Source organism: bacterium (genome assembly GCA_016786595.1).
Taxonomy (GTDB): Bacteria; Bdellovibrionota_C; UBA2361; order SZUA-149; family JAEUWB01; genus JAEUWB01.
Genome location: JAEUWB010000006.1, coordinates 1 through 57671 on the forward strand (window position 1 = coordinate 1; position 57671 = coordinate 57671).

Here is a 57671-nt window from a genome sequence, read left to right on the forward strand (position 1 = left end):
GGTGGCAGAAATTTCCCCAGCAACAGAAACTCGCACTGGCGTTTCCCAAGTTGGAACGTTATTCGAGATCAGCCTTTTGCTAGAACGAATCTCAATATTCGTCCCAGTATTATGTTCCCAGATCGAAGTTGCATTGCCCGACGTATCAACAGCCAGGTGCGGTCGGTTAGAATTAAATCCAGCATCCGACAAATTATTAACTGCTAAAGTCCAATCGCCGGCCACTGCTAGTGAAGCGGCATGAAAAATCAGCGCAGAGCAAAGAAAGATTTTTTTCAGGAAATTTTTTGTAGAATTCATAAAAACTCAGTTAGTCGCAGAACCGTAACATTTTAATAATGCTAAATTCTACGACGTTACTGAGTTTAGATTCAAGAGAAATTATCAGATCGGCCAAAAGCCTCGCCCAATCGTTTAATCTCTCACAATTACGCGCCCTTTCATATATGGATGTGGAGCGCAAAAGTAATCATAGGTCCCGCCTTTCGTCAGTACTTTCTCATAAGACTCGCCGTGAGCAAGCAGTGCCGAGCCAAAGGCCTCAGGTGCGGTGTTTGTCACCACATTATGGAATCCAGCAAATTCTCCATCCATATAAGTGAATACTTCTTCATTAATCCAGCGCACTTTTGTGCCCTCTGCAATATTCAGTACTTTCGGGTAGAAAGAATTTCCGATAATACGGACTCGCACTTCCTTCTGCTCAGCTGAGACAAAATACGGTTCGTCCACATCCGTGCTACCAGGTTCAAAAGGAGAAAAAACGCGAATTGATTTTTTCTTGAGCTCTGCCCGTTCCTGATCGCTAATCGCCGGCCCATCACTTAAGACAGTCAGCGGAGTTACTGCATTCTTATCGCCAGCGAGAATGCCAATCGCTCCACGATCCGTTGACCCAACAGCATGAGAAAGCATTAAGAAGTTACCCTCATCTGGTGGCATGCGGAATTCAACAACCCAAGAATCACTTGGTCCAGCCGTAACAGTCTGTCCGCCTTTAAAGGAGTTCTCCGGGATACCTTGCCAATAAGCGAAATCCCAAATAATTCCCACAATGTGAAAGGTCGAAAGCAAGTTCGGCCCAACGTTTAGGAAATTAATACGCACATAGTCGCCTGGCTTAGCCTTGATTGGCTCTTCCACATAACGAAAGAGTTTGCCGTTAAACGTTACGTAAATTGGCTTCGCATCAATTGCGTCTTTTCCGTTCGCGTAAAACTCGTGTTGCGTGAGGAAAATCTCCACATCCGGTTTTTTATTGAGAATTTTTTCTAGTTTATATTTCTGTTTGGGGCGCACTACCATCATGCCGTACTGACCAAAAATCACGTGCATTGGAATTGCGTGTCCGCCCGGTGCGCAGTGATACATATAGATACCAGGGTAGGTTGCACGAAAAACCATTTTCTTTGATTCCCCTGCTTGAATCTTTCCAAGATACTTGGAAGTCTGGGTGTAGGCAGAGTGAATCGACGCGCCGTGCGGGACTAAGCCCTTATTGTTAACAGTAAATTCCACGACGTCACCTTCATCAACAATAATCGTCGGCCCGGGAACAGTATTATTCGTGAGAAAGCCTTTAAAGAAAACTCCTTTCCCTAGGTAGGCTTCGCCTTCATGTAGGTCGATTGAGACCTGCTTTGTTGGTTTTGTATCTTGCGGAACATAGCCGGTCTGAGGCATCGGCAGGGACTTGTCGCGGTTGATGATTTCAATAAATTCTTTGCGTTGTTCGGCATTAGGGTTATCTTTCCCCGCGACAAATTCAGGAGTTGCACCACCCATGTCAGCAGGTAGATTGACACCTTGATTTTTCATCGCCTTTGTTAATTCTTCACCAACCAATGTGCCTTTGCGGGTTGTTAGCATTTCGTTGTAAAGCGCCTGATTGCAAGAATCGCAAGCCCAAGCAGAACTTGTAATCAAAACTAAAAAGACTAACGCGATAATTATCGACTGCAAACGATACGTTATATTTCCCATACGCCCTCCATAATAAAGGATATATGCATCTTTTATTATGATTTTGCAGTATTTGCAAGTAAATATTATAGTATTTTTGCTATGCTAGAACTTTCAAGTAAATACGCAATTCGCGCGCTTTCGTACTTATCGACGTTACATTCCGATGACAATCAAAACACTTTCGTCCAAGTGCAGAGCATTGCTAAAAAAGTTCAAGTCCCCGCTCCCTATCTCGCTAAGTTACTCAAAGAACTTGGCCAAGCAGGAATATTAGAAACCAAAAAAGGTGTGCAGGGCGGAGTGCGCTTAGCGAAACGCCCGACTGGCAAATTATCATTTTGGGAAATCTGCGCTAGCCTTTCCGATCCAATCACTCAGCCAAGCTGCTTACTAAATAAGGGCGCTTGTAACATTAACAGTCCTTGCCCCTTTCATGAAGATTGGTCCAAGATTCAATGCTCTACAAATGAATTCCTCAAGAACTCGATCTTAAAAGTGCCGCGATGCTAAGCCGTACTGCAAAAAACATAACTGCAAAACAATGACGCTTTCACTGCTCAACGCATCCAAGGAATTTCCAATCTTTAGACAAGACCCCAGCCTGGTCTATCTCGATAACGCTGCTACCATGCAAAAGCCCCAAATTGTACTGCACACACTCGACAGCTTCTACCAAAGTGCCAATGCTAATGTGCACCGCGGCCTATATAAACTAGCAGAAAAAAGCGATGCGCTTTACGACTCGGCACGCGAAACCGTTCAAAAATTCCTTAACGCTAAAGCTTCTTCTGAAATTATTTTTACACGGGGAACGACTGAAAGTATAAACCTCGTTGCCTCAAGCGTAAGTGCATCAGATCTAAAGCCTGGTGATGAAATCATTCTTTCCGTAGCTGACCACCATTCGCTAATCGTCCCCTGGGTAATGGCTGCCAAAAGAACGAATGCCCGCGTTAAGGTCGCTAAAATTAATTCCCAGGGAGAAATCGATCTCGAGCACTTACGAAGTTTGCTTTCGCCGCGCACAAAAATTATCGCCTGCGCACATGTCAGCAATGTGCTGGGCTCGATCAACGAGATCAAAACAATCTGCAAGCTTGCCAAAAATGTTGGAGCCTGGACTGTAATCGACGGCGCACAAGCCGTCTCGCATCATCCAGTTGATGTACAGGATTTAGATTGTGATTTTTATGCCTTTAGCGCGCATAAAGCTTTTGGCCCAACGGGAATTGGCGTTTTATATGGCCGTGCCTCCAGATTGCAGGATCTCCCGCCATATCAAGTCGGCGGTGGCATGATCGCAGACGTTAGTTTCGATCAAATCACCTTTCTTGATGCTCCGGGCAGATTCGAAGCGGGCACTCCCGCAATTGCCCAAGCAGTAGGACTTGGCGCGGCATTAAAATTTATTGATGCACTGGGCCGCAGCAACTTAGAAAATCATCTCAAGCTGCTCGGCAGCGAACTTCAGGAAAAGCTTAAATCAATTCCTGGTCTAAAAATATATGGCTCGAATCAGTGCAGTTCGGGAATTGCCTCTTTTACTCTCGAGGGGATTCATCCGCATGACATTGCCACAGTTTGCGCTGAGTATAACGTCGCAATTCGCGCTGGACATCACTGCTGTATGCCCCTGATCAAAGAGTTAAAAGTCGCGGCACTCGCCCGTGCTTCATTGGCGTTCTACAACACAAGTGCAGATATTGATCGCCTAGTGCAGGCCTTAACGCATGCGAAAAAGGTATTTGGATCGCGATGAGTACAAGCGAACTCGCCCAACTCTATCAAGAAGAACTTTTAGCTCTAGCTAAAGATGGCTCGCATCGCTGCGAGTGTAAGGATTTTACGCATTTTAATCACGGCAAAAACCCGCTTTGTGGGGATACTGTGGAAATTTATTTTCGTGTAGATCAAGGCAAAATTCAAAAAGTTTGCCATGCCGGAGACGGTTGCGCGATTTCGCAAGCTTCAGCAGCGCTTGTCGCCCAAGTTTTAGAAGGACAGTTGCTTGATGCAGCCCTTGAAGCAATTGAAACAATCAGCTCGGAACTAGCTCAGGAAACTAAAGCTTTAACTGGCATGCCGGCTGAAGTTTTAAGAATTTTAGGTGGCGTGCGTAAATTTCCGGTGCGCTTACGCTGCGCACTACTAGCCTGGAAGTCAGCTGAATTGGCGTTAAAGGGCTCGTAGGTGTGAGCTTAACCGGTTAAGGTCAAACAACTAGAGCCCAAGGCGTGGAGGTCACTGCATGATGTATCGGCCTCCTTTTTGCATGGCAGCAATCGTGTTTTGTACGACAGCGATACCTTGCAAAATTTCTCGACGACCGCCCACCTCAGATCCAACCCATCCACCGTACTCGATAAAGGACTTAATCAGCTCTTGAGCTGTTTGAGGCGGCTCTCCGATGGCGATAAAAGTAAAGCGTTGAAACTTCACCATCTTCGCCAAAAAGTCCTTCGCTCCTTCAAAGCTAGACTTCACTTGGAAGCCTCGTGCTCCAAATTCGCGGGCGATTTGAGACGGAAACGGCACGTCAATGCCACCGTCACCAAAACCACCACTCGGGGATACACCAAGGAGACAAGCATAGGCTTTCTCCAAATTGGGACCCAAGATTTCCGACGAGATGTTTGGCCAATGTGCATGGCCGAAGATGCTAGTTACTGCCATTTGCTTTTTCTCCTTGCCCTTGCTGGGCGATAGTTTCCCCATCTATTTATTTTAAAATCGAGAAACTACCGTCTTTTAGAGACAAGAAAGACAAGTTTGAACTGAGCCCGTTAAAAACTCTAAAAACCTTCTACTCACACCTACAATTACCCAATAACTGTTATGCTAATTTGTTCTTCAGGCGTGACGCGGGCTATAAATCACTTTCGAATAACCATTCGGGAGAATTTTTATGGCTCAAGCAACAATTCAATTCCTTGGACATTCAACAACGTTAATTACTACCGAGGCCGGCAAAAAGGTGCTCGTTGATGCATTTTTATCCGAGAACCCAGCCTGTCCTGAGAACTTAAAAGACCCAGGGAAAATTGACTTGATCATTCTCACCCATGGTCACGCCGATCACACTGGCGATATAATCACACTTGCCAAGAAATACTCCCCAAAAATCTGCGCTGCCTACGAACTACAATCGCTCTTAGTCCAGGATGGCATTCCCGAAACATTAATGGAGCGCATGAATAAAGGCGGGTCGGTTAAGATTGGTGATTTAAAAATCAGTTTAACTCAGGCCTTTCATTCTAGTTCGTACGATGCGCTGGATGGTAAGACTTATTATGCCGGCGAGCCTTGTGGCGTAGTTGTCACACTCGAGTCGGGACGGACAATTTATCATGCCGGCGACACCGGACTTTTTTCAGACATGCGTCTAATCGGCGAGCGTTATCAACCAGAAGTTGCCTTACTACCCATTGGCGATCGTTTCACAATGGACCCGCACGATGCGGCAATTGCCACAAGCTTGATTAAGCCCAAGACTATCATTCCAATTCATCATTCAACTTTTGATATACTTACCGGCACTACTGAAGATTTTAAAAATGAACTGGGAAATGCTGAAAGTAAGCTGCGGATTCTAGCGCCTGGAGAAATTTTTAAGTTCTAAGATAAAAGCATGCATGAAAAACTCAATCCTCTTGGCAGCTTTAACTAAAACACCTGCTGAGCAAAGATTTGCAAATTGATTAACTAGCTTAAATATGATATTTCATGTTTTTGCCAAATTTATGGCCGCTTTCACATCTAGATCTTGAGTAGATTTTAACTTCATCCCCGAATTGCATCTTGGAAGTGCACCAGCGAACAAAGGTTATTCGTAACAAGCGTTTGCTGTGTGGCCTCTAAGACCCTTCTACTGTGAATTATAGTTTTACTTGACTGATGTATATTAAGTGATGTATATTACAATAACTATGATACGCACTCAAATATACCTTCCCGAAAATATCCATAAGCGCTTACTCGCGCTACGTGGTAGTCAGGGGAAATCTCTCGCACAAATTATACGCGAGGCAATCGAAAAGCAGTTTGCAGCAGATGAACCTTCTCAGGAAAATGATATCTTGAAACTTGCCGATCTAAAACTCAAGGGCGGACCAAAGGATCTGTCTAAAAATATCGATCAGTATCTTTATGGTGAGAAGTGAAAATTCTCCTGGATACCGACGTGCTAATCGCCTTAGTCAAAGCAGATGATAGCAACCATAATCGGGTTATTAAACTTTTTAAAAAACACAACAAAGCTGGTCTTTTTATATCTCAATTATGTATCGCAGAAGCTGCAACAGTATTATCTTACCGCCTATCACAAAATGCAGCCCGGTTATTTTTGGAAAATATTAGAAAGCGAAATATCCAAGAGTTGCTGCCATCTCTTGAGAGTATCAGATCCACAGACAAGATCTTCCTGTCCCAATCAGCAAATGGCACATCTTGGATTGATTGCCATAATGTCACGCTAATGCAGCTAGAAAAATTAGACGCAATAGCTTCATTTGATAAATTTTATAGCAAATTCAAATTTACTATAATCAAATAAATTTCCTAATAAAATTATTGTCGAGCTTGAGCCAAGGTCGCGGCGCGGGAATTTTTTCGATGCCGACTTTATTGTAATAAACGAGGGGGAGAAAAAATCTCCCGCAACGAAGAGATTGGCCAGGATCGACAATACTGGCTAGCGTTTCTTTTCGATCAGCACAGTCGCAGTCGCCAAGATTCCTTCTTTGCGTCCGACAAACCCCAGCCCTTCTGCAGTTGTCGCCTTAATTCCAACAAACTCGTGGGAAACGCGGAGCATCCGGGCAATACTGTCTCGAATCTCATCGCGATAAGGCGAAATCTTTGGCTGCTCAGCCAGAATGCAAATATCGACATTCAAGATCATGTAATTACGCTGTAGCAATTCCGAAACAACAGCTTTGACAAAAAGTGTACTCGAAGCATCCTTCCACTGCGGGTCCGTATCAGGAAACCACGTGCCAATGTCTCCAGCGCTCATCGCTCCAAGCATCGCATCAACGAGCGCGTGTAAAACAACATCGGCATCAGAATGCCCCTTAAGCCCAGTTGCCCCGTGAATTTCAACTCCGCCAAGAAACAACACCCGCCCTTCTTGAAAAGGGTGAATATCGATCCCATGCCCGATTCTTAACACTTTTTGCCCCGATTTATCAGCGACTTGAGACATATAATATTTTTCTTGTGCGAAACGCTCGCAAACGATATTTTTTATGCGTTAATTATTTTAGAGAGGTTATATGAAACAGAAGCATCTTGTCACTGCATTATTTACAGCCGGACTTGCTGTGTCTTTTTCAGCGTGCAGCAAAACCGTAAAAAGCGATGCAAGCTATTCTCAGTCAGGTTCAATTCTCCTCAGTTTTCAGATCCCTAAGACCACTGAAGCACTTGATACTGCTCCGTTGATCGGATTTGCACCAACAGAATTACAAGTCACAAGCTCTGAGTCGACCCAAGAAGTTACACCGATTGCAACAATCAGCTTGTCTCAAAAAACAATCTCAAAATCTGATTCAAGTTCAACAATTCAACTCGCGGAAGAAATTAAACTCCCAGTTGGCAGACACGTCATATCCTCAATTGAAGAAAAACCACTCTGGACAGCACCTGAGTCTTACTTCGTTGAGAGACTCCTTGAAGTGCCTGCTCCGGAAGAACGCAATCTCTACGGCGCACTTGGACCAAAGGCATTAAAACTTGAATCCGGAGAGCTCATCCACACCGCCAACATTGCTAATCCAGAAGTCAGCGGAATTAGAGTTTCCACTCAACAATTCGAAGACTTGTTTGCAAAAACTCAAGCTGGAGCGGTGATTGAGGTTATAAATTAATAAAGATCTCAAATACTTAGAGACTAAACAGAGTTCTAACAAAATTATCTACAAAAGGGGCTAAAATAAGCTCTTTTCGAATGATACAATTCTACTTGATTTGACCATAACCCTGATACACGTCATAAGAGTAAGGATTGCAGTAGGTAGTTAAAATTTCATATGGGTAAAGAAGAATATACGGACTTAGGTCGCGGTGTAATCAAACGAAAAGCTAAACGTCGTGTTGGTATTTTTATTGATGGCACTGGACTAGATCGCGCCACTCGCCGACTTGATCGCAAGGTCGACCTCTCCCGCTTACTTGCGGGTGTTAGTGCTGGACTCCAAACCGACTGCGTTCGTTACTACACTCTAATCCCCTACGAAGATGATGCTCGACAATTTTCATTTCTTGACGCCGTAGAGCGAGCTGGAATGGAAGTCGTAGTAAAACGCTTGCCGCCAAAAAATGTTAAGCGTCAAGTTTCCGTTGACGTCCTGATGGCTTCTGACATCATGGCTTTTAGCTACGGTTACTACGAGAAAGCTCAAGCAGCTTCACAAGCAGCAACTCAAGCGGCCACAGGCACCGATGGCGGTAATATTATTCAACTTTCACCAACGATTGTAGACCCTGCTGATACTAAACGTATCGCTGTAGTGGTTTGTCCTAATCGTGAATTAAGCTATGCAATCTACCTAGCGCACACGCTCGGGGTTGAAACTCACTTAGCTGACTTCGGCCTCTATGGCACATCAGACGGCTGGAAAGGCATTGATAAGTGGATTGACTTGTCTACGTCAGTGACAATCTGGCGCGCTTAGCAAGTTTAGGTATTTACGATTACCAAAGCGTTTCACGTTAAAGTCTAGCTATAAATGACTCGCCTATGGCGAGCAGAGATAATTTTATTATGAAACGCTTAAATTATACTGGTCAGGTAAAGACCAGTCTTTACCTGACATTACGGGGGCCAAATCGGCGTTTCGGCCCCCGCGACTGTTTTTCAAGCAGTCGCTAGAGCAGATCACTATCTGCTTCACAGATTTGTGATCTGCTCAAACGTAACAACCCTTGTGACTTGCTAGATCGATAAAAGCTCGATATCACCTATAGCGTGAAATCGTTCTTTCAAAACCTGCTACTTGCCTGCTTGAGCTTAATTGTCACTCTCACAGTCCTAGAAGGTGGCTTTCGCTTCATCAGTCAATATAGCAAAAAGCCTCCACAATGGAGTTCTCGCCCAAGTTTCTACTTTGCTCCAGAGCATACAAAAACTTTTCAAGACTACGCATATCAAACACCTAAACCAGAAAATACTTTCCGCATTGCTGTAATTGGCGATTCTTATACTTTCGCGCCATATATGCAGTTTACAGACACCTTCCCCAAAATCCTTGAGCGCATGCTCAGGCTCAACACTCCGGACGATCGGCAGCAGCTCCAGCGAATTGAGGTAATCAATTATGGCGTCCCCGCTTATTCAACAAGTCACGAAGTGCGCTCGGCTGTGCGCGCCCTGAAGGATGGTGCGGATTTAATAATTCTACAGATTACGCTAAATGATGCAGAGATTAAACCTTATCGGCCCACCGGACTGAACACCACTAACGACCGTTTCGCAGCTCCAACGTTAACTGGATTCTGGTCCGTACTTACACATTCTAAGCTTGCTGGATTTTTATTAACGCGCTGGCATAATGCACAGACAGTCAAAGCCTACACTAATTATTTCATTAACCTATTTGAGCATCCACGGAAGTGGAAAATTTTCTCAAAATCTGTCTTGAAAATTCGCGCACTTTGCAAAAAGCATAATGTTAAACTAGTCGCTACGGTTTTCCCGCTTTTCGGCCTAGCACTAGATCAGCACTATCCATTCAAGGGCATTACTGAGAAAATTTTGACTTTTCTTAAGGACAAAGACATTCCTGCGCTTGACCTTTTTCCAGCCTACCTAAATATTCCGCTCGAAATTTTACAAGTCATTCCAAGCGTCGACAGGCATCCAAATGAAATTGCGCACCGGATTGCTGCCGAACAGATTTATCTTTGGCTTGAAAAAAATTCTTTAATTCCTGAGACTTTCCTGATCAAACGGCGTTTTCCGACTCGAATTAATAAAAATTTTGACTCAAACACTTGAACTGCCTATAAGATGTTGTCTTAGATTTTTGGGGGTATATATGTATAAATTTCTAGCTTCACTAGCAATCATTTTTGGATTTGCCTTGGCAGCCAATGCTGAAATTAAAATGTGCACACAGAGTCCACGTTTTAAGCCCTGCGTCTGCTACAATACCGTGCCAAAGAGTATCAAGTATCGTCCATCTGATCCAAACTGCCCGATGTCGCGCTACCCTGGCGATACAAATAATCACGTTGCTTCAGTAATTTTAAGCGGCAAGTTCCAATCTGCTTTCAGCACGGTTGTTCGGACCCGCTCTAATGCTGACCGCAGCCCCCGCAATGACTGGTTTTCAAGAACACACTGCACTTTAGAAGAGCATAATGCTGGTGAACGTAAGTGTAGCGCTTGGAAAGTCCAGGATGAATACGATGGCGAAGGAGTGCGTGGCTTATGCTTTGGAGCTTCCGGGTATTCCAAGGTATTTGAGCAAATTCGCAGAATTACAATCAAGGCAACTTCGCGTCGCTTACATAAAGTCGGCGGTGGACGCTATTGCTTGAAGAAGCCAACTGTCAATTTAAATTAAAACAATTCACAATCTATTGCGGCATGCCGCTAGCTTGTTAAAAAATGAGGGCAGTCTGTTTGGGTCTAAAACCTTAAGATGCTGCCCTACTTTTCAGATTCGAACTTCTCGCAGAGTAGCTCGAGTGGGATTTGATGCACGACGTAGCCTTCGGGCAGTGCGCTTTCCTCGAGCATGTGCTGCAGCAACGCTAGAGAATGAGCTTGAAGTGCGAGTCTACCGCTACGAATTTTTCGCACAGAGATTGCCTTAAGCCCAAGCACTTCCCCGAGTTCTGCATCAAGTTGATTGATGCGATTGACGTCAAGGCCAAGCCGCAAACCAAGGGCAATACAGACCTCATCTCGCGTCCATGCACTCGGAAGCTCGCCAAATGAGGCAAGTCCCATGGTTAACTTTCCGCAAGCGCGTAACTTCGCACGCAACCTCACTAGTGTTTGCTGGCTAGGGCTTTCACATCCAAGGCGATAGCCTTGCATTGTCTTTGGAGCAAGGCCCCAAAACTCGGCAAGGATTCGATCGGATTCGTCAACAGCAGTAGCTTTGCTGCCAAGAGCATTTCGAATCAAGCTAGAGCAAGCCGTGCGTTGACGGCATAGTTCTGCCTGATCGAATTTCTCCTGCTCCAAGGCAACAGCACTGACGAAAAGTTCTCGCGGGAAGGACTCTTCGGTTTGAATCACTCCTGCTGCGCTAAGTAGCATCAGCGTATCTTGATCGAGAAAAGCCTCACGAAAGCGCACAAATGAGTGCGCCGATAAGACTTCAGTTCCGGTACGCACGCGCGAAAACTCAGCCGGCGAAATCCCAAGCGCTTCAGCAAAAAACCGATCGAGCTCGGAGAGATTCTTAAATTTGTGGCCTTTAAGCTTAGCCAAGTTCTTCAAGATCACTTCGCGACGCGCAGTCTCTGCTTGTTGCTGAATCAACTGATCTGCATTTTCAACAAAAACGTTGAAGTTAAAATCAGCACGATTCAACTTAGCTATCCAAAGAGCGTGAATGCCTTGCGGACTTTGCAAAAAATTCCAGATCTTTAAGAGCGTTCTCCTGCCGATCTGCTGCTGTCCATAACGCACAGCACTTAGATGCACAGCACTTAAGCCCAAGAACTTGGCCAGATCTTCGTCACGCTTTCGCCAGCTCTTTGCTCGAGAGCCAATCACTCGGGCAAGTCGCGCAAGGAAAGCATCCCGCGCCAAACGTTGTTTGGCTTTTACTGGATCTTTAAGCAATAAGTCTTGCGGATGAAGTAAGACATAAAATTCTTTTTCATTAAGCTCAAGTCCCCTGCGTTGCTTTGCGATCAAAGCCAAAAGCAGACCCAATCGCTTCGCCGAAAAATGCTTTCGTCCACGCCGGACTTCACTTATCGTTTCTGCCTGCACTCGAAGATGCGTTGCAATCGTCCGATCATTCTCAACTGGTTCACCTAGCAAACCAAGAAGATCGTACAGACGTCGAAAAACTGGCTCACGCTGAGCGGCCAGCTCCTTAACTTGTTCGTTATTCATGGTTTGATTTGCGCAGAGCTAAAGAAAATCTGAGGTCTAAAACCTGGTTCCAGACTGCGCCTCCAATAGGGAATCTATTGGAAGCTCAGACGAGCTCGTCTACACAGAGTCAAGTTTACTTTGCAGAAATGTAATAATCAAATTTTTAGAACAATAAAAAGAGAGGTCGCGACGAAGGCTCTTAAACCTGAAAACTTAACCTCTCTTAATGACTATTCGACCTAAACTAGGTTGCTAGAAAACGCAGAAATTGCTCTCGATACGTTTCCTACTGGTCCCCTCAACAATGGCCAAATGTCTCTTGTCCTCCTTGCTGAGAAGCGCTCAGCTTTCCACCGTCGCTCGTTTGCCCAGTCCGGGTACTGCAAAACCCTCGCCCCGAACATTCCACACAACAGCCCCGGATGAGCTGAACCGGATCAAATAACTGTTTGCAACAGTTACAACATTCCTTCGTATCCATCGTTTATTTCTGTCCTTATCGAAACAAGTCACACCTTCAAATTTCCTTGACATGCAACTCTCTGATTTTTGCCAATTGTTGTTGTAACAAGCAAAATTCAAAGAATCACACGTCACCTTCGCCTAGACCATCTCATGGAAAGAACCTCTGATCATAATTTAAGGAACTAGTTAACAATCCAAAAAATGGCCAAAACGCACAAACTACCCCTAACCAACAATGTCAAAGAACAACCTTCCTTAAGGTTAAAATTTAAAAACAACGATGTGTGAGAAATTAAATATATTAGGCCGGATGGCCTAGAATAATCAGCGTAAATAGGTGTAAAGACGCAGAATTCATAATTTGAATTATGCTTTATAGCTCAGTCCTAATAAAAATCAAGCGAAAAGTGAACTTTTATTAATTTTATGTTAAGCTTCAAAACCTCGACTTTGTTCTTTAAAAATATTTGCCTTGGGTAGATAGAGATTCAATTCTTCGGTCTTGAGGCATTTCTTGGTCAATTTCCCAGTTAAATTTTCAGTCACCATCTCTCCAGACCGGAGCATTTCGGTAAATCAAAAAGAAGGTTTTTAGATGAAAGTGATTTCAATTCTTGGCATTTTGCTGTGCCTTGCTGGCATGGCCACGCCGCAAATTCCCGGAGTAGTCGGGGCGTTAGAAATAAAAGAATTTCGCGCCGATCTCACAACGGCAACAGTGATCTGGCATCTTCCAGAACCGGTAAACGAATCCATTGCTTTGGGTAATCCAATCTTACGAGTTCAAGGGAAATTGGATGTATTCTTTGCGCCCTTCAAGAATCCGCAAGCAAACATCATCAAGCCCTATGGAAGAGCGCCAAAAGCTGCAGATTTGCAAAAGCACTTTATGCGGCATGCACTGCGCGGCAAAACGGAGACGTGGTCAAATCCCACAACTCCAGAGGTGTCGACTAATGAGAGAAAGGTCTCAATCGTGCGCTTTGACTTTAAGATCACTGGGAAAAGTGGGCTAATCACCTACTCCTATCCCGCTAAGGCGATCATCGCCTCAGGCTTTGGTGAATTCGCCTACTTCGTCTTATACCCGAGTTCTCAAAAACTCACTGCGAAAGAATTTGCCGCTGGCGCAAACTCGCTTGCTAGCGACATTCGACTCATCGAGAGGCCTTAAAACCTCAAAGACCAAAAAAACAAGGAAGAATCAGAAAATGAAACTCCAAATTCTCGTCGCGGTCATGCTGATCGCACTTTTTTCGTCACTAGCGGGCGGCACCACTTTGGAGTCGTTCGCACCGGTGCAGGATGCACCAAAGACCAAGGATGTTGAGCTAACGCTCGAAATGGCATTGAAAGTGACCTTCAAGGTCCCTGAGACTGCGGCAAGGCCACAGATTGATGCGGGTGGCAGTGTGATTGACGTCAATCGCGTTGCCGCGATTACCATACCCACACTTCCGCCTAAAGCCGCCGTGCAAGAGCGCTTTGGCGGTAAAGAACCAACTCCCGAGGACCTAGTCAAGGCTTTCAAAGACTGGACTTGGGCGTTGGATGGAGCGGAACGAAAAAACGTTCCGGAAAAGCCAACAATCATCACTCCTCAAAAAGGACCAAAGATTGTGATGCTTGAGTACGATGTCGTGCATGAGCGAAACGGCACCTCGCGTCAGGCGGCGTTGATGATCTACTTCGAGGAGCGCGTGATCTTCATCGTCTGCACTCTGATCCCGGATAAGCTCGCTGACAGGCTGCTTCTCACCGAAGAGCGCAAAGCGCTAAACTTCGGGAAGATGGTGTATGACATCACCTCATCACTGAAGATCAGCAAGCTCTGAGACCTGCGAACTCGAACACCCGCAAAAGAGGCCCGGAGTAAATCGGTTTTAGCTCACAAAGCTACAGGTTTTCCTGAACCGAAATGCTCCTGGCCTCTTTTCTATCCACTAAAATATCCGGATTTTATCGTATCAAATAAGGTTGAGAGACAGAATTTCACCTGAACTTACAACCTAAAGGTCACTAGACACGATTTTTAGCTTTTCCTCCTCCAGCACATCCAGGCGCAAACGCGAAATTCCGCGGCCCTTGCACTGAAAGGGTGATGCTCTCCACGTCTAAGGCATGCGCGATATTACCTCTGCCAGAAAGGATCGCATTACGCACGTCTGAGTCAGCATAAACCCGCACAAGATACTGCCGCTTGATTCGTGACACTTCGCATTGGCTCAGTAACTCACGCAAAGCATTATAAATGACTGTGCCGACACAATCAGTTCCGATATTCCGACCGACATAAACTTCAATCGTAAAATCGCTAGGCCTACCGTCGACGCGAACTGCAAAAACAAGATTATTTACATCTTCCACGATTTCTCACCGTTTAAAGATATTTTTAAACGGTGAGAAAAATTAAAAACCCAGATCTCTGTCTCTCTGAATCAAGCTTAACTTTGTCTTGATTCAGAGATCATTATCCAAACTTACTCATCTGCAGATTTTAAAAGATCAAACTGAATGTCCTCAAGGCTCTCTACCTTTATCACAGGATAAAACCTTTAGTGAGGACATCCGACGTCAACGGCCAAATCTGCGGTTGTTAGTGTTTTTCCAGATCTCGAGCTGCTCGCGATGCTCCCCTGCTTTCATGGCGTTCAGAATCCACGAAGCAAAAAAAATGCCGCAGCTGATCATGAAAAACCCGTGAACCCCAGAGTCGTTCTGTATCGGGAAGTTCGGGGCAATCTTGTACCAAACACAGGCACAGATTACCAGGGCAACGAAGGAGAACCATGCGTTAATGCGCGTTTTTTTGTATGCTTCTTGCAGTTTCATTTTCACCCCTAGGAGTTTCCATTTAAGCCTTAATCACTAAGGCTTAACCAGAAACGCCTAGGAGGATGAACTTCTACCTTACTTAGAGAGCCTTTTGGACCTTTAGATTCTAACGAAAAACTAACAAAACCTCAATTCTTGGCATTTTAGTGCTGTTATTATATAATCAAAAATCTTTAACTGATCTTTCTAAATCTCTATCTCGAGTAGTCTCATTTTAGCCTCCTCACAGTCTAAAAAGTTCTTTTTTCCTAGAGCTTTATCGACCGTGGGCGAGTGCTTGCATTCCCTACAGGTTTTAACAAGGAAAAACTCATGCCAGATATCTACGGTCTCGCAATCATGTGGACAGCGCTTGCGCTTCTCACACTTGGTCTCGTCGCTCGCCAAAACCGCAAGGTTCACATCTCCAGCATGGTCTCGGGATTGACTCTGGTTTTTGCTCTTGTGCTGATTTTGCAAATCACTAAACGCGTTATCGGCAAAGTCGCCTCAGGTACGGTCAATGAAATGCCAGGCTGGCTGATGTCGATTCATGTCTCTCTAGCCGTGATTTTCATTGCGCTTTCTGTTGTAATGATTTCGACAGGAATTAAGAAAGCGCGAGGTTATCCCAATGGCCCTGACCGCCGCCTGCCTGCGATCCAGCGTCAACGCATCAACCGTCGGCATCGCGTCTGCGGCTTGATTGCCTACGGTGCAATGTGGGTTGTCGCGCTCACCGCACCTGGCTCGCTCATCGCGCAAATTTTGCCCAAGTAATTTACCCAGATAATTTACGGGGCAAAGGTTCTTTTTCCGGGGATGCAACACTCCCCACTTTTATTCTACTTTTTTCTATTTTTTAGAACAACATTCCCTTCTTTGGCTTTGGCTTGAACTTAGACTTAACCTTCTCCTTTATTAGCTCCCTCGTCCCTCCTGTCATCCTGAGTGAGCGAAGTGCGAACATCAGTGAGCACCGAGCGAATCGAATGGATCTCCAGCCTACGCGCGGTGAAAGCCAACTCCGGCTGGTATGTCAAACAACAGTTGTAGGGCAAATTGGAGATCTTTCGACTGCGCATGTATTCATTCTGCCAAATGAATACATTGCTCGCTCAAGATGACAAGAGGGGGATAAAGGGGAAGGTTAAGTCTGAGTTCAAGCCTAAGCCTGAGTTTTTTTCAATTACCGGACAGGCTCAGTCAAGCGCTCGGGTCGAAGGCAGGATGGCCCGTGGCCTTGCACTCCAAACAAAAAAAGGCCCGGTCTTTTCGACCGAGCCTTTGCTTAAACAATCAAAAAATCAAACTATAGTACTGATTCCTTGAATGCTTTGCTTGCTGTTAAGCGAATACGCTTACGAGCTGGAATGCGAATTGGCTCACCAGTTGCTGGGTTACGGCCCATACGCGCTTTGCTTTCACGCACAAGAATTTTTCCAATTCCTGGAAGTGGCACACGATAGCCTTTCTTAAGAGCAGAGTGAATCATGCCAGCAAATCCGAAATAAACATCACGTGCTACGCGACGGCTATCAAGATCGCAGCAACCCTTAAGCTCTTCGAAAAGTTCGCTTTGAGTATATTGCTTGCCATTTTTTGGCTTATTTACTTTCACTTTCTTTGGTGTAATTGCCATGTGGTTTTTCTCCCTTATTAAAAATCGCCGAATCAAGCATTTGTAGAATTATTCAAAAGTTCTAAAAACATTGATTTATCGGTGTTATATAAACTTCACGACAATTAAAGCAACAGCAAAATGTAAAAAATTGCCCATTTTTATTAATTTTTTCAGTGGTCTTAGTTCTACAATTTTCTAGTGGGACTCTATTTGACACGCTAAGGTCTTCATTTTATTGAATATTTTAAGGAATGTTTAAAAACATAGCTTTTCGCCAGCTGGACTCAAAGGCTTAAAACTTAGCAAACGCTTATCGTCTGAAAGTTCAAACTCAATGATTAAATCAAAATACTTTTGATAATGATTTAAACGCTCAGGCCATTCCACAAAAGTCACTTTTGTCCGATCGTGAAGATAACTGCCTAACTCTTCATAATCAGACCCACTAGTTAATCGATACAAATCAAGATGATGAATCTGATACAGAAGAGTTTGATTGCTTTCGTATATATGCTCGATCACATAGCTTGGACTTGAAACATGCGCGCCGGGATTTAGTGTTTGTAAAATGCCGCGCACAAATTCAGTTTTTCCCGCTCCAAGCTCGCCACTTAAACCAATTACTTCGCCCCCAGATAGTTTGGTAGCTAATTTCGCTGCCAAGGCATGAGTTTCGCTGATGCTTTGAACGATCAATTTCTGGTTACTCTTGTCCATTAAAAATTACGCCCGCGGAAAAATACAAATAGCTTCAGGTTTTACTTCTTGTTGGCAAAGCAATCGATCGATTACGCGTGGACTAGCATCAGCAATTTCACGAGCAATTAATCCAAGTGAATAACCTTTTTCTTCACGTAATTGTTGCGCGGTTTCGCCGTGGATAAATGCCCCCAGCTTTGCTGCGGGCAAAGACTGAATGCCCCGTGCCAGTAGCGCCCCGAGAATGCCGCTTAAAACATCCCCGCTGCCTGCCGTTCCGAGATCGGGCTCTTCATGACAATCGAGTGAAGTTTGACCATTTGGCGCAGCAACAACAGTGCGTGCACCTTTAAGCACAACAACTGAGCCTGTAAGCTCTGCAAGTCGTTGCGCAGACTCAATCCGCCGCACTTGAATTTCTGCGATTGGTTTTTCAAGCAAGCGAGAGATCTCCCCAGGATGTGGCGTGAGAATAAAATTAGGGCCGAGTTGTTTTAACTCCGCAGCATTTGCAGCTAAAATATTTAGCGCGTCGGCATCAAGGACAGTGGGGATATTTTTTGCGCGTAAAATCTGAATGCTTTCAAGTACGATATTACTTTGCCATGTTGCTGAGCCAAATCCAGGACCTAAGACAATAGCATCTTTGTTAGTTAGAACTTCAGTAAGCTCGCTGGGCTTAATCTCAAGACACATCATTTCTAAGACGCCGTGCTGAACTCCAAGCAGGCCTTCGTGATTAAGCCCAAGCGTAACTAAACCTGCGCCACAACGATGGGCCGCAAGACCTGTAAGCTTGGGGGCTCCATACTTGCCGCTTGAACCACCAATCACAAGGACGTGACCGCGAGTGCCCTTATGCGCGTCTGCCGTAAGTGGGTAACAAGATTTAGCTAGAGCTATCGCCTCTTCTGTAATCAGACACTCAAGCGGAAAATCACTTAGCAGTCGTTCTGGAATACCGATATCAACACAGAATAATTTACCGACATATTTCCTAGCAGGATCAAGCAAGAGGCCAATTTTGGGAGTTTGCAGTGTAATCGTAATGTCAGCCTTGACGACCTCACCAAGCACAGCACCGGTGGTTGCATCAATGCCACTGGGTTGATCGACTGCGATACAAAGATGCCCTGCGTTAGCTAATTTATTTGCTAACAAAATTAGCGCTAATATTTCAGCACTTGGAGCGTTGGCGCTTCCGGTTCCAAGAATTGCATCAACGATTAATCCGGCCTTACTTTGATGAGGATTAAATTCGGCTGTGCCAAGAGGAGAAATTGTAACGCCTGCTAACTCTGCTTTCTCGGCATGAAGCTTCGCTTCGTTGCGATATGCTGACACCTGCTGTGCAGCAATCACCTGCACGGGAATACCGCTCTCGGCACATAATCGCGCGACAACAAATCCATCGCCAGCGTTATTCCCTTTTCCACAAAGAATAATTACGCCCTGAGCAAGCTCTGCGGGAAATAACGCTTGAATCAGCTTGAAGATAGCTCTGCCGGCTTGATCCATCAAGCGTTCGGCCGCAATTGCCCCCGAGCTAATTACAGCCCGATCGACTTCCTGCATCTCTTCAGCGCTAAGTAATTTCATTAATTAGTGTCTAATTCTTAAGCAGTTGCTGCTAATTCAGCTTGCACTACTTCCGCAACTTCCTGGGCAATTGCTTGACAGATCAGCTGATCATCAGCTTCGACCATCACGCGTGCTTTTGATTCTGTGCCAGAATAGCGTAAGAGCAATCGTCCGCGATCTTTTAATTTCTTTTCTGCGGCAGCGACAACTTTGCTGACTTTGGGTAAATCCATAAAAGGAATTTTTCGAGTTACAGCAATATTGAGCAATACTTGTGGAAAACGTTCAATTAAGCGGTGAAAATCAGAAAGTGGGCGATCGGCTCTACGCATTGCCTCAAGCACTAAGAGCGACGTTAGTATGCCGTCTCCTGTAGTATTATGATCGAGCGCAATTACATGCCCAGACTGCTCGCCACCAAGATTCGCCCCGAGCTTTTGCATTTCGGCCAAGACATAACGATCGCCGACGTCTGCACGTGCCAAACTTAAGCCTAACTTGGCTAAGCTTTTCTCGAACCCATAATTACTCATCACCGTGCCAACGACAGTCTTACTCTTGAGCTTACCGCGTTTAATCCAATCATGCGCGAGGATCGCCAAAATCAAATCCCCATCAATCACTTTACCGTTTTCATCGCAGATAATCACCCGGTCGGCATCGCCATCAAAAGCAATTCCCAAAGCAGTCTTATTTTGCACCACAACATTCGCAACTGCCTGCGGATATAAACTCCCACACTGATCATTAATATTTGTGCCATTTGGCTCATCGCCAATAATCGAAAGTTTTGCGCCAAGTTCTTGAAAAACAAGTGGCGCAACTTTATACGCAGCTCCATTGGCCGCATCCAAAGCAAGCGTTAAACCTTCAAAACTTATTTCTCGGCTCACCGCTTCCTTGAGGAAAACAGCATAGCGCCCAATTGCATCATCAATACGCGCGGCTTTACCAATCAAACCTGGGACGGCACGAAGCTCGTCAAGGTGCCCCGGCTCCATTAAGCGCTCGATTTCAGCCTCAGTCTGATCAGCGAGCTTAAATCCATCTCCACCGAAAAACTTGATGCCGTTATCTTCATAACCATTGTGTGAAGCAGAAATCACTACCCCTGCATCGGCCCGCATGCTTTTTGTCATGTAAGCAATGCCCGGCGTTGGTAATGGGCCAACGAGCAATACGTCCACACCCATCGAAGTGATGCCGGAAGCCAAGGCAGTTTCTAGCATATAGCCGGAAAGGCGCGTGTCTTTTCCAATTAGAATACGGTGATGTCCGCGGCTACGACGCAGGACATGCGCCGCGGCACGCCCTAGGCGCATCACAGTCTCAGAATCCATTGGAGCAAGATTAGCAACGCCTCTCACTCCGTCTGTGCCAAAAAGTTTTTCGTTCATGCTAATTTGTAGCAGATTTATTAATATTCACAGTCACGCGGGATGGTGTTGTTGATACCAAATAGACACCCTCTTGAAGTCTTGAGTTACCATCCAAAATCACTTCTGGATCAAGCTCTAAAACTCCAGCTTCATAGGATCGGCAATCGATTTCAAGTTTTAGTTCACGCGTATTGATTTTCTCTAATACTTCATTTGGGCCAGTAAGATCAACTTTGACACGACCCGGGCTAACTGCGGCAGCATAGCCATCTCGGGTCACAACTTGTACCGGGATCTTATCAAAGCTCTTCAGGGCTTGTTTCTTACGCACGCTCAGATAAGCATGCACTACACTGGTAGATAGCTTCACGGTTGCGCGTGGTGGGATGAGTTGCAATTCTAGAGACTGATCCGCTTTAACTTTGGCCAAATCAATTGGTTCGGCACTAACCATTTGCACTGAACTTAATTCGCTCTCTGGACCAATCAAGGACACAAATCTTGGCGTAGCACGGATATCGCTAATAAATAAATCTTCGGTCAAAGCACCAACACGCTCGAGATCGACTGGGACTTCCTTACGCAACAATTTATCAAAACGTAATTCGATCATCGATGGTCGGATCTCGACAATTTTCATTCCACTCGGGACGGGGACATCGAAGTTATTGAGCTTCACACTATAACTGCGACTTAAGCGGTTTGGTAACGAAACAATGACTTTATCATCGGCACGCGAGAATTGATCAACTAGCGGGGCTGGTCCACGCACGGTTACCTGCACTGTCATGCCACGGTCAAAATCTACCGGAGAAACTACGACAAGGTCGTTTGGCAAATTCCTAAAATCTACCGCTAAATTAACATTGCGTACAACTGAATTGTCCGGACTGTAAAAGTATAACTCGAGTAAGAGCGCAATGATTACCGAAATTAACTTCAATCCAAGGTTTTCAGAGAAGAAGCGCTTCATTAAAGCACCTCCCGATTATTAGATATCAAGGCCCCTGGAGTTGTTGTCTCAGACTGCACTGTTTCAACCATGACCTCACTGGTCGGCTCACTTTTGGTGGCTTCAGAATCTTCATCAGGACGGCTTTTAGGGCGGCGTAAGATTCTTTTCAATAGTGCCTGATTACGCTTTTGCTCACGAATCACGATTAAGCGCGTAAGCGATGTGAGCAAAGACTTTTCATTTAAGTCACGGGTAATCCGCCCTTCACGCACTAAAGAAATTGTGCCAGTTTCCTCAGATACTACAATCACCAGCGCATCCGACCGCTCAGAAACGCCAATTGCTGCGCGGTGACGCGTGCCCAGGCCACGCGAGACATTGGGATTAAAGGTCAGTGGCAAAACAGAACCTGCGGCAATAATCTTATTGCCACTACAAACCACTGCGCCATCATGCAACGGCGAAGTTGGTAAGAAAATACTAATCATTAATTGGTAACTGATATCAGCATTAAGCTTAACTGCATTTTCAGTAAATTCTTCGAGCCCAACATCGCGCTGAATTACAATTAATGCGCCTAAGCGCCGCGAGCTCAGTTCTGCAGCGGCGCGGCAGATTTCTTTAAGCTTTTGCTCTACGCCTTTTCCCATGCCCATTCCCAGGCCAGGTCCAAGCCCCATTTGAATCAAACCGCGGCGGATATCTTCCTGAAAGAGCACGACCACAACAAAAATTGCAGAGCCGAGAAAATTTCCTAAAATCCAAGTTAGGGTCACAAGCCCAAGTTCGCGTGCAACCACATAGATGAGAAAAATCATCGCCAGCCCAGCTAGCATTGGACCAGCGCGGGTACCTTTGACGAGAATTAAAATGCGGTAGACAACAAAGGAGACAACGATGACATCAATTAGTGAGCTTAAAATTGTCCAGTTAGGAAATAACATTCCAGCTTGAATAACTTCTGCGGATGGAATGACAGGCGTGAACAAGTAAAAAATCTCCCTTAATATTTAAACTCAATTCCACAGAAAATCCTTAGGCGTTTCCGATTGGAGCGCCTTCCGTTATAGGTTTAAGATCTACCGTAGAATCATCATTGCCGTTACCTGATTCGGAACTTCCACCCGAAGAACCTCCGCGAGCGCCAGCTAAAATCTTACTGACCTGCTCTGCATCAAGCGTTTCTTCTTCGAGTAAGCGTGTCGCTAAAGCATCGAGTTTTACTCGATTAGCGCGCAAAAATGTGCGCGATCGGTTCAATTGCTCTTCAATTAATCGCCTGATTTCTTCATCAATTAAATTTGCAGTCTCCTCGGAATAGTCACGAGTTGAAGTAATTTCACGTCCTAGAAAAACCGCTTCATCGCGCTTACCGTAGGCCAGTGGGCCGAGACGATCGCTCATGCCCCACTCGCAAACCATGCGTCGTGCTGTGCGCGTGGCTTGAGTAATATCAGAACTTGCCCCAGAGCTGATTTCATTGAAAACAATTTCCTCAGCGGCGCGACCACCGAAGCAAACGCAAATCCAATCGAGATAATATTCCTTTGTATAATGATAGCGATCGCCTTCTGGGAGTTGCTGCATTAAGCCCAGCGCAACTCCTCGCGGGACAATCGTAACTTTATGTACGGGGTCAGCATGCGGGCAAAGTTTGGCCACAAGCGCATGTCCTGCTTCGTGATAAGCTGTAATGCGCTTTTCTTTCTCGGTCATGGCCATGGAGCGGCGCTCTGAACCCATTAAAATTTTATCTTTGGCAAACTCGATATCCTTCATCGAAACATGCTCGGCATCATTTGCCGCTGCATAAAGCGCAGATTCATTGATGAGGTTGGCAAGATCGGCTCCGGCAAACCCCGGGGTGCCGCGTGCTATTTTGGCAAGGTCAACATCTGAGGCCAGCGGAACTTTCTTGGTATGAACTTTTAAAATCGCCTCACGTCCGCGCACATCAGGAAGCGGCACGACTACAGTGCGGTCGAACCGTCCGGGGCGAAGCAGTGCTGGGTCCAAAACATCAGGACGGTTAGTTGCTGCAACTAAAATAACGCCTTCATTCGTTTCAAAGCCGTCCATTTCCACTAAGAGCTGATTGAGTGTCTGCTCACGTTCATCATGACCACCGCCGAGACCGGCACCACGGTGACGTCCGACGGCATCGATTTCGTCGATAAAAACTATGCAAGGCGCATTTTTCTTGGCACGCAAAAACAAGTCGCGCACTCGTGAAGCACCAACGCCGACAAACATTTCAACGAAATCAGATCCAGAAATACTAAAAAATGGCACGCCTGCTTCGCCGGCAATTGCCTTAGCCAGTAGTGTTTTCCCCGTACCAGGACTGCCAGCAAGTAGCACACCCTTAGGAATGCGGCCGCCAAGTTTAGTGAATTTTTTGGGGTCTTTTAAAAATTGCACAATCGACTGCAATTCATGCTTACACTCTTCAATCCCTGCGACATCTTCAAAAGTAATTTTTCCGGGGCCTTCCTCCAGCATGCGCGCGCGGCTTTTTCCGAAACTTAAGGCCTTGCCGCCGCCAACCTGAACTTGTCGCATGAAAAAAATCCAAACTGCAATCAGCAATAGCATCGGCCCCCAATTGGCAAGAATCACTAAATACCAACTGTCTTCTTCCTTGGGCTTGGCTTCAACACGAACGCCAGCTTCGAGTAGTGTTTTCACGAGATCTTGATCGCTTTGCGGAGGCAGTTTAGTTAAAAACTCACTTTTCTCTTTGGCATCAGCTTTGAATTTATACTGACCCTTAATTTCACCTTCCTTAATCACGACTTCGCTGACGCGGCCTTCTTTTACGGCCGAACGGAAATCTGAGTATGGGATTTCGGTTGCGCCTTGATGTGGCTCGCGCATCACGTTGTAGAGCAGGCCCACCATTAGCGCTAAAAAGAGCCAAAGCAATAAATTTCTAGATAAATGATTCAACTGTTAAAATCCTTTGTCGTCTACCTGCAGATAAATCCACCTTAAGCCTTATAAGAAATAAGCGAAGTCTGCACAATCCTTGAGCATTTAGACCGATCTAATCGGTCTAAATTGTCCAGTAAACAGATTTTACTGGACCAGTAATAAAAACGCATAGATATAAATTTCAAGTGATAACAAAAATTTATATCTATGCGTTTAATATAAAGATCTGCACCCCTTGGTGTCAACTTTTATGAACAAATCACTAGATCGTCTGCATTGCCAACAGAAAGAGACGTACCGTGTCCGAGTTCAATCACTGCACCAGGCTTTGTGGGGCCGCTGCTTGCCAGCCATTCAGATGCTCTCACCCATGCAGAGTATCCGACTTTTAAGACTGAATGATGTTTGTTTTGATTCAATTTAGACTGAGAAATCATCTGATCTCTCAGCACGCGCCACTGCAGCGCCTTAGGTAGGGCTAATAAGTCACTGCGTTTGAGGGCGTTTACACTCGGTATTTTAGCGAGAATTTCATCGCTATAGCTATTAATCAATGCCTCATCGGCATGCATGCGCGCGACAAATTCGGAGAGCGCGCTATCGACTTGTGGGTTAATTTTATTGCGGATTAAGGTCAATAGTTCGTGGCGAATAAAATTTCTCAGATAATACTGATCTTGGTTACTTGGGTCTTCGACGAAAGGAATTTCTAGCTCTGAACAGTATGCGCTAAGTTCGGTTCGGCTTAAATCTAATGCCGGGCGAAAGAGTTTACGTTCTTGATCATACTCGGCGATGCACCCAGCCTGGGTGAGTAAGCGTCCAGTAAGCAAGCGACTTAAAAGTGTTTCGGCCTGGTCGTTCAGGTTATGTGCTGTGACGACCAGGTCTGCAGCTTGATTGAGGCGTACAGATTCTAAGAATTGATAACGTTTTTCTCTTGCCCATTCTTCGGTGCTGCGGCCTTGATCTTTTGCTGCCAAATTGACGGTGAAAAAATCAAGTCCATAGTGGCTTGTGCGATCTTGAACAAAGTTTTGGTCAGCATCACTTGTCGGGCGCAGTTTATGGTTTACGTGGGCGACACTGATTTTGATATTTTTTTGGACTTTAGAGACTTCAGAAAAAGCGTGTAGCAGAGCTGAGGAGTCTAAACCTCCGGACACAGCGAGCACTAAGCTAAGCTCCTTTTTTTTAAGGCGTGTGAGGAGCTCTTGGCATTTGTCTCGAATTTTTCCGAAAACAATTTCTCTATACATTTTGCTGATATTTATGAATCAACAAGCACGGAGTTGCAAGAATGTAGGCCGTTCTAAAGTAATTCATGGGTGTAAGCTCTACAAGCTTTGGCATTGAGTTGTTGTGAAAACTAACCCGATACGAGGGATAAATACCAGGGATTAAAATGACAAGGGCTTGAATATGTTCTTTCTTAGCTATGGCACTGCGTTACTATAAGAATCGCTCAGTGTTTTCCGTAGCAACAACATGCAAGATTCCCTCAGGAATTAGGTCGCACTTAGAGTGCAAATCATAAACTACAGCGCAACATAAGGATTGCAACTTAAGAACCTGCTATAAAATGCCGATACTTCTTTCGAGAGCAATATGAGATCTTATGGGAATGGGAGTTCTGGATCGAAAACAATTTGACAATTCTCGGGGTTTCACACTGGTCGAGTTATTAGTGTGCGTAGCTTGCATCAGCATTCTTTCAGCTGTTGCAATTCCCGAAGTTCAAACGCACATTGTCCGCACTAGAAATGCTAAGGCCGTTTCTAACATCCGTAATGCGATAACAGCACAAGAAGTTTATTATACCGATAATTATACTTATGCAAATACGATTACTGAGTTAATTACTGTCGGGTTGAGAAAAAATGATGATATCCTAATGAGCATCAATGGAGCAATTGGTGGCATGGGCGGGAGTTTCGTGACAGACACATTCTACGCCTTCACTGCTGTACATGACAAAGGCCAGTCAACTTTTAACACGACTCCTGGTTCGTACGCTTGTTATAACTTTAGAAGTGACAGTGGCACCCTAACGAAAGCTACGGGTGGTCGCGGTGGAGTGGTGTGCGTAACGGGAGATTAAATTTTAGGGAAGTAACCCCGTAGCAAAGATGACGAGCAGGATAACACCAGTTTGTTCGATGGAAGCTTTCTGCTTAGCCATGGTATGGGATTATTTACTGAATAAAAGATTTTGTAAGCGTGGATTCTCGAGATGACGCAAACTTGTAATGCTTTTTCAATGCTTGATTATAAAAAGAGCCGAAGTAGTAATTAAAAACATTATAAAAAAATTGGGAGGAGCAGTAATGCAATTGTGCTCCTCCGGATTGGCTCAATTTTGGCTTACTTCTTGCAACGCAGTGCCGATGAGGCCCGGATGTTGAAGATAGCTATCGAGCTTATGACCGCCTGCGCTCTTAACTGTAACTACAGGAACCTTCTTGTTTGGTGCTCTGACCAAAAAGGGTTCGATGTAGACTACAGCAAGGCGATCAACTCTGTCGGGTTGTTCCTCGAGAACCTGATTTGCGACTTGTCTTGCAAACTGAGCACCTTGCGAGTGTCCAATTAAAATCACATAACGGCTTTTCGATTCGAGCACGCGCTGAGCGAGTGCATCGGTCATATACGACGTCATTGGATCCTTGATGCCAGCAGCGTTGAGCGGATAGCCCCACGATACGACTTCAAACCAGTCAAAAATCCCCGCAGAATTATTCCGAAAACCATAGAACCTTACGTCCTGAAGCACTGGCTCAACTTCTTGAGCGGCCAAGGTGTCGACATGGCGTTGGAACTTGTCGTCGGTAGAATTTACGCCACCAATATAGATCACCTCATAGCGAGGAATCTTCTGGTCATAGGCCGCAGTCTTAACAGATGACGATGGTTCGACGAACGCATAGCCATTCTTATTCATTGCTGCAATCAGACTAAAAAAAGTCGGGAACCCGAACAGGATCACTAGGATCCAGATCATCGCTTTCCTCCTTACATTTGACTTCGTGTTGAGTTTCATAATTCCTCCAGAAATACCTTGAGATTTTTTCTCAAGGTATTTCTGGTTGTGAATGAAAGACACGTTTAAAACCTGAAATTACTACTTCGACTTTTTAAGCTTTAATCAGGCGCTAAGCGTAGGCTTAATTAAGACCGCTTAAACAGCCGAAGTTGGACAAACTACCTGGATTCAAATGTCAGAAATTAGCCAGAATCAAATCAGGCCTTATCCTCAATGTTATGGACGTTAAAAGCTTGGTGTGTCTTTTACAAAAAATAGCGCTCGTTTAATGCTCTTAATCAACTTAGTATGAGTTTTTTCCATGGTACGGGGTTACTAGTAAAACAGCTCATAGCGCCATAAGTCATTGAAATCAATATAAAACTCCAATCTCATCTAAAATAATCAATTATCGATTCTTTTCCACTCAAGTCATCATCTAAACTAGGTCGATATTTCTTAAGCGGATTAATGAAATAGCTCATTAAATTAGCATACACGAGCACTGCTTCAGGGCAGTTGCAAAGGCGTTTTTTAAACAGGTTTTTATCGCAAGATGATCGCTCGCACGCTTGATACTGGATCACTTATCGCTGGTCGATACGAAGTTATCTCACTCGTCGGCACAGGCGGTATGGGCACTGTTTATAAAGTAATCGATCGCTCACTCGATAACACAATCATCGCTCTTAAATTTATTCACCCGCACCTGGTCCAAGATTCTGTGCTCTTCGGACGTTTCCGCAATGAAGTACTCGTTGCTCGCGAATTACATCATGAAAATATCGTAAGTATCTACGATCTCCAAGACACTGGAGAAGGCTCATACTTCATCTCTCTCGAGTTCATCGACGGTGAGAGTTTGAATAATCTCATTTATGATGAGCGAATCTCATTAAGTTTTCAAAATGTTTTATTACTACTAGAACAAATTGCAACAGGACTTGCGCATGCGCATTCACGTAACGTCATTCACCGCGATCTCAAACCTGATAACATTCTTCTGCGCCGCGATGGCGTTGTAAAAATCACAGACTTCGGACTCGCTCGCATGCTCACCCATCAAAAGGGCTTTACCCTTAACGGCGAAACTGTCGGCACACCCCACTACATGTCACCTGAGCAGATTCGCGGACACGATGTAGATACGCGTTCTGATATTTACTCTCTGGGAATGATTGCCTACGAATTGCTGCTGCGCAATCGCCCCTTCGAGGACCAGAGCTGGTTCAGCCTAGCCACCCGCCATCTGACTGAACCAATCCCTGACTTAAGGGAAAGCAAAGTCCCCGTGCCACGCTGGTTTGAACAGCTGTTCACACGTTGCGTTGCTAAAAATCGCGAAGAGCGCTGTAGTTCTGCCGAAGAATTTCTACAGATCATTCAATATTACAGCACACACCCTGATGAATCGCTATCGACTGACTTCGTGATCGTCTCTGCCCCAAAGGGCGAGGAAACAACAATTGCAAAACCAGCCGAAGAAACAACAGTTCAACAAGAACGCCCTGCCTCAAAAACACTCTCAGCAACAGATGTCGACGAAATTTGGAGAATTCGCCGTCCCGAATCATCGCTCCACCGCCAGTCTTCTCCATCAGTCCTAACAGCACTTGAAGCAATTACAGAACAGCCGCACGTCGAAGCACGCAGACAAACACTGGTCCGCAAAAAAGTTTCAAAAAGTGATGTCATATGGGACATTGTAGGTGTGGGGCTATTCTTATTGACTTCGGTTGGTGCTTACTTCTGGTGGAGTAGTAAGCAAACTGGCCCTGAAAATGTAATGCGCGCCGCAACACCTGCCGCAAGTTTAGGCCAAAGCGAACAAGCTACTCAAGCAATGCTACCACAAGCAAGTGCTAAACTTGAAATCGGGACAATTGAATCAAACTGGATCACGCTCGGTGACAGCGGAATCTTACGCTCAATTAAACTGCCCATTACCAACACTGGCAAAATTCCCGCTGAAAAGATTCTCGCTGAAATCACACTTCCCGATGGTGGAGTTGTCAGACGCCCAATCGTCGGAACAGTAGAGCCCGGAGCAACTGCAGAATTTCAAATTGAAGTTAAAGAAGCTTCCTCAAAACGTGGCAACCCACAAGTCAAACTACGCTGTTTAAGCTGCGGCGACGATCGTCAGGAAGTCATGAAATTCATGAACCTACGCGCAACAGGATATGAAATTCATCGCACGCCTCAGCAGCGCAAGGCCCCTCGCAAACACTGAGTCGACACACGTTCAGATCGATCCACTGCACTAGGGAAACTAAGTCTTGAGGTAAGAACACATGATAGTGAATACTATAGTCAATCTTCACTAAATCGTGCGCCTTGGCAATCGCCTTCTCACGGGAAAGATCCTCCACGAAATTGGCATAGTCTACATAGTGCTCAAAATCTCGTTCAAGTGATGGGGCTTGGTAGTCAAGAATCAAATGTTCCAAAGTTGTGCGCACACGCTTAGCATCAAAGTTCATGCGCTTATCTGGTACTACTAGATAGATCAACCCACCCGGCTTAACGACGCGATGCCAATGTTGCAATGCTTGAATTGGGTTTCGCATGTGCTCGATCACATGCGCTGCAATCAAAAAATCATACTTGGCATTCTCAACTGGCTGGAGCGTTTCAGCATCACCAATAATCGTCGGCTCAACTAGATCAAAGTCTCGTAGCTCCGCATAATGTTCGCGCATTTCTTTAACCGTTAGCCTGTCAATATAGTCCATTTGCATCCCCGCATGCGTTGGCATGGGTCGATGCAGTGGTCCAATCTCAAGGCCGCAGCCGCTGAGTTTATTAGTAAAATGACTGCGCCAATCAAGTGGCACAACGCGCTCATATGAGCGGTCGTCCATCACCGCTTGTGGCATTTGACATGGGACATGCAAGCGTTCCTGAACAAAACCTAGACCTTTGCCGATTTTTTTCCAAACGCGACCCAATGATGTGTTAGTGCAAGACTCTGATAAAATATATTCACGCATGCCAAACTCATAGCATTGATTAAGCTAGAATTAAAGCCTTACGCTACTGGGAAAAACTATGTAAATGAGCAGCAGTTAATGCTTGCGCTGCTTACTTGCAATATACTTAGCACGAGATTTTCGTGAACGCCGCGAACCTCCCGATGAGAGCAAGGAAAGTAGCAAAACTTCCCCTAATAGGTCGAATGCTAGAAAAGCTACAGCCCCTGAGACAACTCCTGCCAATCCAACTTTCATGTAGCGTTCTTTACACTCTGAAGTCTGACAAATTTGAGTTGCAGCTTCAGCAGTGTCTAAACGCTTGAAGCCAAAATAAACAACTCCAAGAGCAATCAAACAAAAAATTATAAAACGTTTTGTCTTCATAACCAGATTGTATCAGTCTGGGTATCGCTATTCTAGAGGGGTCTGTCGCGAAACTAAATTTCGCGACAGACCCTAGAGAGCTTCAACTTAAATTTATTAGAATAAATATTCGCTTTTTAATGGACAAGTTCGGGGTAAATTAAGTCAAAACGCGGGATGTCGACATCAATCGATTCGCCGGCCCCAGTAGTTAGCGTGTAAGTGCCATGCATTGAACCTACGGGGTCAGGAATGACACAACCTGAGGAATACTCGAAACCTTGCCCTGGGCCAATCACTGGCTGCTCACCGACAACACCATCACCTTGAACTTCCGTGTAAAGCACACCGCCAGAAAAAACAAACCAATGCCTGCGCATTAACTGCACGGTTTCCTTGCTGACATTCTCAATCCTTACAGTGTAGGCATAGGCATATTCGTGCCGTGAAGGGTCAGACTGATTGGGGACAAACTGGGGGAAAACGGTAATGCGGATATCGTTGGTAGTCAGGGAATATGAAAATAGATGCTCTTTCATCTAATTCAAGAATACCTTCCCTGATAGTCCCAGATCAAGGAAAAGTTTTTGGCACGCGACAAAGAAATTAGCCAAGATCGGACCTAATCAGAGCTTAGCTAGTGCTTAAGAGCCAATGTCGGTGCGGTAATAGATCCCATCAAAATGAACTTGTCTGACGGCAGCATAAGCCTTTTCTGCTGCTTCATGCATGGTTTGTCCGAGCGCAGAAACAGTCAAAATTCTTCCACCTTTTGACCTGACATCAGCCCCGACCTTCCTTGTGCCTGCATGAAACACTGCAATCGTAGGAGAAATCTCTGGATTAATTTCAATCACCTTATCGTCCTCAACTTGCCTTGGGTAGCCACGTGAAGCACAAACAATACAGACGCAGGCTTTCGGTGTCCAACGCAACTCCACAGTTTGCAATTTACCATCCACAGCCGCATCAATTGTAGCAAGTAGATCGCTTTCTAAACGAGGCAAAATTACTTCCGTCTCCGGGTCGCCCAAACGGCAATTAAACTCCAAGACCCAAGCCTTACCCTGCGGGTCAATCATTAAGCCGGCGTATAGAAACCCTTTAAAGATAATTCCCCGTGCTTTAAGTTCAGCAAGCACCGGCACAAAAACTTCGGCTACGATTTCTTCTAAACGCTCTTCTGCAAAAACAGGTGTGGGAGAAATCGCGCCCATACCTCCAGTATTTGGTCCACTATTACCTACCCCCAGACGCTTGTAATCTTGACTGACCGCAAGTGGCAGCACCACTTCGCCATCAACAATAGCAATCACAGATGCCTCGCGACCCTGGATTTTCTCTTCAATTACAACCTTACTGCCAGCCGAGCCAAAAGCGTTACCGCTAAGCATATCTTGAGTTACTGAAATTGCTTGAGCAATTGAATCAGTTACGACTACGCCCTTACCGGCCGCAAGCCCGTCGGCTTTAATGACCAATTCTGCAGCTTGTGAACGGATGTAGGCTACGGCCTGATCGGCATCCGTAAAGACTCTACCTGGGGCGGTCCGCACGCCAGCTTTGAGCATTACTTCTTTAGCAAAACTCTTAGACCATTCGAGCTGAGCTGCCTCTTTAGTTGGGCCAAAGATTCTCAGTCCACGTTCCTGGAACACGTCAACAATTCCCTCAGCCAGCGGCGCTTCAGGCCCGACAATTGTTAAGTCAATTTTATTTTCTAAAGCCCAAAGTGCAAGCATGACTGGGCTAGGCGGGTTAAGTTCGACAATTGTTGCCAGCTCTGCAATCCCGGCGTTGCCTGGGGCGCAGTATAATTCCTGCAATCTAGGACTTTGCTTCAATTTCCAGCAAATCGCATGTTCACGAGCGCCGCTACCGATAACTAAGACTTTCATTAACATTCACCGCTAAATAGTAAAATTTATTTTGAATGCAAATTAGCATCCTTTGTAAGGAGTGTCATCAGACTTGGAGTCACGCGAAAACCCCTAATTTATAGAGATTCCAACAGATTCAAACAGCAGAAAAACTGAAGCATAACCTAGTCTAGCAGGGAATATTAGGTATGCGCGCATATCTGCTACAATTCGTATTGTTTTGCTTATCTCTAACTTTGTCTGCGTCTGCCGTTTTAAGTCAAGATGCAGGCAGCGGTGCGAGTGCATATCAACCACTTTCAAGTTATAATTTCCCGATCAATCTCGAGGACCCTGGCTCGGACCGTGAATACATTGAATCGATTTCATCTGAAATTTTCGAAAATCAAATAAATTCCTTGCCAGAGACTGTGCTTTCGGCAGAGCGAAAACAAATACTGCTCAGCCGACTTTTATATGAAGGCTATTTCTATTTATTACCAACTGAGCGTCTCGACTATCTAGCTTTGTGGACAGGCGATGTTAACGAAAAACAACTAATCAGAGGTCTCGAAGAGAGTGCAGCAGGTTCAATCACTTGGTTACTTAGCTGGTTGCCAGAGTCATGCAATCCTCTAGGGGGCGATGCGGTTGTCTGCGAGAAAGATCGTCCTTCAGAATCAGACCGCGCAGAGTCGGACAAAGAAGAGCTGAAACAACTTTTAGATGAATACATGCAGATCTGGGGACGGTTTGTACACTACGCAGTTACAGGCAATTGCATGCGCGACAATTATGGCACAGCCAGAACACGACTGGCGATTAAGAAATGTTGGCGCGAAGTCGACCTCGAATTGCTCTATAACGAAATCTGGTCAGACCTCTACGAGTTCAGAAACTACACGTCTTTCACAAAAGAAGAACGCAAACGAATCGCTGATATTCACAAAATTTCCGCCGAATTACTAGCGCAAAGCGACCGTCAAGCCTGGATCAACATTGGACTCTTAGAGGTTGAAATACTCTCTTGGGTCATCCCGTTTCGCTTGGGCGGCCTAGCGAGCGCGCCGCTTAAAGCTGTCGGTCTTGCAGCCTTACGCAGCAGCAGACTGACACCTTGGGTTTATGGATTTGTAATCTGGTTTACACGGGCGGAAAAAGTCATGCATACGTTTAGTATTGGCTTGCTCAAGGGTGCACAAGTAAGCCTATCGGAGATGTTTTATTATTCCTCTGTACGTCTTAAGTCTAAACTGGCAAAAGATCTTGTCCAGACTTTTGGGTCAGTCGCACACAAACTAGGAACAGACGAGATGTTCCTGAGGATGCTGAAAGTGAATTCCAATAAGAATGAGGCGACTATTAGAAGTGAGCTAAGCCGGCGTGTTTCGAGTTTACTTTCGCAAACGAGATATATTAACCCCAAATATATTCGAAAAATTAAATCCCCGATCGCAAAACAACATGCTGAATATTTATTAGCAGAACGTCATGGTGGAATATTCTCAATCGAAACTGATACAATCATGATTTCCGAAATCAGCCGACATCCTGGCAAAGCATTCCTGCATGAAATGCTTCACGGTCTTTCTCCTAACTTAGCCGCAGAATACCATCGTTTACCAAAAATTTACGAGGGAGCGACAGAATTTACTACGAATCGATTTTGGACAAAGTGGGGCTATCAACTACCACAGGAAACAAGAGCATACGAGAGCGAGGTGGCAGTATGGAACTCAATTTTGAACGCAATTAAGCGCGGTCAAGGCAAAGGTATAATCCAAGATCTGACGCCAGCTGACCAAATTGGCATGCGCTATCTTTTCGTTAAACCCATGTATGAAATCGATAGACTACTTACTCCAGGCCTGAAAAAATCAGCAAAGATTGATTCACCGATTAAGCATATTGAAAAATTATTAGAGCAAAATAACGGCTCAGCATGGGAGTCCGCGATGGATTTTATTGATGAGCTTTACCGTTAGTGAGATTACATCAGATATGAAATTAAAAAAATCTTCACATTGCTTTTTCTCCACATACTTAGTCTGCTTCTTTGCTAGCTCACTTCTAGCCCAAGACCAAGAAGTCATTAGCAAACCAAAAATCCATCTTAATTCACGTAGTGGCAATACGACCGCAACAAGCGATAACGCTGCCGTAGGTGCCTCAATTGTAATTGAGGCCATAGAAAGCGACTACGATCTCGGTGCGCGTCTCGAAATTAAACCTAAAGACGTCGAGCATTACGACGTTGTAGCCTCTTACGCTCCTGATGGCGTTGGCGACGAAGTCAATAATGGCATTTGGACTTATACTGCAAATTACTTTGAAGTCGGTAAAGAATATGACATTCGTGCCAAGCTTTTTAGTCGTTCTGGCATTGAATCCGAGTATGCCGAAGCAAGCTTAAAAATGGAGCCTGCGGGGATATTGCCCTGCAGCGAGAACGAAATCGTCGATATCGAATTTGAAAATCTTGGTTCAGAAAAAAATCCCGTAACTGCGCTAAGCTGGCGACCAGTCTGCGCACGTGGCAGTTGGGGGCTTCTATCAGCGACAAGCTATCAAATTTATAAAAACGGCGTACTGATGCCTGAAATCGAACCGGGCAATACGGCTTATGTTTTTGAAGGCACTTTGGAGGGCGATAGCTTTGAAATCAAGGCCTACGGAGAAGAGCCTCCAAATACAAATCCAGGCGCAATCACCACCTGCCCACAGATTAAGCCGGCTTTTGCCACACGTGGCGCAAATGTTGAAGTAATCCGCTGCGAACGAGTTGGAAATTGGCTACGATCGATTGTGAAATTTGCTCCTTGGGCTTCGGGCTCAGGAGTTACGCACCCAACCGGATGGCTCTCCATGTCTTATAATGCTAACCCTCCATGGTACAATTACCCGCTGGGCTTTATTGCTCACCCCACAAACCAAAGTTGGCAAATTGCAAATGCCTATGCTCTTTGCGCCTCAAATGAAAATACAAATACAGATCCTTGGCAGGCTGTAAGTTGGAATTGTCCGGACCCTGAGATCAATAGCGCTGTTTATCCGATTACTCAGTCAAACTACTATTGGGTAAATTTCGATCTGACGAGCTCAACTTCAGGGGGTAATTCAGCTTGGCCAATCACAAAGACCGTGAGTCGCTAGTCAAAGCTTCATTAATGTCGAAAATGCCTCTCTCCGGTAAAGACCATTGCCACGTCTAACTCGTCCGCGCGGCAAATCACGTCTTCATCTTTAATTGAGCCGCCGGGCTGGACAAGAGATTTAATTCCAGCTGCAGCTAAATATTCAAGCGTATCAGAAAATGGTAAAAATGCATCCGATGCAGCAGCAGCGTCCTGGACATCAAAACCTTGGGCTTGGGCACGCTCAATTGCAAGTCGTGACGAATCAACACGACTCATCTGCCCAGCACCAATTCCAATCGCCTTGCCATCTTTGGCAATCACAATGGCATTAGACTTAACGTGCTTACAGACAACCCAAGCGAGACTTAAATCAGTGAGCTCTTGCGGCTTTGGTTTACGCTTCGTAACCTGACGCGCCTGAGTAAGGTCTACAAGCGCAGCATCGTTTTCTTGGAGTAAAATACGTCCAAAGACCAATCTTGGAGTCAGTTCGCCTTGAGAATACAGCTGATCGGTAATTTGGAGCACGCGCACGTTTTTCTTCTGCGCTAAAACTTCAAGCGCTTGCGGGGCAAATTTTGGTGCAATAATAACCTCAACAAAGCCTTCGATAATTGCCTGAGCTGTTAGCGCATCAAGCGTGCTTGTGGTTGCAATAATTCCACCAAAAGCGCTGACGGGATCGCAAGCTCGCGCTGCCTGAAAGGCTTCCAGTAAAGTTTTGCCACAGGCAACACCGCATGGATTGAGGTGCTTAATAATTGCAATACTCGGCTCGCTTGCGGCAACTTGATTAAGTTCTCGAGCAAGCTGCCAAGCTGCATCTGCATCAAGCAAGTTATTATAGGAAAGCTCCTTACCTTGTAGCTGTTTTAGCTCCGGGGCAGAAGTAGTATTGGCGATCTCATAAAGTGCGGCCAACTGGTGTGGATTCTCACCATAGCGTAGAGCTTGCGACTGCTTGAGAGTAAAGTTTTCCACGCCACCAAGCGTCATTGCCTTGCCTTCGGCGTTAACTAATTTCTCGTTTAAGGATAAGTAGCGCGCAATTGCGCCATCATAGGCAGCAGTGAAAGTAAAAACCTTAGCGGCAAGCTCACGGCGTAGCTCCAAGGAGATTTTCCCTCCCGAGCTAAGCTCCAACTGCACCCGTGGGTAATCTTTTGGATCGATTAAGACCACTACGTCTTTGAAATTTTTTGCTGCAGCCCTTAACATTGCGGGGCCACCGATATCAATAAATTCAATTAAAGATTGATGCTCGGGATCGCCAGCATTAATCGTTTCACGGACTTTCTGCAAAAAGGGATAGAGATTAACGATCACATAATCAATTGGACCGGCATCAAGCGCTTGCAAATCTTGCATATGCTGCGCAGAGTCGCGTCGGGCTAAAATGCCGCCATGGATCTTCGGTGTCAGAGTCTTGACACGACCATCCATAATTTCGGGTTGTCCAGTATACTCACTAACCGCTGTGACCGCCACACCTGAGTCACGTAATACTTCGGCAGTATTACCCGTAGAAAGAATCTTTACGCCGCGCTGCTCAAGAAATCTTGCAAACTCAACCGCTCCGGACTTGTCGGTTAGACTTATTAATGCGTAACTATTCATTGCACTACCTTGATTGTGATTATACCAATTGCCAAAAAGTTTTCGGATAACGAAACTTTCTTCAAGTTAAGACTAGCGTAAAACAGCAAAAATTTTAGGATCTTTCAAGCTTCCTCGAATAGACTTCTTTCGAATGAGGATTATAACAACAGCTTAACATCTGGATATGATTGAGCAAATAAGGAAAATTTTTAAAAATTTTCAATCTTCTATCGAAAGAAGTCTATTTTGTTTTTTTCCATTTTTCTTGCGAAAAATGGATCATTAAACGTCTTTTGAATTTTTAATTCAAAAGACGTTTAATAAGCAGGGAGTCTGGGCAATCACTAGGGTGCAAGTTGCTTGACGGCGCGCTCAAGGCGGAAACGTTGTTCCTCGGGATGTGGCACTTTATTAGTAAATTCTTTATAGCTTTTCAACAGGCCACTACGCTCTGCCAACAACTCGCGCTTGCGACTGGCGCGAATATCCGGTGGTAATACTCCGGTGCCCTTAATAATCCCGACTAAACGATTTAGCAAATCAACGCGACTCTGCAAGTCGCTCTTGATCAGCAGCGCATCAGCCATTTCAGTAGAAAATTTATTGAGCACCTGATCGACGCCTTTTTTCATGACTTGCTTGAACTTAGCCAATTCGGTTTCAAGTTCTCGACCAAGCTGCGCCATGCGAGCTGCAGCGGCATCATCACTTAAGTTGCTGCGCCAACGCTCGACCGCATCAAGATATTGCAAAGAAATTGTTTTATAGGTCGCTCGCGCGCGCTCAACTTCAGCACTCTCCTGCGAAAGTTCTGGACCAAGTTGGTCGATTGCTTGTTGATCTAAATTTGTCTTGCGATCAAGCCAGAGGTAATAGCGCCTGCGTAAATCATCGTATTTCTTGGAGACTTGATCGCTGGCCTTACGTGTAGTCACAATTTCATCCTCAACTCTCGAAGCCAGGTCTTCCAATTGCTTTGGTTCTGTTAAATCAAGAAACTTCAAACGTTCATCAATTAAGGTAATGCGTGAACGGATATCGACCTTACTGGCTACTAGCGAGGACTTTTCTGCGTCTGACATAATGCCAACCCGAGGAGCATTTTGCGTGATCACCCGCGTGCGCTTCGCTGCTTCCTGATTCCAATCGACAAGCTCCACAGCAGAGTTATTACCAAACCAAGTCATCTCCGTAGGAGCAGATTCAGAAACGTCAAGCCTTGTAGCAGCAAGCATCGCACGCTCAACCGCAGGGTCGCGTGCCAGTGCAGCATCGATCAAGTCGTTTCCTTGTGGATTTGAAACTTCGGCACCTTCAGGAACAACGGCAACCTGAGGCCAGCTTTGCTCGCTTGCTGAATTCGGCATTTCCGTAGTGGGAATTGGCGGAATTGGAGTGACATTAATCGGTAGCTGAGTTTGCTGAGTTGTTGTCGAATGCGCTTGGGGTTGGGTTACTTCCCCGACATTACTAACAGTTGAGCGGGCAATTTGGACTTGATTCTCACGGGCGCGTGGGTAGATCGCAATCACCGTTGCCAAGAGCGATAGCAATACTGCGCCGAGCACAAAATATTGAATCCGCTCCAATTGCTCGACATGCTCGCGACGGACTTCTGTTTTTTCTTTGCCCGTCTTATCTTTCTGTTCCTTCTTACCGGATTCAACTTCAGATTTCTCAATCCGTAAAGCTTCAACTTTTCCTTCTTTTGGCTTATGCGCCTGACTTGTACTCTTGGCCTGACCATTGGTTTCAAGTGTCGCCTGAGGTTTAGCTTGGACTGAGGCATCTTCAACTTGCTTAGCTTCCTCTTTTGGTGGGAGCTTAGGTTCAACTTCTACCGATTTTTGGTGATATTTAACTGTTGCTGAAGTGACAATCTCCAACTCATCTTCTTCGAGATCGGGCGCCGCTGAAGCGCCAAACCCTGTGACTTCAACCACCTCAACTGTGATGTTATCTGTTCCACCCCGCTGGTTTGCAACATCGACGAGATGCTTGGCTGCTTCACCTGGCTCATAATTGCCAATAATTTCGATCATCTCATCTGCAGTTACGAGATTATATAGTCCGTCACAGCAAAGCAGGAACTTATCACCCTTTTCAACCGTTTGAGATAAGAGGCGTAGTTCGACTTCGATTGCAGCTGTCGGACCAAGTGAACGGCTGAGCATGTGTGCGATTGGATGATTTGCTGCCTCTTCTTCTGAGATTGCCCCCGAATCAACAAGCTCTTGCACTAGCGTGTGATCTCGCGTGAGCTGGTAAATCGTTCGCCCCCGCAACATATAAATACGAGAGTCGCCAACATGGGCAATCATTGCACGTTGGCCAATTAAGCCCAGCGCTACTAAGGTCGTGCCCATTCCAGATAAATTTTCATTATCCTTACTGGCCTCAAAAATTGCGGAATTTGCTTTCTCGATCGAAGCACGCAGCGTCTGCTCCGTGATTAAACCGTCTTGGTTAACTGAATTTTTCGCTACGATATCAACCGCCATCGCAGAAGCCGTAGCCCCACCACGAGCCCCGCCCATTCCGTCGCAAACGATAAATAAATTTCCCTTAGTCGAACGCAAGTAGCCATAAGAATCTTGATTCTCGGTACGTTGCATCCCCACATCCGACTTGACGGCGAGCTTGAGCAGTAGATGCTCGGCACCTTGGGATTTAGCTGGGTCTTTTGTTAGGTCTTCTGCCATCTGTATTTAGACGACAAAACTAGCCGTAAAGGCTCACAAAAAGCTAGAGCCTTTTCAATTTGATTCTGATAATTTAAAACAACTCGTTTCAGCTGGTAACTAAGTGAGATTGCTATATTTTTTCGGAATACCTAAGAAACCTTTCGGACATAGGGGATGTTTCGAGTAACTTGAGCGCCAGCAATTTTCTTACGCGCTTTCTCAGCTTCTTGGCTCGTCAGGAATCCAGGAACCGTGATTTTATAGTAGGTCTTACCGTTCGAACGAGTCGGCACCATTGAAGCCGTATACCCAATCTTCTTTAAGCGTCGAACTGTAACCTCAGCTGATGACTTTGCCGGATCAGATGAAACTTGAATCGAATATGTTCCCTTCGATTTAACTTCAGACGTTTTGATTGTGCCTTGAGTGGTACTGCTTGCTGCTTGATTGACAAGGGCACTTTCCTGAGGACTGGGCTCCGCTGCAACCATTGCGCGCGCTTGCTTCAAATCGACTGCTTCAGCCTGGTGCTGCTCAGCGACAACTGTTTCAACAGGCTCTGTGCTAGCAGCCTTCATTTCTGGCACTACCTGGGCAGCTTCGATACTCGATACTGAAGATAATTGAACGGGCTTACTTGGCGCCAGGGTGGCTTCTTGTTGATGACTGGCGACTTGAATTGTCTGCGCCGGCAAAGTCGAAGCGTTGGAAATCGTCTGGGCTCCTGCTACTTGTGCCGGGGCATCGAGATTTGAAGTTGCAGCCTGATACTCTTCAGCAATAGTTTTTGCAAGCTGAGTATGTTCCTGATTTCGTTCTACTGCAACCTCATTCAGTGGCAACTTCACGGCAAAACGCTCACTCTCTGAAAGCACTCGAGTCAAAGCCCTTTTTTCACCAGTTTCAAGGCCGATGAAAAAAACTACAGTTGCAGCAGCAACTGTTAGCAAACCAGTCATTAATACTTGTAGCCAGGTAATTGAAATTGAATCTGAAGTTTTCACGGCGTTTACTCCTCTCCGTTATGTGCCAACATGCTTAACCGATATAGTACGGAGCTGCTAGAGCTGACAAGGGCTAAATTACTCAGAAATTTCTCGATAATTTACCCTCAGTGTCCGGAGCAAAAATCTAGCTAACTCATGGACGATATTAGTGATTAGACGGTATTTTGAGTTTGTATTTAATGCTAACTCAGCTCGGACTTTTGGCGAATTATAGTAATAAAAGAACGCTCGCCCCAGATTTACAATTTCGCGGACCAAGATCTCGGGCTGGCGTAAGCGCTGTGCCAATTCAAAATTATGCCGCACCGCAAAAAGCGTTGTCCAAAGTGGTAAAAATTCTAAACAGCCAAAGAGCTGAAGAGGATTCAATCGACCAATGAGTTCACGCCGCGTTTTCTCATCGAGTGTATACTGACTGCTTTGATTTAAAAAATACTTAATAAACCACGGAATGTTTCTTCGCCCATTCAGATTTTTTAAATAGGCATTTGCATCCAGTTCGCGGTCTGCAATTAGCGCTAGTGCCATCAAATAATCATTGGCAGAAAAAGCTGCAACATCCCCGCGGACCTGCACTAGCAATTCAAGTGGTTCAAAATTTATCGAGCGGATGAGTTGGCGCAAATCTATTGGACTTATCACTGCAGTGCTGACTTGTAATCGACTCAAGAGCGCTTCCCATGGTTGCTCTAACACTAAGAGCAAGAATTGCTGCTTCCAATTGTCTGTCGCAGTCGCATTGAGAAATCCCTGCCCTCCGCGCATTAATGTAAAATTTTTGCTACCGGCAAAGCCTTGAATGATGCGCTCTGAAATTTCTACCGGCGATACAAGCCGTTGCAGTTGCGCGCGATATAGTTTGGCCAATTTAAACGGAGCACTCGAACTAATGTCACCCTCTCCAGGGATGTCACAAACACGCACTCCCGGAAATTCCGGCGTGCGCTTTAAGGTCTCTGCTTGCAATTCCTGGCCATAGAGCGTAGCGATAATTGCACTTAATTCCTCGGCAAAATCGAGATGCATAAAATTTAAACTTTTCCATGTAAGTCGAGCGCGATCTCTCGTTCAGACCTACTGACCTTTCCACTTAATAAAAATTCGAGTAATGCCGCTACAGGTAAATCTTTAAAAAGCTCCGCAAGCCAGCCAAGCCAACCCGTAGCATTCTCTTCGACTGTCAAACGATCGAGCCGCCCTAGATCAAGCTGCGGCAGGATTTGCTTGAGTATTCCACGCTGCGCCAAACTCTTGAGCACAACTAGAACCCTTTCTTCTTCTAAGCATTTTCTGAATTCAGAAAAAATTCGCTCCGGTGGCAGCCGTTTTATAAAATTTTGATTCACCGCCTGCGTAAATAAATCTTCGGTTTCGGTTGCAAAACTAAACCCTAAGCGCGTAGCAAAACGAATTCCCCGTAGCAGCCGCGCTGGGTCGTCCACAAAGCTTTGATCGTGAAGCACACGTAAAACTTTTAGCTGCAAGTCATGCTGCCCTGCGTGTAAATCAACGAGGGTAGTAAAATCCTCGGCCTTCAAGCTCAATGCCATCGCATTGATTGTAAAATCGCGTCGTGCCAAGTCTTGCGTTAAGTTTCCAGGAAAAACAATTGGCGGCAATCCCGCTTCCGGATATGTTTCACGGCGCGAACTAGCAAAATCAATTTCCTTAAAATTCATTACCCAAGGATCTGCAAATTGAAATTTAACGGTATTGTAGCGCTTGAAACTAAGCATTTTTATTGACCTAGCAAGGCCTTGGCTCGTCTCGACAAATATTTCCGTCCAACTCTCTTTTAGACTTGCGCACAGTTTCGCAGCATCACCTACTACTAATAAATCAATTTCGCGTGGCATTAACCCCAGCAGCAAATCGCGCACAGGGCCGCCTACTAAATAAAGGTCCGTTTGATTCCGAGCAAAAAAGTTGCCCAGGATTTTTAAGCTTGGCGCTAAATCATGCGGGATTTCAACTTTCTGCAGCATGCTAATTTAATTTACTCTCAGCCGTGATGTAAGACTTGGCGCGCTCGATAATTTTCTCAGGAACACCTGCAAGTTTTGCAACCTCAAGTCCATAACTCTTATCAGCCGCGCGGTCCTCGATGCGATGGGTGAAAACAAGATGCCCCGCCTGCTCGCGCACACCGACAGAAATACAAAATGCCGCACGCTTACTTAAAGGCAAAGCATTTAGTTCATGAAAATGTGTCGCAAAAATTGTGAGGGCTTGGGCCTCGTCATGCAGCCACTCAGCAATCGAGCGAGCCAAAGCCAGACCATCACTAGTTGCTGTGCCACGGCCAATTTCATCAATTAAAACTAGTGACCGTGACGTGGCTTTGCGAATAATCGTGGCAGCCTCTCGCATTTCAACCATAAAAGTTGAGTCCCCACGAGCCAAGTCATCGGCTGTTCCGATACGAGTGAAAATCCGGTCAACCAAGGACAAGCGTGCTTTTGTCGCAGGCACAAAAGATCCAATCTGAGCGAGCAATTGTATGACACCAATTTGTCGCAAATACGTAGACTTTCCACCCATATTAGGTCCGGAAAGCACGGCAAAACGTCGCTTCTCACCGTCGAGTTCGGCTTCGTTCGGCACGAATGCATGTGCACCAATAATATTTTCAACAACTGGATGCCGCCCACCAACAATACTAATCTTGGGTGCTTTACTAAATTCCGGACGCACGTAATTGCGACTGCGCGCGAGACTTGCAAAATTAGTAATCACATCAATCAGTGCAATCACCTGCGCAGACTGCTGGATTCGTGAAGCGTGCTGGGAAACTTCGCTGCGTAATGCAGTAAACAAATCGCGCTCAAGGTCGGCAGCTTTTCCCCGAGCAGAAAGTAGCTTAACTTCGATTTCTTTGAGCTCTTGTGTGACAAAACGCTCTGCGTTAACGAGTGTTTGCTTACGTTCAAAGTAATCAGGTATTTTTCCATCGGCTGGCTTCAAATGGGTTTTTGTGACTTCGATAAAATAACCAAAGACAGAGTTGTATTTGACTTTTAAACTCTGAATCCCCGTGGCTAAACGCTCCTTTTGCTCTAATCCAAGCAGGATGCTTTTCCCATCATCACAAAGCGTGCGCAGCTCATCGAGCTGGGAATTGTAGCCCGGATTAAAAATTCCCCCATCGCTAAGTTTTACAGGAGCATCTTCGCGAAGCGCAGTATTTAAAAGCGTTGCTAAATCCTCGAGCGCATCAAAATTTATCCCAAGTTGCTGCAGCAAATGTGCCTGTGAATTCTTAAATATCTCCTTAAGGCCTGGAAAAAGTCGTAGCGACTCTCCCAGCATTACTAAGTCTCTTGGACTAGCTCGACCATTTGTCACGCGGGTTAAGATTCTCTCCAAATCACGAATTCCAGATAGAATCGCCTGGATTTTCTGCATGTCATGCAGACGGTTGACGAGTTCAGCAACTGCGTCAAGGCGGTTTTCAATTTCAGCAAGATTCGTGCTCGGAGCAAGAAGAACTGAACGTAAAAAACGATTGCCCATTGGGGTCTTAGTGCGATTGATATGCTCGAAAAGTGAATTTTTTCGCTCGCCATCAATTCGTGCCTCGAATAATTCCAAATTGCGACGCGTTGAAGCATCGATCACTGTGCCAGTGCTGCGATCAATTAAGCGTGCTTCGAAGATCGAAAATGGTTTACCACAAGCAGTTTCTTCGAGATAACTCACCAACGAGTCAACTAGGAGCGTGCGCTCGAGATCTGCATCTACCAGCAGCGATTTTAATCCACGGGTTGAGGCAAATTTCTCAAGAACATCATGCTTTGGTCGTAAATTATAAGGGCGCAGCACAAATGGGATGTGCCGATCCGAAAAATACGTTTTTAATTCCTTAATCCACTCTGGCGCCGGGCTCGCATTAATTGTTGCCGGCAAAATTGCCTCGCGTGGAGAAATTTGCTCAATTAAATCCAATAATTCTTCTGGCGTTTCAGCGGTAGCAAGCTGCAAAGTTCCCAGTGAAATATCAATAAATCCTAGTTCAGCTCCCTTTCGTGCTGTGGGTAAAACCACGCAAAGAAAATTAAATTGCGTATCTGTGAGTCCGTCACCTTCAAAGCGCACCCCAGGGGTAACAATGCGTGTGATTTCACGGCGCACGATTGTCTTGCCTTTTGCGTTCAGCTCTGTTTCATCAAGTTGGGAAACAAACAAGCAACTAATTCCCGCATCGAGCAATTTGGGCACGTAATTATCAACGGCATGCAACGGAACCCCGCACATCGGCGTTGCACTCTCGTCATTCTTATCACGAGAAGTCAGTCGAATACTTAAAATTTCAGCGACTGTTTTTGCGTCTTCAAAAAAGATCTCGTAAAAATCTCCAACTTGATAAAGCACAACATGGTTTGGGTTTGCGTTTTTAACTTCTAAATAATGCTTGAGCATCGGGGCCAGCTGGACTTGGTCGACTTGGCTCAATTCTTTTGTCGGCGAGAAGAGATCGTCTGGGGCTGCTGCGGTCGTGGCTAGCGGTGGAAGCGCACTCTTTTGCACAGTATCTGGCTTTGCCTGCTTATTATTATGCTGAATTAATTCTTCAAAAGATAACTGCGACATTGTAAGGTAACTTTATTTGCAATAACTCCGCTGTTGATTATATCTGCTATACCCGTTGTCAAAAGTTTTCTCTGTTAACGAAACTTTCGTCAACGGGTATGTGTGTCCAGTAAAATCAGTTTACTGAACGGTTAGACTGAGTGCCTAACCCATAGCTTAAACAACAGATATTTTGGCACAGTCTACACAAAATGTATCAATATGCCCAGGGCAGCTCGCCTGCGAGCTGTAGCTTCGAGCCTGAATCAATCCCCTCCCGCTCAGCAATACCACCTAGCACTTCAAATACAAATTTTGCTGGCCCAGTACTTTCTCGTGAAGTCGTCGAAAAAGGTTCCGCAGCATGCACAACATTGACAACGATCAGCTTGGAATCAATAAAAATTAGGTCCAATGGGATCTCAGTATTTTTCATCCAAAATGATCGTTGCTCTTCCACCGGGAAAATAAAAAACATGCCATAGTTACTGGGCAAGCTCTGACGAAACATCAAACCGCGCTGGCGCTCCTCAGGGCTGCGTGCGAATTCAACATCGAATCGCTGCGATTGCTTACCCTGGGCATTTTCGAAATAGAGAAATTGCGTGTGGATTTTTTGCTTGGAAGCGTTATCCTCAGGAGCAAACGCGATCAACCACAGACCAAGCCCAAAGCTGACTAGCCCGAGCGTCACGTACTTGTAAAATCTCTTATTGAGCAACTTTCTTGAGCTCATTCATCAATTCAGGTACGGCAGTAAACAAGTCTGCCACCAAGCCATAATCTGCGACTTCAAAAATCGGCGCTTCAGGATCTTTATTAATTGCAACAACAACTTTAGAATCTTTCATGCCAGCTAAATGTTGAATTGCTCCTGAAATTCCAACGGCAAGATAAAGCTGTGGAGCCACAACCTTACCGGTCTGACCAACTTGCCAATCATTTGGGGCGTAACCGGAGTCAACCGCAGCTCGGCTTGCTCCAACAGCCGCGCCCAAGGCGTCAGCTAAAGGTACAATCACCTGGTCAAAGCTCTCCTTTGACTTAAGCGCACGTCCACCGCTGACAACGCGCTCTGCTTCTGTCAGCTCTGGGCGCTCACTCTTCAGGCCTTCAAATCGCACAAACTGCTGACTATTATTCGTAGCTAAATTCAAGAGTGCCGACTCGACTGACGCTACGCTAGATAGTTTCGGGGCAGGTTCAAATGCGGTCGATCGCACAGTAATCACCTGTCTTGGAGTTGTCAGTTCAACTGTGGCGATAATATTTCCTGCATACATCAATCGTTTGAACTGCCGGTTTGGCAAAAATGCGATCACGTCGCTGGCCTGAGCGCAATCAAATTGAGCAGCAACTCGTGGGGCCAAATCTTTTCCTCGCGCGGTTGCAAGAAAAAGCACCGCGTCGGCCTTTGTTTTCTCGACCACCTGCGCAACTGCGGCTTCATGAGTAAGTGCAAGATAGGGCTCGAGTGCAGCGTCTTCAGCGAAGAAAACTTGATCCAATCCATAACTGGCTAGTTCCTCAGCTAATGCTGGGGAATTACTTGCAGCTGGGATGAAAGCAATTAGACTTGAATATCCATGCACACTTTTTGCTTGTAACGCTGCGCCAACAGTAGTTAAGGCTGACTTACTAAGCTTTGTACTACTGCCGCTGGCTTCAATATAAACTAATAACTTCATATCAACCTACTAGATTACCTTTGCCTCGTGATGTAAACGCTCAACTAACTCTTGAACAGACTGCACTTTAACGCCAGCCTTTCTACCTGCGGGCATTTCCAGTTTGAGAACTTTTACTTTAGGACCAAGCGCTGCGAGCCCCAAGGACTCAAGCGTATATGCATCGAGCGGCTTTTTCTTAGCTTTTACAATATTTGGTAGCGAAGGATAACGTGGCTCGTTCAAACGTAAGTCCGTAGTCACTACAGCTGGAAGTGAAATCTTAATTGTCTCAAGTCCGCCGTCGACTTCGCGAGTGACTTCTGCACTTGACCAATCTTCGGCAACTACAAGCTTAGAAGCAAAGGTTGCCTGTGCTTGATTAAGTCGGCACGCTAAAAGTTGTCCAGTTTGATTTGCATCAGAATCAATCGCCTGCTTGCCCATAATCACTAGTGCAGGAGCTTCTTTTCTTATCACTGCGGCAAGCACCTGCGAAGCAAAGTCGGAGTCAATCTCAAGATCGGTCAGCACATGAATTGCGCGGTCTGCACCCATCGCCAAAGCAGATCGTAACTGCTCGCTCACAGCTTCCGCGCCCACGGTAGTCACAACCACCTCGCAATTGCCTCCGCGAGCTTCCTTAATGCGGATTGCTTCTTCAACTGCAATTTCATCAAAGGGGTTAATAATCCACTTAATGCCTTCGGTCTGGATGCCCGAACCATCGGGTTTAATTTTAATTTTGGCCTGGTAATCAGGGACGCGTTTAATCGGAACTAAAATTTTACTCATAAGTTATTTATTTTCTCAAAAGAACTCAGCATCGCGAGTGACCGCAGCTACTGTAGCGATGACAAGCTTCGTGACTTACCGCATTATCAGTCGCTCTGCAATTTCTCGCTGTTCTCTGAGGACATCTTGGAGGTTTTTCTCACTCGTTAAGGGGTTAGCCAAAACAACTCGAAAAACCGTAGTCGGCTGGCCAGAAAATTCAATCTGCGTGCGCGAAACAAAACTTTTTCCGGCTTCACGCTGTTCTTTCTGTATTTGCACAGTGAGTTCATTTAATTGAGCATTTGACAGCGAACCATCTCCGCAAAAGCGATAAGTTAAAAGATTTAATTCCGGCGGGCTAATCAGCTCAAAGTCTGCTTCAGCGTCAATCATTTCCGCAAAAAGCTTAGCTTTAGCAACGCCTTGATCGATCAACAAGGCATAACCTTGCTGACCAATAATCTTTAAGGCCGCATCCACCAAGAGCGCCATTCCAGGTCGTGACCCTTCGAGGGACCTGCGCCCGAGATCTCGCGAACCTTCGCGAATAATATACTGCGCGCTTTGCTCAATTGCCTTTAAGGCTGTTGGATCTTTAAATAAAACCATGCCTGCACCCATCGGCACATAGAGTTGTTTATGCGCATCAATCGTTACAGAATCTGCAGATTCAATCCCGGCTACGAGTTTACGATGCTGTTTTGAAAATAGCGTCGGTCCACCCCACGCGGCATCGACATGAAAGTGACAACGCTGTTCACGCGCAATCTCAGCCAACTCTGGCAGTGGATCAATATTCCCCGTCTCCGTTGTCCCGGCGATGCCGATGATGGCGAGTAATCCAACCTTTGAGTTTTTTAGTTGCGCGATTTGATCACGCAAAGCTTTGATCTCGATTTTATTTTGGGCATTTGTTGCGATGCGCACGAGATTGTTTTTTCCAAGCCCAAGTAAATCTATCGCCTTATCGAGTGAATAATGGCCGCGCTGGGAAACAAGGACGGCAAGCTGCTCCAGCCCGTGTGCCTTTAAGCCTGCAGCAAGACCATCTTCCATCACCCCGCGGAAATTCCTGCGCGGACAAAGGAGTTGATTTCGTGCAACCCAAAGTGCTGTCATATTTGCAATCGTGCCGCCCGAGCAAAAAACTCCGAGGCTCTTTTCGCGGTCTTGCTGGAAAGTGCGATAGAACTCTTCACTTTCAGCATAAACCAATCGGTGCAACATCCCGAGAACTTGCCGCTCAAGCGGGGTAAAAACTTTTGATGTTTCGACTTTAACTAAATTTTGATTGAGGGCGAGCATGATTTTAGCCAGCGGCAGCATGAAATACGGGACCGCCGAGGTCATGTGTCCGATAAAGCTTGGAGCGGCAGTATGTACTGAGTGCGGCACAACCTGCTCGAGCAAATAGTCGGCATGATCGGAAACAAATCGTGGGGCTTCAGGAATTACTGAATCCAAGAATTGACGCTCGATTTCTTCAATCGGGGTATTCGTTGCGACTAAATAGGTTTGCAGAAATTGCCCGACATTTTCGGAAATTTCACGCTCAATTTTAGCTAACGTCGAATTGCCTGATTCCGGCACAGTAAAAATTCTGTGCAGTGTCTCTAAGTTTGCAAGAGCAGGCTTTTCGAGTGGCGCATGCATTAACGTAAAAATTCTCTAGCAATCACTAAACGTTGGATTTGACTTGTGCCCTCGTAGATTTGCATCAATTTAGCATCTCGCATTAACTTCTCTACAGGGTAATCTTTAGTATAACCGTACCCACCAAAAATTTGCACAGCGTCTACTGCAACCTTCATCGCCGCATCCGCCGCAAAGCGTTTGGCCATCGAAGATTCTAAGGTATTCGGCTTAGCCGCATCAGCTAGAGCAGCAGCATTTAGCGATAATAGCCGCGATGCTTCAATTTCTGTGACCATATCTGCCAACATAAACTGAATGCCCTGAAAATGCGCAATTGCTTCGCCAAATTGCTTACGGTCCAAGGCATAACTGCGCGCACATTCCACCGCACGAGCACCAATTCCAACCGCAATCATCGCTGTTAGTGGGCGCGTGATGTCAAGTGTCTGCATCGCGATCCTAAACCCTTCCCCTTCGTTGCCAATCCGCTGGTCCTCGGGAATAAAAACTTTATCAAAAATAATTGGTGTTGTGTTGGAGGCGCGCTGGCCAAGCTTGTCTTCGTGCTTGCCACGAGTCACGCCAACTGCACTTGCAGGAACAACAACGCAAGTAATGCCTTTATGTTTTAAGCTTTTATCGAGCGTTGCAAACACAGTGTACTGAGCTGCATAGCCGCCATTGGTAATCCACTGCTTTGCTCCAGTCAGGAGATACCCACCTTCGACTTTATCAAGCTTAGTTGACATTCCCGCGACATCTGACCCCGCACCTGGTTCACTCAGACAAAAAGATGCCAAGTGCTTTTGTGCAGCAAGCTCGCCAACAAATCGTTTTCTTTGCGCTGCTGTGCCCGCAAGCACAATCGGAGTCAGCGCCAAATCATTCGCTAAACAAGAAGTTGCAATCCCTGCACAGCCCCAAGCTAGGGCTTCAACTACATGCGCAGCTTGTAGATTCGTAAGCCCGATTCCCCCATCTTGCTCGGGGATGATTAAATTTACCAATCCCTGATCGTAGGCCTTGGCGATAACTTTTTCGGGAAAACTCCCAGATCGATCAAAATCTGCCGCAATCGGCACAATTACTTTTTCGGCAAATTGCCGTGCTGCGGTTTTGAAGGCTAAGTCTACTTCAGAAATAATATTACTCATGGATAACCTTAATACTAAACGTGTTACTTAAAATATAGTTCTTCTGCGCCGTCAGCAAAGATCAAGATCTGGCTAGGGGTTACCATGTAGACCTGTTGTCCGGGCTTACGCGTTTGCCAGCGCGGGTGATACGCATAGTTAATCAGCACTGGACCTGATGCTTTAAAGCGCAGGCTTTCAGATTCTTTGACGATTTCAACTGGGTTCACTGCCTGATTGCTCAACCCGAGCTCGTGAATAAGGTCAGCAAATAGCTTGCGTTCCTCCCGGCTCTCCAAACCAGTCACCTGGAAAAAAGGCTTTTTTGAACGGGTTACTGTACTATATTCGCCATTGATCACGATAATAGAACGATCATAAATTGACTCCTGCTCGTCAAGCCAATTTTGGTCAACTGGAAATTTACTGGGCACAGAAATAATCACAGCCGAAAGGTCTTTTTCACGCAGGTCGACGTTGTGCTGGTGATCGTAAATTACAGGATAATCGAGTAAGCGGTTATCCGTAAACCACTTTTCACTAAACTCACGAAAAGTCATCCCGCCTTGATCAACAAATAAAAATGGCTTGTGCTTAACGCTCAATACGAATTGATCCGGTCCATGAATTTCAAACAAACCATATTTACCTGAATAACGAACCAGCGAAAGGTTGGCATTTGGTTTGTTTGCATATCTTGCCCAGTAGCGTAGATAGCTTTTCGAGGAAGTTAAAATATAGCGTACGTTAAATAGGCGTAAACGTTCCAGGATCTCACCAGGTTTCATCCGGTTAAAAAAACTCGATTCAAGCAGTTTGCGTTCTCCCCAGCCTAAGGCATTACTATTTAATAAGAGTAGCGGGGTAATTAGCTGGGCCGCTGGAGCAGATTCTGCCAAGAGGCCCGGCAATACTGGGCGGTCCAGTAGCAGCGGAATTAAGCTTGAGAAAAAATGCGGCGAGCCCAGATTAAAGTAAGACGCTGCAGTGCCCTCGATGGCAATTCTTCCAGAATCTGGCAGCGTTTCCAACTGCTGAAGAAAAGCCATGGCCTCCGTGTAATCGCGGTACTGTTCAATATGAAAATAGTAGGGCCGGCGCTCATGCGCATTAGCAAGATCTGAAGTGCGCACAGTCGCAACCAGCATCGCCCAGGCACACAACATCGCTACTACCACGCGATATTTGGATTTGAGTAAAATTGTTAAACCATAGGCACAGACGAAAATATGCAAACAAAAGATTGGTGCAAGGAATCGATAATAGTGCAGCTTGATTGTTAAAATCTCAGCAAGCCAATTACGTGGAACAACTAAGACAGATAACAGATAAAACCAGGCAAATAATTGTAGCCTAAAATTGCCGGCTCGTAGAAGCTGCACAAAGCCAACGAGCGCAGCAAGCATGAATAAGCAACCAGTCACTGGAAGATTAAGCAAGCCAACAATGCTTGGAGCCCGCAGGAACTCCGTGATCAGGCCCGCTCCTACTTCAGGGAATAATGCAATCAATGGGTCGACCAAGTCGTAGCTCAAACCAATTTTTTCGCCAGACGAAAGCCATAGATTCCTCGCTAAGGGAATCCACCACCAAGCACTGAGCACTAAGCCCAGAGCTGCCGAAGCTGCAATCCGCAAGCGTGTGGCTTGATCAAAAATAATCCAAATCAACAAAGTCAGTGCCGCAAATAACGCTGTCAACGGATGACAGAGAATTAATGCGGAAAAAATTATACCTCCGAAGACGATTCGCTGGCCATGTATCAAACCAAGTAAGACCACGAACAAAATCAAGCCAAGAAATGCAGTCACCTGCCCGTTGGCGATTACACTGACTAGGCCAATACCGGTATGTAAAAATTTCTCGCTGATTGTCAAAAACAAGCCGCCAAAAAGCAAGGCGCTGACTGCAACTTCACGCGATGAAAAAATCTTCCCTGCTGTCCAGTAGACCGCAGCTAGAAAAGCAAATGGCATTAAAAAAACTGTCAGATTAAAGCCGAACTCAGGGCTAATTTGCCCAGCCGATAAGTAGAAAAATAAATTCGAGATTAAATAAAAAAATGGGCCATAAAATGTAAAAGCAGAATAACCGGCAAACCAATTCGGGTCATAGCCATCGATTTTTCCGTGACTGATGTATTTGCGCATTAATTCTGAAAGATAAAAATGCGGCGTTAGGTCCCAGCCAGCAGGAATTGTATCAGCCAACATACCGTGTAGGCGGTAAATTAGTAAAAATATTACCCACAAAAAAACAAATCCGCCCATACACTTAAATGCAGAGGTTCGGCCCGGGCCAGGTTTAGATTGAGAAAGCGAATTTTCTTGCGGGGGCAAATTCATCAGCTTAGAGTTAACCAGTTTTTAGTATGGAAATAAAATTCCTCAACAAGTTAATAGATTACTCTCAGAGATTTCGCCACGCCAAATATCTGAAAATTATTATTGTGCTTTTTCTCGGAGTTATCTTAGCACTAACGATCACAAGTAGCTTGGGGCAACTTGGTCTAGCAGCACGCGTTCAGCCGGGCAAACTTTTGCAACTCTCACTTATTTCTTTAATTTTTTCCGTGCTCCGCGCAATCCAGTGGAATCAAGCTGCCTTAAACTATGGTCATCGCGAAGCGCTGAGCGCTTCGATTGGCACGCAATTTCGTGCTACCTTTGTCGACCTGACAGTTTTTCCGGCACGAATTTCTTCCGATATCTATCGCTATCAAACTCTCAGCGGCATCTCCGCTCCGGCGAAATTACGAACTGTAGCCACATATCGACTTTCGACAATGATTCCTCTGATCTTAGTTATTTTTTATGCGCTATGCTCCGAGGTCACAACAGAGATTTGGTCGCTGTTCTTGGCATTACTTGGACTGAGTGTGGGGCTTGTGATCTATAGAATTTTTCGCCGTTATAATTTTTTCAATAGCAGTGATTTAATTTTACTCGCTAAGCTTGCCGCGCTTGGAGTGCTGGCCTTATTGGTTGATCTTTTTAGGTCCTATTTATTGATCTCAACATTTACGGTGATGCCTTTTGCTGAATACGCCACTAAACATTTAATCGCGCAGGGGATTGGCGCCCTGAGTGGCCTACCGCTGGGTATTGGCGCAAAAGATCTGAGCTTGATTTACTTTTTTAAAAGCATTTTGACTTCTCCTCAGGTTGGCGCATTTATCGCAGTGCAGCGGCTTACGGGAGAGCTTTTAGGAGCTTTTCTAGGATTCCTACTATCTCTTAAACATAAGTAATTCAGTTACTTAGAGCGCTTACTCGTTGCTACAGTTTTTTAATATTTCTTAAGTCACCCAGCTGCTCGTGAGGGGCATAACGGTGTTGGAGAATTTAGGATGTAAGGGAACCATGCATAGCTTGAATCATCGGCTGAAAATCACAACTTTAATCGCAGCAGCATTGATTAATTTCTCTCTGACGAATCCTTCCTTTGCAGACGAGATTAAACGCTACATCGTGTTTAAAAACCAAAGCAGGTCAGTCCTAGCGGCAACTTCTCAGCGGATTCTCGCCCAGGCGCAAGAGCGAACAACCTTAGCTCATCTCTCCTCAGAGATTGTCAGCATCACAGCAGAGCAAGCAAGTGCTTTAGCTGGCGATGCAAATGTCACTGAAGTAATCGCCGATCGCGAAATCAAACTAGTACGTGACCCCAACGACCCACTTTATATCAATGGCTACCAATGGGGGCTTTCACAAATTAATGCACAAGGTCTTTGGGATAGTTCGACAAATACCTCAAGTGTTGTGATTGCTAATCTTGATACTGGAGTGGATTATACGCATCCGGATCTTGCGCCGAGTATCTGGAGAAATACGGCCGAAATTTCTAATAATGGCGTGGATGATGACGGCAATGGCTTGATTGACGATCTCATCGGGTTTGATTTTGCCGATAACGATGCTAATCCAATTGACCTCGATGGTCACGGCACAGGAACAGCGGGGATCTCTGCGGCACGTGGGAATGACGGCTATGGAATGACGGGCGTTTCGTGGCAATCGAAAATTATTCCGCTCAAAGTTTTTTCTGACAATGGGCAAGGTTTTCTTTCGGCCGTATTGCAGTCGATCAACTATGTCATTCATTTAAAATCTACGGGTAAGGCCAATATCGCGCTACTAAATATGTCCTTTGGTTACCAGGGCTATTCCAAAGCCATCGAAAATGCCTTTGCTGCACTTGATGCCTACGGAATCGTAGCTATTGCTGCAGCCGGCAACGAAGCAGTTAATAATGATTCGAGCCGCCATGCGCTTTATCCTGCTAGTTTCGACTTACCAAATATGATCTCAGTCGCAGCGAGCACCGAGAATGGCACTTTGGCATCCTTTAGCAATTACGGCTTGCGTTCGGTTGACCTTGCTGCCCCGGGAACGAACATCGCAATGCCGGTGCCGCTGAGCTATGGTTGGCAGACTCCATTTGGGCTCGCCGATGGCACTTCATTTTCGGCACCGATTGTTTCAGGCGTTGTCGCCCATATGCTTTCCCAGAATCCAGGCCTTACTCCATTACAAATCCGGGCGATTTTAAATAAAACGGTGACCCAAACTCCATCATTTCAAGGTAAAACTGTATCAGCTGGGGTTGTCAACGCTTCCAGGGCAGTGCAAGCATCAGTTAATCTTCCACTTGCTCGGGTCACCGGCAAGAGCACTGCGCGCGTTGGTCGACGCAACAAGAATTTAGCGGGAGTGAAGGTGCGACTTGTCAGCGAAGATGGGCGCCTTGCTTATGAAACAAAGACAAATAGCTCTGGGCGCTATACTTTCAGCAACATCCCGCCAGGAAACTATTATTTAAGTCCATCACGAAGAAACTATCGTTTTACCCGTTCGAACTACACAACCGGCGATATTATGGGTGGCACAGTTGAGGTTAAATTCTCAGCACGTCGGCGCCGTTAGACAATTTGGCCCTATCCTCGCCCGCACTTGGCAATTTCATCAGAAACTGGCATTTAGTATTTTTAAGTTGTTCTCTGTCATTTCCTAAACTCTAGGATCGTCTATTTCGAGTAGAAGATTTATTTCCCGATTGTTAGGACGGTTGCTGCATAGCTACGTTCTCGCAATTGGGATGACATGTATCAAGGTTTTACCGATCGCATTGTATCTAGAAATTACGGCATCAAATTCATCTTGTAGCGATTTGAGTTTTTCCGCGAATTCAGGACGAAAAATTCAAACCGCCGCAAGGTGACGCCACGCTAACCCCATAGAGGGTGAGTGGCGGGAGAGCATCATTATGTCTGAAGAAATACAAGAAAAATTTGACCCTAAAGCTACCCTGCGCCAAGCAGTTGAGTTCGTTGCCAAGCATGCTGACGGATACCCAACAGTCGAGGGCCAGCCGCATCTGGCGAGCTTGCTTCGAAGCGTCAAAAAGGCGATCGAGGGAAATCTCAAAATCGTCGAGGACCAAGCAACTCAAGGCGATTTTCCCAACCAGGCGACAACGCTGATGTTTGCCCTCGAAGGAATTATCGCGCGCGTCTCAAGTTACAGCCCGCTTAACGACTGGCTTAGAGTCGATACGGAACAGCAAGAGGCTTTTATTCTCCAATGTCAGCACGTTGTTGAATACCTGCGCAAACTCCACGCCTTTCTCAATGAAAAAGTTGAGCAAGGTTGGGTCGGCAAAGGCGGCGGCACGCCCGGTATCGGATGAATACCTTGCAAGGGCCGGAGGATTTACTTTCTTCGGCCCTCAAGGCCATTTTTACTTAGCGTTTATCGCTGTCATCTCAATCTTTCACTATTTGAAATAATACCTTTCTCTATTCTTCTCGTAATATGTTAAAAATGCTCCATGATAAAATCACTCTATAAAGCTCATCCTTGGCACGGCGTTTCAATTGGGGAGAAAGCCCCCGAAGTGCTTAATGCCTATATTGAAATGATTCCAACTGACACAGTCAAATACGAAATCGACAAAGAAACCGGACATTTAAAAATCGACCGTCCGCAAAAATATTCTAACTATTGTCCAGCACTCTATGGATTTATTCCACGCACATATTGCGGAGAGAGGATTGGCAATTTCGCTTCGACTAAAACTAACCGCCCTAGCATTCAAGGCGACGGTGACCCAATGGATATTTGCGTGCTCACAGAGCGCACCGTGCAACATGGCGATATTTTAGTGCGCGCTGTTCCTATCGGCGGCTTTAGAATGCTTGATAACAACAAGGCAGACGATAAAATCATTGCCGTACTTTACGAAGATAACGTCTACGGCAAGTATCGCACCTTGAGTGAATGTCCAGCGAATTTAATTGACCGGCTCAAGCATTATTTTTTGACTTACAAAGAATTTCCGCGTGATGAAAAACGTGTGGTGGAAATTACGCACATTTATGATGTAAGCGAAGCTCATGAAGTGATTCAGGCTAGCGTTGAGGATTATAATTCGTCGATTGCAAAGTCCTGAGATCCGCTTTCAAATCACACTTGAGCAAAATAGTTGCTTAGGCTTGAACTTGAACTTCCTCTAATCCTGCTTCAATTCTCACAACAAGATCATCGGCTAAGTATCATGATTGCATGGTTGTCACGTAGTCAGTCTAAGAAAAAGAATAAGTTCAAGCCTAAGCTGAAGAATTTCCGTCACTTGCAATCACAGCCTAGTTCTAAGCCTAAAGCTAACACTTAGCTCGCTACTACTTCTAGTTTCTTTTCCGTAAGCTTACTGTCACAAGCTGGCCTTGCAACAGTAAGCAAACCCACTTGATTAAAGTGGGTTTGC

54 protein-coding genes are annotated in these 57671 nt (G+C 45.5%); 21 read left to right on the top strand and 33 right to left on the bottom strand.

All coding sequences use genetic code 11. From position 1 onward, the window contains the following. A partial coding sequence (locus tag JNK13_01485; protein MBL7661399.1) for a hypothetical protein occupies window positions 1-300 on the bottom strand: 300 nt, incomplete at its 3' end. A 114-nt stretch (window positions 301-414) separates the two neighbouring features. Continuing rightward, window positions 415-1983 carry a multicopper oxidase domain-containing protein gene (locus JNK13_01490; protein MBL7661400.1) on the bottom strand — a complete coding sequence of 523 codons (1569 nt, stop codon included), beginning with the start codon at window positions 1981-1983 and terminating at the stop codon, window positions 415-417. An 81-nt stretch (window positions 1984-2064) separates the two neighbouring features. Between JNK13_01490 and JNK13_01495 the strand changes: the two genes are divergently transcribed. Genes JNK13_01495 through JNK13_01505 form a run of 3 tightly spaced genes read left to right on the top strand, consistent with a single transcriptional unit; the run spans window position 2065 to window position 4155 of the window. Further along, complete coding sequence (locus tag JNK13_01495; protein MBL7661401.1) at window positions 2065-2475, top strand: Rrf2 family transcriptional regulator; 411 nt, start codon at window positions 2065-2067, stop codon at window positions 2473-2475. Window positions 2476-2506: 31 nt separating this feature from the next. Beyond that, on the top strand, window positions 2507-3724 hold the full coding sequence (locus tag JNK13_01500) for a cysteine desulfurase (protein MBL7661402.1): 1218 nt from the start codon (window positions 2507-2509) through the stop codon (window positions 3722-3724). Continuing rightward, window positions 3721-4155, top strand: coding sequence for an SUF system NifU family Fe-S cluster assembly protein (locus JNK13_01505; GenBank protein MBL7661403.1), 435 nt, complete (start codon window positions 3721-3723; stop codon window positions 4153-4155). Before JNK13_01500 ends, JNK13_01505 begins: the two co-directional genes overlap by 4 nt. A 51-nt stretch (window positions 4156-4206) precedes the next feature. Here the strand turns inward: JNK13_01505 and JNK13_01510 are convergent, their stop codons facing one another. After that, the gene (locus JNK13_01510; protein ID MBL7661404.1) at window positions 4207-4638 is read right to left on the bottom strand and encodes a hypothetical protein; all 432 of its coding nucleotides are present in this window, start codon (window positions 4636-4638) and stop codon (window positions 4207-4209) included. A 232-nt stretch (window positions 4639-4870) separates the two neighbouring features. Between JNK13_01510 and JNK13_01515 the strand changes: the two genes are divergently transcribed. From JNK13_01515 to JNK13_01525, 3 genes are all read left to right on the top strand, one after another. Continuing rightward, complete coding sequence (locus JNK13_01515) at window positions 4871-5584, top strand: metal-dependent hydrolase (GenBank protein MBL7661405.1); 714 nt, start codon at window positions 4871-4873, stop codon at window positions 5582-5584. Between the two features lie 307 nt (window positions 5585-5891). Further along, window positions 5892-6125 (top strand): ribbon-helix-helix protein, CopG family, encoded by a 234-nt coding sequence (locus JNK13_01520; protein MBL7661406.1) that lies wholly within the window; start codon window positions 5892-5894, stop codon window positions 6123-6125. Between the two features lie 20 nt (window positions 6126-6145). Beyond that, a complete protein-coding gene (locus JNK13_01525; protein MBL7661407.1) occupies window positions 6146-6517 on the top strand; it encodes a PIN domain-containing protein in 372 nt (123 codons plus the stop codon). Between the two features lie 138 nt (window positions 6518-6655). Here the strand turns inward: JNK13_01525 and JNK13_01530 are convergent, their stop codons facing one another. Next, the gene (locus JNK13_01530) at window positions 6656-7168 is read right to left on the bottom strand and encodes a 2-C-methyl-D-erythritol 2,4-cyclodiphosphate synthase (protein ID MBL7661408.1); all 513 of its coding nucleotides are present in this window, start codon (window positions 7166-7168) and stop codon (window positions 6656-6658) included. Window positions 7169-7238: 70 nt separating this feature from the next. Here JNK13_01530 and JNK13_01535 point away from each other — a divergent pair, with 70 nt between their 5' ends. From JNK13_01535 to JNK13_01550, 4 genes are all read left to right on the top strand, one after another. Beyond that, entirely contained in the window at window positions 7239-7832 is a 594-nt protein-coding gene (locus JNK13_01535) for a L,D-transpeptidase (protein ID MBL7661409.1), read from the top strand. Window positions 7833-7994: 162 nt separating this feature from the next. Continuing rightward, window positions 7995-8639 carry an NYN domain-containing protein gene (locus JNK13_01540; protein MBL7661410.1) on the top strand — a complete coding sequence of 215 codons (645 nt, stop codon included), beginning with the start codon at window positions 7995-7997 and terminating at the stop codon, window positions 8637-8639. Between the two features lie 293 nt (window positions 8640-8932). Continuing rightward, the gene (locus JNK13_01545) at window positions 8933-9961 is read left to right on the top strand and encodes an SGNH/GDSL hydrolase family protein (GenBank protein ID MBL7661411.1); all 1029 of its coding nucleotides are present in this window, start codon (window positions 8933-8935) and stop codon (window positions 9959-9961) included. Window positions 9962-10001: 40 nt separating this feature from the next. Then, window positions 10002-10532, top strand: a complete 531-nt coding sequence (locus JNK13_01550) for a hypothetical protein (protein MBL7661412.1) — start codon at window positions 10002-10004, stop codon at window positions 10530-10532. Window positions 10533-10618: 86 nt separating this feature from the next. Here the strand turns inward: JNK13_01550 and JNK13_01555 are convergent, their stop codons facing one another. Together JNK13_01555 and JNK13_01560 are read right to left on the bottom strand one after the other, a co-directional pair. Next, on the bottom strand, window positions 10619-12046 hold the full coding sequence (locus JNK13_01555) for a hypothetical protein (protein MBL7661413.1): 1428 nt from the start codon (window positions 12044-12046) through the stop codon (window positions 10619-10621). Window positions 12047-12922: 876 nt separating this feature from the next. Further along, window positions 12923-13060, bottom strand: coding sequence for a hypothetical protein (locus JNK13_01560; protein MBL7661414.1), 138 nt, complete (start codon window positions 13058-13060; stop codon window positions 12923-12925). A gap of 28 nt (window positions 13061-13088) precedes the next feature. Here JNK13_01560 and JNK13_01565 point away from each other — a divergent pair, with 28 nt between their 5' ends. Together JNK13_01565 and JNK13_01570 are read left to right on the top strand one after the other, a co-directional pair. Beyond that, window positions 13089-13667, top strand: a complete 579-nt coding sequence (locus JNK13_01565) for a hypothetical protein (protein MBL7661415.1) — start codon at window positions 13089-13091, stop codon at window positions 13665-13667. 37 nt (window positions 13668-13704) lie between these two features. Continuing rightward, the gene (locus JNK13_01570; protein ID MBL7661416.1) at window positions 13705-14328 is read left to right on the top strand and encodes a hypothetical protein; all 624 of its coding nucleotides are present in this window, start codon (window positions 13705-13707) and stop codon (window positions 14326-14328) included. Between the two features lie 184 nt (window positions 14329-14512). Here JNK13_01570 and JNK13_01575 read toward each other — a convergent pair whose 3' ends face one another. Both JNK13_01575 and JNK13_01580 read right to left on the bottom strand, forming a co-directional pair. Then, complete coding sequence (locus JNK13_01575) at window positions 14513-14860, bottom strand: hypothetical protein (protein MBL7661417.1); 348 nt, start codon at window positions 14858-14860, stop codon at window positions 14513-14515. Between the two features lie 207 nt (window positions 14861-15067). Next, entirely contained in the window at window positions 15068-15325 is a 258-nt protein-coding gene (locus tag JNK13_01580; GenBank protein ID MBL7661418.1) for a hypothetical protein, read from the bottom strand. Window positions 15326-15640: 315 nt separating this feature from the next. Here JNK13_01580 and JNK13_01585 point away from each other — a divergent pair, with 315 nt between their 5' ends. Continuing rightward, window positions 15641-16087: a hypothetical protein gene (locus JNK13_01585; protein ID MBL7661419.1), complete on the top strand. Its 447-nt coding sequence runs from the start codon at window positions 15641-15643 to the stop codon at window positions 16085-16087. Window positions 16088-16619: 532 nt separating this feature from the next. Here the strand turns inward: JNK13_01585 and JNK13_01590 are convergent. From JNK13_01590 to tilS, 8 genes are all read right to left on the bottom strand, one after another. Further along, a complete protein-coding gene (locus JNK13_01590) occupies window positions 16620-16949 on the bottom strand; it encodes an HU family DNA-binding protein (protein ID MBL7661420.1) in 330 nt (109 codons plus the stop codon). Between the two features lie 237 nt (window positions 16950-17186). Continuing rightward, window positions 17187-17648 carry a tRNA (adenosine(37)-N6)-threonylcarbamoyltransferase complex ATPase subunit type 1 TsaE gene (tsaE, locus tag JNK13_01595; protein MBL7661421.1) on the bottom strand — a complete coding sequence of 154 codons (462 nt, stop codon included), beginning with the start codon at window positions 17646-17648 and terminating at the stop codon, window positions 17187-17189. A 6-nt stretch (window positions 17649-17654) separates the two neighbouring features. Next, window positions 17655-19229 (bottom strand): NAD(P)H-hydrate dehydratase, encoded by a 1575-nt coding sequence (locus JNK13_01600; protein MBL7661422.1) that lies wholly within the window; start codon window positions 19227-19229, stop codon window positions 17655-17657. A 17-nt stretch (window positions 19230-19246) separates the two neighbouring features. After that, window positions 19247-20608: a phosphoglucosamine mutase gene (locus JNK13_01605; GenBank protein MBL7661423.1), complete on the bottom strand. Its 1362-nt coding sequence runs from the start codon at window positions 20606-20608 to the stop codon at window positions 19247-19249. A 1-nt stretch (window position 20609) separates the two neighbouring features. Further along, window positions 20610-21563 carry a hypothetical protein gene (locus JNK13_01610; protein ID MBL7661424.1) on the bottom strand — a complete coding sequence of 318 codons (954 nt, stop codon included), beginning with the start codon at window positions 21561-21563 and terminating at the stop codon, window positions 20610-20612. Beyond that, on the bottom strand, window positions 21563-22489 hold the full coding sequence (locus JNK13_01615) for a TIGR00159 family protein (protein MBL7661425.1): 927 nt from the start codon (window positions 22487-22489) through the stop codon (window positions 21563-21565). The genes JNK13_01610 and JNK13_01615 overlap by 1 nt, the downstream gene beginning before the upstream one ends. Before the next feature lie 91 nt (window positions 22490-22580). Continuing rightward, on the bottom strand, window positions 22581-24494 hold the full coding sequence (gene ftsH / locus JNK13_01620; GenBank protein ID MBL7661426.1) for an ATP-dependent zinc metalloprotease FtsH: 1914 nt from the start codon (window positions 24492-24494) through the stop codon (window positions 22581-22583). Window positions 24495-24727: 233 nt separating this feature from the next. Next, window positions 24728-25738 (bottom strand): tRNA lysidine(34) synthetase TilS, encoded by a 1011-nt coding sequence (gene tilS / locus JNK13_01625; protein ID MBL7661427.1) that lies wholly within the window; start codon window positions 25736-25738, stop codon window positions 24728-24730. Window positions 25739-26097: 359 nt separating this feature from the next. Between tilS and JNK13_01630 the strand changes: the two genes are divergently transcribed. Then, window positions 26098-26580, top strand: coding sequence for a prepilin-type N-terminal cleavage/methylation domain-containing protein (locus JNK13_01630; protein ID MBL7661428.1), 483 nt, complete (start codon window positions 26098-26100; stop codon window positions 26578-26580). 252 nt (window positions 26581-26832) lie between these two features. Here the strand turns inward: JNK13_01630 and JNK13_01635 are convergent, their stop codons facing one another. Next, window positions 26833-27480 carry a hypothetical protein gene (locus JNK13_01635; protein MBL7661429.1) on the bottom strand — a complete coding sequence of 216 codons (648 nt, stop codon included), beginning with the start codon at window positions 27478-27480 and terminating at the stop codon, window positions 26833-26835. A 577-nt stretch (window positions 27481-28057) separates the two neighbouring features. Between JNK13_01635 and JNK13_01640 the strand changes: the two genes are divergently transcribed. Next, window positions 28058-29734, top strand: coding sequence for a serine/threonine protein kinase (locus JNK13_01640; protein MBL7661430.1), 1677 nt, complete (start codon window positions 28058-28060; stop codon window positions 29732-29734). On the opposite strand, the gene JNK13_01645 is transcribed toward JNK13_01640, so the two are convergent. The 4 genes from JNK13_01645 to purD form a co-directional block, all read right to left on the bottom strand. Beyond that, window positions 29661-30494: a methyltransferase domain-containing protein gene (locus JNK13_01645; protein ID MBL7661431.1), complete on the bottom strand. Its 834-nt coding sequence runs from the start codon at window positions 30492-30494 to the stop codon at window positions 29661-29663. The two genes, JNK13_01640 and JNK13_01645, sit on opposite strands and share 74 nt — an antisense overlap. 75 nt (window positions 30495-30569) lie before the next feature. Then, window positions 30570-30860, bottom strand: a complete 291-nt coding sequence (locus tag JNK13_01650) for a hypothetical protein (protein ID MBL7661432.1) — start codon at window positions 30858-30860, stop codon at window positions 30570-30572. A 116-nt stretch (window positions 30861-30976) separates the two neighbouring features. Next, the gene (apaG, locus tag JNK13_01655; GenBank protein MBL7661433.1) at window positions 30977-31378 is read right to left on the bottom strand and encodes a Co2+/Mg2+ efflux protein ApaG; all 402 of its coding nucleotides are present in this window, start codon (window positions 31376-31378) and stop codon (window positions 30977-30979) included. 105 nt (window positions 31379-31483) lie between these two features. After that, window positions 31484-32737: a phosphoribosylamine--glycine ligase gene (gene purD, locus JNK13_01660; protein MBL7661434.1), complete on the bottom strand. Its 1254-nt coding sequence runs from the start codon at window positions 32735-32737 to the stop codon at window positions 31484-31486. 170 nt (window positions 32738-32907) lie between these two features. On the opposite strand from purD, the gene JNK13_01665 reads away from it, so the two are divergent. Continuing rightward, window positions 32908-34683, top strand: a complete 1776-nt coding sequence (locus JNK13_01665; protein ID MBL7661435.1) for a hypothetical protein — start codon at window positions 32908-32910, stop codon at window positions 34681-34683. A gap of 16 nt (window positions 34684-34699) precedes the next feature. Then, complete coding sequence (locus JNK13_01670; protein ID MBL7661436.1) at window positions 34700-35851, top strand: hypothetical protein; 1152 nt, start codon at window positions 34700-34702, stop codon at window positions 35849-35851. Window positions 35852-35862: 11 nt separating this feature from the next. Here JNK13_01670 and purH read toward each other — a convergent pair whose 3' ends face one another. The 12 genes from purH to JNK13_01730 all read right to left on the bottom strand — a co-directional run bounded on the left by purH (window position 35863) and on the right by JNK13_01730 (window position 53251). Beyond that, a complete protein-coding gene (gene purH, locus JNK13_01675) occupies window positions 35863-37452 on the bottom strand; it encodes a bifunctional phosphoribosylaminoimidazolecarboxamide formyltransferase/IMP cyclohydrolase (GenBank protein ID MBL7661437.1) in 1590 nt (529 codons plus the stop codon). A gap of 326 nt (window positions 37453-37778) precedes the next feature. Next, window positions 37779-40136 (bottom strand): Stp1/IreP family PP2C-type Ser/Thr phosphatase, encoded by a 2358-nt coding sequence (locus JNK13_01680; protein ID MBL7661438.1) that lies wholly within the window; start codon window positions 40134-40136, stop codon window positions 37779-37781. A 131-nt stretch (window positions 40137-40267) separates the two neighbouring features. Beyond that, on the bottom strand, window positions 40268-41122 hold the full coding sequence (locus tag JNK13_01685; GenBank protein ID MBL7661439.1) for an SPOR domain-containing protein: 855 nt from the start codon (window positions 41120-41122) through the stop codon (window positions 40268-40270). 78 nt (window positions 41123-41200) lie between these two features. Next, the gene (locus tag JNK13_01690) at window positions 41201-42151 is read right to left on the bottom strand and encodes a hypothetical protein (GenBank protein ID MBL7661440.1); all 951 of its coding nucleotides are present in this window, start codon (window positions 42149-42151) and stop codon (window positions 41201-41203) included. 5 nt (window positions 42152-42156) lie between these two features. Beyond that, window positions 42157-43110: a CCA tRNA nucleotidyltransferase gene (locus JNK13_01695; GenBank protein ID MBL7661441.1), complete on the bottom strand. Its 954-nt coding sequence runs from the start codon at window positions 43108-43110 to the stop codon at window positions 42157-42159. A 1-nt stretch (window position 43111) separates the two neighbouring features. Beyond that, window positions 43112-45715 carry a DNA mismatch repair protein MutS gene (gene mutS, locus JNK13_01700; GenBank protein ID MBL7661442.1) on the bottom strand — a complete coding sequence of 868 codons (2604 nt, stop codon included), beginning with the start codon at window positions 45713-45715 and terminating at the stop codon, window positions 43112-43114. 196 nt (window positions 45716-45911) lie between these two features. Further along, a complete protein-coding gene (locus tag JNK13_01705; protein ID MBL7661443.1) occupies window positions 45912-46388 on the bottom strand; it encodes a DUF192 domain-containing protein in 477 nt (158 codons plus the stop codon). A 16-nt stretch (window positions 46389-46404) separates the two neighbouring features. After that, window positions 46405-47382 (bottom strand): electron transfer flavoprotein subunit alpha/FixB family protein, encoded by a 978-nt coding sequence (locus tag JNK13_01710; protein MBL7661444.1) that lies wholly within the window; start codon window positions 47380-47382, stop codon window positions 46405-46407. 9 nt (window positions 47383-47391) lie between these two features. Further along, complete coding sequence (locus tag JNK13_01715; GenBank protein ID MBL7661445.1) at window positions 47392-48156, bottom strand: electron transfer flavoprotein subunit beta/FixA family protein; 765 nt, start codon at window positions 48154-48156, stop codon at window positions 47392-47394. A gap of 75 nt (window positions 48157-48231) precedes the next feature. Next, window positions 48232-49791: a putative pyridoxal-dependent aspartate 1-decarboxylase gene (panP, locus tag JNK13_01720; GenBank protein ID MBL7661446.1), complete on the bottom strand. Its 1560-nt coding sequence runs from the start codon at window positions 49789-49791 to the stop codon at window positions 48232-48234. Further along, window positions 49791-50927, bottom strand: coding sequence for an acyl-CoA dehydrogenase family protein (locus JNK13_01725; GenBank protein MBL7661447.1), 1137 nt, complete (start codon window positions 50925-50927; stop codon window positions 49791-49793). Before JNK13_01725 ends, panP begins: the two co-directional genes overlap by 1 nt. 23 nt (window positions 50928-50950) lie before the next feature. Continuing rightward, on the bottom strand, window positions 50951-53251 hold the full coding sequence (locus JNK13_01730; GenBank protein MBL7661448.1) for a hypothetical protein: 2301 nt from the start codon (window positions 53249-53251) through the stop codon (window positions 50951-50953). A gap of 26 nt (window positions 53252-53277) precedes the next feature. Here JNK13_01730 and JNK13_01735 point away from each other — a divergent pair, with 26 nt between their 5' ends. From JNK13_01735 to JNK13_01750, 4 genes are all read left to right on the top strand, one after another. Beyond that, the gene (locus tag JNK13_01735; protein MBL7661449.1) at window positions 53278-54156 is read left to right on the top strand and encodes a hypothetical protein; all 879 of its coding nucleotides are present in this window, start codon (window positions 53278-53280) and stop codon (window positions 54154-54156) included. A 112-nt stretch (window positions 54157-54268) separates the two neighbouring features. Continuing rightward, window positions 54269-55831, top strand: coding sequence for a S8 family serine peptidase (locus tag JNK13_01740; GenBank protein MBL7661450.1), 1563 nt, complete (start codon window positions 54269-54271; stop codon window positions 55829-55831). A gap of 340 nt (window positions 55832-56171) precedes the next feature. Next, window positions 56172-56594: a hypothetical protein gene (locus tag JNK13_01745; protein ID MBL7661451.1), complete on the top strand. Its 423-nt coding sequence runs from the start codon at window positions 56172-56174 to the stop codon at window positions 56592-56594. 141 nt (window positions 56595-56735) lie between these two features. Beyond that, a complete protein-coding gene (locus tag JNK13_01750) occupies window positions 56736-57356 on the top strand; it encodes an inorganic pyrophosphatase (protein MBL7661452.1) in 621 nt (206 codons plus the stop codon). Window positions 57357-57671 lie beyond the last annotated feature (315 nt).

Excerpts from the sequence above, each read along its gene's own strand:
- JNK13_01490 (MBL7661400.1), bottom strand. The coding sequence starts at position 1,983 with ATGGGAAATATAACGTATCGTTTGCAGTCGATAATTATCGCGTTAGTC.
- JNK13_01495 (MBL7661401.1), top strand. The coding sequence starts at position 2,065 with ATGCTAGAACTTTCAAGTAAATACGCAATTCGCGCGCTTTCGTACTTA.
- JNK13_01500 (MBL7661402.1), top strand. The coding sequence starts at position 2,507 with ATGACGCTTTCACTGCTCAACGCATCCAAGGAATTTCCAATCTTTAGA.
- JNK13_01505 (MBL7661403.1), top strand. The coding sequence starts at position 3,721 with ATGAGTACAAGCGAACTCGCCCAACTCTATCAAGAAGAACTTTTAGCT.
- JNK13_01510 (MBL7661404.1), bottom strand. The coding sequence starts at position 4,638 with ATGGCAGTAACTAGCATCTTCGGCCATGCACATTGGCCAAACATCTCG.
- JNK13_01515 (MBL7661405.1), top strand. The coding sequence starts at position 4,871 with ATGGCTCAAGCAACAATTCAATTCCTTGGACATTCAACAACGTTAATT.
- JNK13_01520 (MBL7661406.1), top strand. The coding sequence starts at position 5,892 with ATGATACGCACTCAAATATACCTTCCCGAAAATATCCATAAGCGCTTA.
- JNK13_01530 (MBL7661408.1), bottom strand. The coding sequence starts at position 7,168 with ATGTCTCAAGTCGCTGATAAATCGGGGCAAAAAGTGTTAAGAATCGGG.
- JNK13_01535 (MBL7661409.1), top strand. The coding sequence starts at position 7,239 with ATGAAACAGAAGCATCTTGTCACTGCATTATTTACAGCCGGACTTGCT.
- JNK13_01540 (MBL7661410.1), top strand. The coding sequence starts at position 7,995 with ATGGGTAAAGAAGAATATACGGACTTAGGTCGCGGTGTAATCAAACGA.
- JNK13_01550 (MBL7661412.1), top strand. The coding sequence starts at position 10,002 with ATGTATAAATTTCTAGCTTCACTAGCAATCATTTTTGGATTTGCCTTG.
- JNK13_01555 (MBL7661413.1), bottom strand. The coding sequence starts at position 12,046 with ATGAATAACGAACAAGTTAAGGAGCTGGCCGCTCAGCGTGAGCCAGTT.
- JNK13_01560 (MBL7661414.1), bottom strand. The coding sequence starts at position 13,060 with ATGCTCCGGTCTGGAGAGATGGTGACTGAAAATTTAACTGGGAAATTG.
- JNK13_01565 (MBL7661415.1), top strand. The coding sequence starts at position 13,089 with ATGAAAGTGATTTCAATTCTTGGCATTTTGCTGTGCCTTGCTGGCATG.
- JNK13_01570 (MBL7661416.1), top strand. The coding sequence starts at position 13,705 with ATGAAACTCCAAATTCTCGTCGCGGTCATGCTGATCGCACTTTTTTCG.
- JNK13_01580 (MBL7661418.1), bottom strand. The coding sequence starts at position 15,325 with ATGAAACTGCAAGAAGCATACAAAAAAACGCGCATTAACGCATGGTTC.
- JNK13_01585 (MBL7661419.1), top strand. The coding sequence starts at position 15,641 with ATGCCAGATATCTACGGTCTCGCAATCATGTGGACAGCGCTTGCGCTT.
- JNK13_01590 (MBL7661420.1), bottom strand. The coding sequence starts at position 16,949 with ATGGCAATTACACCAAAGAAAGTGAAAGTAAATAAGCCAAAAAATGGC.
- tsaE (MBL7661421.1), bottom strand. The coding sequence starts at position 17,648 with ATGGACAAGAGTAACCAGAAATTGATCGTTCAAAGCATCAGCGAAACT.
- JNK13_01600 (MBL7661422.1), bottom strand. The coding sequence starts at position 19,229 with ATGAAATTACTTAGCGCTGAAGAGATGCAGGAAGTCGATCGGGCTGTA.
- JNK13_01605 (MBL7661423.1), bottom strand. The coding sequence starts at position 20,608 with ATGAACGAAAAACTTTTTGGCACAGACGGAGTGAGAGGCGTTGCTAAT.
- JNK13_01610 (MBL7661424.1), bottom strand. The coding sequence starts at position 21,563 with ATGAAGCGCTTCTTCTCTGAAAACCTTGGATTGAAGTTAATTTCGGTA.
- JNK13_01615 (MBL7661425.1), bottom strand. The coding sequence starts at position 22,489 with ATGTTATTTCCTAACTGGACAATTTTAAGCTCACTAATTGATGTCATC.
- tilS (MBL7661427.1), bottom strand. The coding sequence starts at position 25,738 with ATGTATAGAGAAATTGTTTTCGGAAAAATTCGAGACAAATGCCAAGAG.
- JNK13_01630 (MBL7661428.1), top strand. The coding sequence starts at position 26,098 with ATGGGAATGGGAGTTCTGGATCGAAAACAATTTGACAATTCTCGGGGT.
- JNK13_01635 (MBL7661429.1), bottom strand. The coding sequence starts at position 27,480 with ATGATCTGGATCCTAGTGATCCTGTTCGGGTTCCCGACTTTTTTTAGT.
- JNK13_01640 (MBL7661430.1), top strand. The coding sequence starts at position 28,058 with ATGATCGCTCGCACGCTTGATACTGGATCACTTATCGCTGGTCGATAC.
- JNK13_01645 (MBL7661431.1), bottom strand. The coding sequence starts at position 30,494 with ATGCGTGAATATATTTTATCAGAGTCTTGCACTAACACATCATTGGGT.
- JNK13_01650 (MBL7661432.1), bottom strand. The coding sequence starts at position 30,860 with ATGAAGACAAAACGTTTTATAATTTTTTGTTTGATTGCTCTTGGAGTT.
- apaG (MBL7661433.1), bottom strand. The coding sequence starts at position 31,378 with ATGAAAGAGCATCTATTTTCATATTCCCTGACTACCAACGATATCCGC.
- purD (MBL7661434.1), bottom strand. The coding sequence starts at position 32,737 with ATGAAAGTCTTAGTTATCGGTAGCGGCGCTCGTGAACATGCGATTTGC.
- JNK13_01665 (MBL7661435.1), top strand. The coding sequence starts at position 32,908 with ATGCGCGCATATCTGCTACAATTCGTATTGTTTTGCTTATCTCTAACT.
- JNK13_01670 (MBL7661436.1), top strand. The coding sequence starts at position 34,700 with ATGAAATTAAAAAAATCTTCACATTGCTTTTTCTCCACATACTTAGTC.
- purH (MBL7661437.1), bottom strand. The coding sequence starts at position 37,452 with ATGAATAGTTACGCATTAATAAGTCTAACCGACAAGTCCGGAGCGGTT.
- JNK13_01680 (MBL7661438.1), bottom strand. The coding sequence starts at position 40,136 with ATGGCAGAAGACCTAACAAAAGACCCAGCTAAATCCCAAGGTGCCGAG.
- JNK13_01690 (MBL7661440.1), bottom strand. The coding sequence starts at position 42,151 with ATGCATCTCGATTTTGCCGAGGAATTAAGTGCAATTATCGCTACGCTC.
- JNK13_01695 (MBL7661441.1), bottom strand. The coding sequence starts at position 43,110 with ATGCTGCAGAAAGTTGAAATCCCGCATGATTTAGCGCCAAGCTTAAAA.
- mutS (MBL7661442.1), bottom strand. The coding sequence starts at position 45,715 with ATGTCGCAGTTATCTTTTGAAGAATTAATTCAGCATAATAATAAGCAG.
- JNK13_01710 (MBL7661444.1), bottom strand. The coding sequence starts at position 47,382 with ATGAAGTTATTAGTTTATATTGAAGCCAGCGGCAGTAGTACAAAGCTT.
- JNK13_01715 (MBL7661445.1), bottom strand. The coding sequence starts at position 48,156 with ATGAGTAAAATTTTAGTTCCGATTAAACGCGTCCCTGATTACCAGGCC.
- panP (MBL7661446.1), bottom strand. The coding sequence starts at position 49,791 with ATGCATGCGCCACTCGAAAAGCCTGCTCTTGCAAACTTAGAGACACTG.
- JNK13_01725 (MBL7661447.1), bottom strand. The coding sequence starts at position 50,927 with ATGAGTAATATTATTTCTGAAGTAGACTTAGCCTTCAAAACCGCAGCA.
- JNK13_01730 (MBL7661448.1), bottom strand. The coding sequence starts at position 53,251 with ATGAATTTGCCCCCGCAAGAAAATTCGCTTTCTCAATCTAAACCTGGC.
- JNK13_01735 (MBL7661449.1), top strand. The coding sequence starts at position 53,278 with ATGGAAATAAAATTCCTCAACAAGTTAATAGATTACTCTCAGAGATTT.
- JNK13_01740 (MBL7661450.1), top strand. The coding sequence starts at position 54,269 with ATGCATAGCTTGAATCATCGGCTGAAAATCACAACTTTAATCGCAGCA.
- JNK13_01745 (MBL7661451.1), top strand. The coding sequence starts at position 56,172 with ATGTCTGAAGAAATACAAGAAAAATTTGACCCTAAAGCTACCCTGCGC.
- JNK13_01750 (MBL7661452.1), top strand. The coding sequence starts at position 56,736 with ATGATAAAATCACTCTATAAAGCTCATCCTTGGCACGGCGTTTCAATT.